This is a genomic window from Cellulosimicrobium funkei (genome assembly GCF_001019615.1).
GTDB classification, from domain to species: Bacteria; Actinomycetota; Actinomycetes; order Actinomycetales; family Cellulomonadaceae; genus Cellulosimicrobium; species Cellulosimicrobium cellulans_E.
The window spans coordinates 1-55,396 of sequence record NZ_JNBQ01000026.1 but is presented as its reverse complement, the minus strand read 5'-3'; the positions used below and the strand labels follow the sequence as shown (position 1 = coordinate 55,396).

Annotated in this window: 61 protein-coding genes, 1 tRNA gene and 1 pseudogene; 11 read left to right on the top strand and 52 right to left on the bottom strand. The window is 71.1% G+C overall.

Annotated elements, in window-relative coordinates; genetic code table 11:
* Positions 1-218 precede the first annotated feature (218 nt).
* Positions 219-989 carry an ROK family protein gene (locus FB00_RS15545; protein ID WP_047233823.1) on the top strand — a complete coding sequence of 257 codons (771 nt, stop codon included), beginning with the start codon at positions 219-221 and terminating at the stop codon, positions 987-989.
* Positions 990-994: 5 nt separating this feature from the next.
* On the opposite strand, the gene FB00_RS15540 is transcribed toward FB00_RS15545, so the two are convergent.
* From FB00_RS15540 to FB00_RS15325, 44 genes are all read right to left on the bottom strand, one after another.
* Entirely contained in the window at positions 995-1,810 is an 816-nt protein-coding gene (locus FB00_RS15540; RefSeq protein WP_231581884.1) for an alpha/beta fold hydrolase, read from the bottom strand.
* A 225-nt stretch (positions 1,811-2,035) separates the two neighbouring features.
* Positions 2,036-2,599 carry a 50S ribosomal protein L17 gene (gene rplQ, locus FB00_RS15535; RefSeq protein WP_047233822.1) on the bottom strand — a complete coding sequence of 188 codons (564 nt, stop codon included), beginning with the start codon at positions 2,597-2,599 and terminating at the stop codon, positions 2,036-2,038.
* Positions 2,600-2,673: 74 nt separating this feature from the next.
* On the bottom strand, positions 2,674-3,693 hold the full coding sequence (locus tag FB00_RS15530) for a DNA-directed RNA polymerase subunit alpha (protein WP_021479760.1): 1,020 nt from the start codon (positions 3,691-3,693) through the stop codon (positions 2,674-2,676).
* A gap of 216 nt (positions 3,694-3,909) precedes the next feature.
* On the bottom strand, positions 3,910-4,314 hold the full coding sequence (gene rpsK, locus FB00_RS15525; protein ID WP_021479759.1) for a 30S ribosomal protein S11: 405 nt from the start codon (positions 4,312-4,314) through the stop codon (positions 3,910-3,912).
* A 113-nt stretch (positions 4,315-4,427) separates the two neighbouring features.
* Positions 4,428-4,802: a 30S ribosomal protein S13 gene (gene rpsM / locus FB00_RS15520; protein ID WP_021479758.1), complete on the bottom strand. Its 375-nt coding sequence runs from the start codon at positions 4,800-4,802 to the stop codon at positions 4,428-4,430.
* A gap of 237 nt (positions 4,803-5,039) precedes the next feature.
* A complete protein-coding gene (gene rpmJ, locus FB00_RS15515; RefSeq protein WP_003956441.1) occupies positions 5,040-5,153 on the bottom strand; it encodes a 50S ribosomal protein L36 in 114 nt (37 codons plus the stop codon).
* A gap of 95 nt (positions 5,154-5,248) precedes the next feature.
* Positions 5,249-5,470 carry a translation initiation factor IF-1 gene (gene infA / locus FB00_RS15510; RefSeq protein ID WP_012867920.1) on the bottom strand — a complete coding sequence of 74 codons (222 nt, stop codon included), beginning with the start codon at positions 5,468-5,470 and terminating at the stop codon, positions 5,249-5,251.
* 277 nt (positions 5,471-5,747) lie between these two features.
* Positions 5,748-6,584: a type I methionyl aminopeptidase gene (gene map / locus FB00_RS15505; protein WP_047233821.1), complete on the bottom strand. Its 837-nt coding sequence runs from the start codon at positions 6,582-6,584 to the stop codon at positions 5,748-5,750.
* 40 nt (positions 6,585-6,624) lie between these two features.
* On the bottom strand, positions 6,625-7,182 hold the full coding sequence (locus FB00_RS15500) for an adenylate kinase (protein WP_047233831.1): 558 nt from the start codon (positions 7,180-7,182) through the stop codon (positions 6,625-6,627).
* A gap of 50 nt (positions 7,183-7,232) precedes the next feature.
* Complete coding sequence (secY, locus tag FB00_RS15495) at positions 7,233-8,531, bottom strand: preprotein translocase subunit SecY (protein WP_047233820.1); 1,299 nt, start codon at positions 8,529-8,531, stop codon at positions 7,233-7,235.
* 309 nt (positions 8,532-8,840) lie between these two features.
* The gene (gene rplO / locus FB00_RS15490) at positions 8,841-9,407 is read right to left on the bottom strand and encodes a 50S ribosomal protein L15 (protein ID WP_082141382.1); all 567 of its coding nucleotides are present in this window, start codon (positions 9,405-9,407) and stop codon (positions 8,841-8,843) included.
* Positions 9,408-9,409: 2 nt separating this feature from the next.
* Positions 9,410-9,592 carry a 50S ribosomal protein L30 gene (gene rpmD / locus FB00_RS15485; RefSeq protein WP_021480439.1) on the bottom strand — a complete coding sequence of 61 codons (183 nt, stop codon included), beginning with the start codon at positions 9,590-9,592 and terminating at the stop codon, positions 9,410-9,412.
* The gene (rpsE, locus tag FB00_RS15480; protein ID WP_021480438.1) at positions 9,592-10,248 is read right to left on the bottom strand and encodes a 30S ribosomal protein S5; all 657 of its coding nucleotides are present in this window, start codon (positions 10,246-10,248) and stop codon (positions 9,592-9,594) included. The genes rpmD and rpsE overlap by 1 nt, the downstream gene beginning before the upstream one ends.
* A 40-nt stretch (positions 10,249-10,288) precedes the next feature.
* A complete protein-coding gene (rplR, locus tag FB00_RS15475; protein ID WP_047233819.1) occupies positions 10,289-10,660 on the bottom strand; it encodes a 50S ribosomal protein L18 in 372 nt (123 codons plus the stop codon).
* Positions 10,661-10,662: 2 nt separating this feature from the next.
* Positions 10,663-11,199, bottom strand: a complete 537-nt coding sequence (rplF, locus tag FB00_RS15470) for a 50S ribosomal protein L6 (protein WP_047233818.1) — start codon at positions 11,197-11,199, stop codon at positions 10,663-10,665.
* 18 nt (positions 11,200-11,217) lie between these two features.
* The gene (gene rpsH, locus FB00_RS15465) at positions 11,218-11,616 is read right to left on the bottom strand and encodes a 30S ribosomal protein S8 (RefSeq protein ID WP_021480435.1); all 399 of its coding nucleotides are present in this window, start codon (positions 11,614-11,616) and stop codon (positions 11,218-11,220) included.
* Between the two features lie 82 nt (positions 11,617-11,698).
* Positions 11,699-11,884, bottom strand: a complete 186-nt coding sequence (locus tag FB00_RS15460; protein WP_021480434.1) for a type Z 30S ribosomal protein S14 — start codon at positions 11,882-11,884, stop codon at positions 11,699-11,701.
* A gap of 1 nt (position 11,885) precedes the next feature.
* Positions 11,886-12,455 (bottom strand): 50S ribosomal protein L5, encoded by a 570-nt coding sequence (rplE, locus tag FB00_RS15455; RefSeq protein ID WP_047233817.1) that lies wholly within the window; start codon positions 12,453-12,455, stop codon positions 11,886-11,888.
* Positions 12,455-12,796 carry a 50S ribosomal protein L24 gene (rplX, locus tag FB00_RS15450; RefSeq protein WP_021480432.1) on the bottom strand — a complete coding sequence of 114 codons (342 nt, stop codon included), beginning with the start codon at positions 12,794-12,796 and terminating at the stop codon, positions 12,455-12,457. Before rplX ends, rplE begins: the two co-directional genes overlap by 1 nt.
* A 2-nt stretch (positions 12,797-12,798) precedes the next feature.
* Entirely contained in the window at positions 12,799-13,167 is a 369-nt protein-coding gene (rplN, locus tag FB00_RS15445) for a 50S ribosomal protein L14 (RefSeq protein WP_021480431.1), read from the bottom strand.
* Between the two features lie 206 nt (positions 13,168-13,373).
* On the bottom strand, positions 13,374-13,664 hold the full coding sequence (rpsQ, locus tag FB00_RS15440) for a 30S ribosomal protein S17 (protein ID WP_047233816.1): 291 nt from the start codon (positions 13,662-13,664) through the stop codon (positions 13,374-13,376).
* 11 nt (positions 13,665-13,675) lie between these two features.
* The gene (rpmC, locus tag FB00_RS15435) at positions 13,676-13,912 is read right to left on the bottom strand and encodes a 50S ribosomal protein L29 (RefSeq protein ID WP_021480429.1); all 237 of its coding nucleotides are present in this window, start codon (positions 13,910-13,912) and stop codon (positions 13,676-13,678) included.
* Positions 13,912-14,331: a 50S ribosomal protein L16 gene (gene rplP / locus FB00_RS15430; protein WP_047233815.1), complete on the bottom strand. Its 420-nt coding sequence runs from the start codon at positions 14,329-14,331 to the stop codon at positions 13,912-13,914. The genes rpmC and rplP overlap by 1 nt, the downstream gene beginning before the upstream one ends.
* Positions 14,332-14,334: 3 nt before the next feature.
* Positions 14,335-15,180: a 30S ribosomal protein S3 gene (gene rpsC / locus FB00_RS15425; RefSeq protein ID WP_047233814.1), complete on the bottom strand. Its 846-nt coding sequence runs from the start codon at positions 15,178-15,180 to the stop codon at positions 14,335-14,337.
* On the bottom strand, positions 15,180-15,551 hold the full coding sequence (gene rplV, locus FB00_RS15420) for a 50S ribosomal protein L22 (RefSeq protein ID WP_021479879.1): 372 nt from the start codon (positions 15,549-15,551) through the stop codon (positions 15,180-15,182). The genes rpsC and rplV overlap by 1 nt, the downstream gene beginning before the upstream one ends.
* 58 nt (positions 15,552-15,609) lie before the next feature.
* Positions 15,610-15,891, bottom strand: a complete 282-nt coding sequence (gene rpsS, locus FB00_RS15415; protein WP_047233813.1) for a 30S ribosomal protein S19 — start codon at positions 15,889-15,891, stop codon at positions 15,610-15,612.
* Positions 15,892-15,906: 15 nt separating this feature from the next.
* Positions 15,907-16,743, bottom strand: coding sequence for a 50S ribosomal protein L2 (rplB, locus tag FB00_RS15410; RefSeq protein WP_047233812.1), 837 nt, complete (start codon positions 16,741-16,743; stop codon positions 15,907-15,909).
* A gap of 31 nt (positions 16,744-16,774) precedes the next feature.
* Entirely contained in the window at positions 16,775-17,065 is a 291-nt protein-coding gene (rplW, locus tag FB00_RS15405; protein WP_021479876.1) for a 50S ribosomal protein L23, read from the bottom strand.
* On the bottom strand, positions 17,062-17,766 hold the full coding sequence (gene rplD, locus FB00_RS15400; RefSeq protein WP_047233829.1) for a 50S ribosomal protein L4: 705 nt from the start codon (positions 17,764-17,766) through the stop codon (positions 17,062-17,064). The genes rplW and rplD overlap by 4 nt, the downstream gene beginning before the upstream one ends.
* Before the next feature lie 5 nt (positions 17,767-17,771).
* Positions 17,772-18,434 (bottom strand): 50S ribosomal protein L3, encoded by a 663-nt coding sequence (gene rplC, locus FB00_RS15395; protein ID WP_047233811.1) that lies wholly within the window; start codon positions 18,432-18,434, stop codon positions 17,772-17,774.
* 14 nt (positions 18,435-18,448) lie between these two features.
* Entirely contained in the window at positions 18,449-18,757 is a 309-nt protein-coding gene (rpsJ, locus tag FB00_RS15390) for a 30S ribosomal protein S10 (protein ID WP_012867945.1), read from the bottom strand.
* A 487-nt stretch (positions 18,758-19,244) separates the two neighbouring features.
* Complete coding sequence (gene tuf, locus FB00_RS15385) at positions 19,245-20,441, bottom strand: elongation factor Tu (RefSeq protein ID WP_047233810.1); 1,197 nt, start codon at positions 20,439-20,441, stop codon at positions 19,245-19,247.
* 128 nt (positions 20,442-20,569) lie between these two features.
* The gene (gene fusA / locus FB00_RS15380; protein WP_047233809.1) at positions 20,570-22,672 is read right to left on the bottom strand and encodes an elongation factor G; all 2,103 of its coding nucleotides are present in this window, start codon (positions 22,670-22,672) and stop codon (positions 20,570-20,572) included.
* Positions 22,673-22,789: 117 nt separating this feature from the next.
* Positions 22,790-23,260 carry a 30S ribosomal protein S7 gene (gene rpsG / locus FB00_RS15375; protein WP_047233808.1) on the bottom strand — a complete coding sequence of 157 codons (471 nt, stop codon included), beginning with the start codon at positions 23,258-23,260 and terminating at the stop codon, positions 22,790-22,792.
* Positions 23,260-23,634, bottom strand: a complete 375-nt coding sequence (gene rpsL / locus FB00_RS15370) for a 30S ribosomal protein S12 (protein WP_021479869.1) — start codon at positions 23,632-23,634, stop codon at positions 23,260-23,262. Before rpsL ends, rpsG begins: the two co-directional genes overlap by 1 nt.
* A gap of 455 nt (positions 23,635-24,089) precedes the next feature.
* A complete protein-coding gene (locus FB00_RS15365; protein ID WP_047233807.1) occupies positions 24,090-27,971 on the bottom strand; it encodes a DNA-directed RNA polymerase subunit beta' in 3,882 nt (1,293 codons plus the stop codon).
* Positions 27,972-28,087: 116 nt separating this feature from the next.
* Positions 28,088-31,600, bottom strand: coding sequence for a DNA-directed RNA polymerase subunit beta (gene rpoB / locus FB00_RS15360; RefSeq protein ID WP_047233806.1), 3,513 nt, complete (start codon positions 31,598-31,600; stop codon positions 28,088-28,090).
* A 525-nt stretch (positions 31,601-32,125) separates the two neighbouring features.
* Positions 32,126-32,515, bottom strand: a complete 390-nt coding sequence (gene rplL / locus FB00_RS15355; protein ID WP_021483444.1) for a 50S ribosomal protein L7/L12 — start codon at positions 32,513-32,515, stop codon at positions 32,126-32,128.
* A gap of 114 nt (positions 32,516-32,629) precedes the next feature.
* Positions 32,630-33,160, bottom strand: a complete 531-nt coding sequence (gene rplJ, locus FB00_RS15350; protein ID WP_021483443.1) for a 50S ribosomal protein L10 — start codon at positions 33,158-33,160, stop codon at positions 32,630-32,632.
* Between the two features lie 319 nt (positions 33,161-33,479).
* Positions 33,480-33,803 carry a hypothetical protein gene (locus FB00_RS15345; RefSeq protein ID WP_047233805.1) on the bottom strand — a complete coding sequence of 108 codons (324 nt, stop codon included), beginning with the start codon at positions 33,801-33,803 and terminating at the stop codon, positions 33,480-33,482.
* Positions 33,804-33,955: 152 nt separating this feature from the next.
* Positions 33,956-36,502 carry a CHAT domain-containing protein gene (locus tag FB00_RS15340; RefSeq protein WP_047233804.1) on the bottom strand — a complete coding sequence of 849 codons (2,547 nt, stop codon included), beginning with the start codon at positions 36,500-36,502 and terminating at the stop codon, positions 33,956-33,958.
* A 7-nt stretch (positions 36,503-36,509) separates the two neighbouring features.
* Entirely contained in the window at positions 36,510-38,330 is a 1,821-nt protein-coding gene (locus tag FB00_RS21250) for a S8/S53 family peptidase (RefSeq protein ID WP_052877720.1), read from the bottom strand.
* Between the two features lie 146 nt (positions 38,331-38,476).
* A complete protein-coding gene (locus FB00_RS15330) occupies positions 38,477-38,974 on the bottom strand; it encodes a carboxypeptidase regulatory-like domain-containing protein (protein ID WP_047233803.1) in 498 nt (165 codons plus the stop codon).
* Positions 38,971-39,606, bottom strand: coding sequence for an RNA polymerase sigma factor (locus FB00_RS15325; RefSeq protein WP_047233802.1), 636 nt, complete (start codon positions 39,604-39,606; stop codon positions 38,971-38,973). Before FB00_RS15325 ends, FB00_RS15330 begins: the two co-directional genes overlap by 4 nt.
* Positions 39,607-40,059: 453 nt before the next feature.
* Here FB00_RS15325 and FB00_RS15320 point away from each other — a divergent pair, with 453 nt between their 5' ends.
* A complete protein-coding gene (locus FB00_RS15320; protein ID WP_047233801.1) occupies positions 40,060-41,346 on the top strand; it encodes a glycosyl hydrolase family 18 protein in 1,287 nt (428 codons plus the stop codon).
* A 99-nt stretch (positions 41,347-41,445) separates the two neighbouring features.
* Here the strand turns inward: FB00_RS15320 and rplA are convergent, their stop codons facing one another.
* The 5 genes from rplA to FB00_RS15295 all read right to left on the bottom strand — a co-directional run bounded on the left by rplA (position 41,446) and on the right by FB00_RS15295 (position 44,281).
* Positions 41,446-42,162 carry a 50S ribosomal protein L1 gene (gene rplA, locus FB00_RS15315; RefSeq protein ID WP_047233800.1) on the bottom strand — a complete coding sequence of 239 codons (717 nt, stop codon included), beginning with the start codon at positions 42,160-42,162 and terminating at the stop codon, positions 41,446-41,448.
* A 164-nt stretch (positions 42,163-42,326) separates the two neighbouring features.
* Positions 42,327-42,758, bottom strand: coding sequence for a 50S ribosomal protein L11 (rplK, locus tag FB00_RS15310; RefSeq protein WP_047233799.1), 432 nt, complete (start codon positions 42,756-42,758; stop codon positions 42,327-42,329).
* 96 nt (positions 42,759-42,854) lie between these two features.
* Positions 42,855-43,703: a transcription termination/antitermination protein NusG gene (gene nusG, locus FB00_RS15305; RefSeq protein WP_047233798.1), complete on the bottom strand. Its 849-nt coding sequence runs from the start codon at positions 43,701-43,703 to the stop codon at positions 42,855-42,857.
* 117 nt (positions 43,704-43,820) lie between these two features.
* Complete coding sequence (gene secE, locus FB00_RS15300) at positions 43,821-44,102, bottom strand: preprotein translocase subunit SecE (protein ID WP_082141381.1); 282 nt, start codon at positions 44,100-44,102, stop codon at positions 43,821-43,823.
* A gap of 106 nt (positions 44,103-44,208) precedes the next feature.
* A tRNA-Trp gene (locus FB00_RS15295) sits at positions 44,209-44,281 on the bottom strand.
* 206 nt (positions 44,282-44,487) lie between these two features.
* Between FB00_RS15295 and FB00_RS15290 the strand changes: the two genes are divergently transcribed.
* The 5 genes from FB00_RS15290 (at position 44,488) to FB00_RS15270 (ending at position 49,471) form a co-directional block, all read left to right on the top strand.
* Positions 44,488-45,504 carry an ABC transporter ATP-binding protein gene (locus tag FB00_RS15290; RefSeq protein ID WP_082141380.1) on the top strand — a complete coding sequence of 339 codons (1,017 nt, stop codon included), beginning with the start codon at positions 44,488-44,490 and terminating at the stop codon, positions 45,502-45,504.
* Positions 45,501-46,373 (top strand): ABC transporter permease, encoded by an 873-nt coding sequence (locus tag FB00_RS15285; protein WP_047233796.1) that lies wholly within the window; start codon positions 45,501-45,503, stop codon positions 46,371-46,373. Before FB00_RS15290 ends, FB00_RS15285 begins: the two co-directional genes overlap by 4 nt.
* Complete coding sequence (locus FB00_RS15280) at positions 46,360-47,685, top strand: sensor histidine kinase (protein ID WP_231581883.1); 1,326 nt, start codon at positions 46,360-46,362, stop codon at positions 47,683-47,685. The genes FB00_RS15285 and FB00_RS15280 overlap by 14 nt, the downstream gene beginning before the upstream one ends.
* Positions 47,682-48,350, top strand: coding sequence for a response regulator (locus FB00_RS15275; RefSeq protein WP_047233795.1), 669 nt, complete (start codon positions 47,682-47,684; stop codon positions 48,348-48,350). Before FB00_RS15280 ends, FB00_RS15275 begins: the two co-directional genes overlap by 4 nt.
* Positions 48,351-48,451: 101 nt before the next feature.
* The gene (locus FB00_RS15270) at positions 48,452-49,471 is read left to right on the top strand and encodes an adenosine deaminase (RefSeq protein WP_047233794.1); all 1,020 of its coding nucleotides are present in this window, start codon (positions 48,452-48,454) and stop codon (positions 49,469-49,471) included.
* Between the two features lie 50 nt (positions 49,472-49,521).
* Here FB00_RS15270 and FB00_RS15265 read toward each other — a convergent pair whose 3' ends face one another.
* Complete coding sequence (locus FB00_RS15265) at positions 49,522-50,292, bottom strand: methyltransferase domain-containing protein (RefSeq protein ID WP_047233793.1); 771 nt, start codon at positions 50,290-50,292, stop codon at positions 49,522-49,524.
* 113 nt (positions 50,293-50,405) lie between these two features.
* Between FB00_RS15265 and FB00_RS15260 the strand changes: the two genes are divergently transcribed.
* The 3 genes from FB00_RS15260 to FB00_RS15250 are packed head-to-tail and all read left to right on the top strand — an operon-like array spanning position 50,406 to position 53,097.
* Positions 50,406-50,741: a hypothetical protein gene (locus FB00_RS15260; protein WP_047233792.1), complete on the top strand. Its 336-nt coding sequence runs from the start codon at positions 50,406-50,408 to the stop codon at positions 50,739-50,741.
* Positions 50,738-52,432 carry a sensor histidine kinase gene (locus FB00_RS15255; RefSeq protein WP_231581882.1) on the top strand — a complete coding sequence of 565 codons (1,695 nt, stop codon included), beginning with the start codon at positions 50,738-50,740 and terminating at the stop codon, positions 52,430-52,432. Before FB00_RS15260 ends, FB00_RS15255 begins: the two co-directional genes overlap by 4 nt.
* Positions 52,429-53,097: a response regulator transcription factor gene (locus FB00_RS15250; protein ID WP_047233791.1), complete on the top strand. Its 669-nt coding sequence runs from the start codon at positions 52,429-52,431 to the stop codon at positions 53,095-53,097. The genes FB00_RS15255 and FB00_RS15250 overlap by 4 nt, the downstream gene beginning before the upstream one ends.
* Positions 53,098-53,199: 102 nt before the next feature.
* Here FB00_RS15250 and FB00_RS15245 read toward each other — a convergent pair whose 3' ends face one another.
* Together FB00_RS15245 and FB00_RS15240 are read right to left on the bottom strand one after the other, a co-directional pair.
* Complete coding sequence (locus FB00_RS15245) at positions 53,200-53,604, bottom strand: hypothetical protein (RefSeq protein WP_047233790.1); 405 nt, start codon at positions 53,602-53,604, stop codon at positions 53,200-53,202.
* 64 nt (positions 53,605-53,668) lie between these two features.
* Positions 53,669-55,030: a hypothetical protein gene (locus FB00_RS15240; protein ID WP_052877719.1), complete on the bottom strand. Its 1,362-nt coding sequence runs from the start codon at positions 55,028-55,030 to the stop codon at positions 53,669-53,671.
* 129 nt (positions 55,031-55,159) lie between these two features.
* Here FB00_RS15240 and FB00_RS22135 point away from each other — a divergent pair.
* Positions 55,160-55,396, top strand: a pseudogene (locus FB00_RS22135) (hypothetical protein); the annotation flags it as partial.

The following is a 55,396-nucleotide window of genomic DNA, read 5'->3' as shown; positions in this document are numbered from 1 at the left end:
GGCGAACTCCGTTCCCTCGTAGGCGAGGTCGAGGCGGACGCGCACGACGCCGTCGGGCGGGTCCTGCCGCACGCTCGACCCGGAGGCCGCGTCCCCGCCCGGCGCGTCGGGTGCGGGGTCGTCGGGGCGTGCGTCGGGGGCAGGGGCGTCGCTCACGGGAGTTCACCGTAGTCGCCCGGCCGTGCGGCGCGCTCGCCGTCGTGCCTACGCTGCCGCCCATGACCGGCGACCGCGCAGACGTCCGCACCCTCGCCGTGGACTGCGGCGGCGGCGGGATCAAGGCGAACGTGCTCGACGCGTCGGGCACCGCGCACGCCGCCGCCGTCCGCGTCCCGACGCCGTACCCGCTGCCGCCGGAGCTGCTCGTCGAGACGATCGCCGAGATCGCGGCCGCGCTGCCCCCGGCCGACCGGGTCACCGTCGGCATGCCCGGCATGATCCGGCGCGGCGTCGTCGTGCACACGCCGCACTACGTCACGCGCAGCGGCCCGCGCTCGCGCGTGGACCCGGCTCTCCTCGAGGCCTGGACGAGCTTCGACGTCCAGGCCGCGGTGGCCGCACGCCTCGGCGTGCCCGCGCTCGTGCTCAACGACGCCGAGGTGCACGGCGCCGGCGTCGTGGCGGCGTCGGGGCTGGAGCTCGTGCTGACGCTCGGGACGGGGCTGGGCTCGGCGCTGTTCCACGGCGGACGGCTCGCGCCGCACCTCGAGTGGTCCCGCGCACCGGTGCGCCGCGGCACCACCTACGACGAGTACGTCGGCGAGCCCGAGCGGCGCCGGCTCGGCAACGGGCTCTGGTCGCGGCGCGTGCTCGCGGTCGTCGAGGGCCTGCGGCCCGTCTTCTGGTGGGACCGGCTGTACCTGGGCGGCGGGAACTCGCGCCAGATCACCCCGAGCGTCCTCGACCGCCTCGGCGACGACGTCGTCGTCGTACCCAACTCGGCGGCGCTCGTCGGCGGGGCACGCGCCTGGGAGCTGCCGCCGGCCTGACCGCCTCAGCGCGCGACGGCGCGGCGCGGCGCGACCCCGGCGGGCGCCGGCCCATCCGCCCCGGGCGCCGGACTACCCGTCGCGACCGCGCGGTGGGCGTCGAGCAGGACCCGGTTGAACGCGACGGGCGCGTCGAGGCTCACGAGGTGCCGAGCGCCCGGGACGACCACGAGCCGCACGGGCGCTCCCCCGCGCCGGGCCGCCTCCACGAAGCCGCGCTCGCCGAACCGGAAGTGGTCCCACCGGCCGTTGACCAGCCACACGGGCGAGTCCGTGGCGGCGAGGGCCGTCACGGGGTCGACCGCCTCGACCTCGCGCAGGATCGCGCTCATCACGTCGAGCGCGAAGCCGCCCGCCGCGAGGTCGGCCGCGCCCTGCGGCGTGAGCGCGCGGTCGACGAGCGCCTGGTTGAGCCCCGCTCCGCCGTCGGGCAGCCGCTCGATGCCGCGCGCGACGAGGAGCCAGCCCCCGCGCAGCCGCGTGGCAGGCGGGGTCGAGCAGGCGGCAGCCACGAGGCCGACGACGCGCTCGGGGTGCCGCGCCCGCGTCTCGATCGCGACGTAGCCGCCCAGCGACAGACCGACGACGAGCGCGCGACCGCCCACGTCGTCGATCCCGGCCGCGACGGCCTCCACGGCACCGTCCAGGGTGAACGCCTCGCCGCGCCGCGCCCCGTGCCCCGGCAGGTCCACGGCGAGGGCGTCGACCCCCGCACGGCGCAGGGCCGCGAGCTGGTCGCGCCACATCGACCGCGACGTACGCGACCCGTGCACGAGGACGACGGGCGGCCACGCGGCCAGGGAGGAGTCGACACTCGTCACGTCTCGACGGTAGGCCCTCCCCGCCCCGAGATCGACCCGTACGTCCCGAGATCGGCCCTCTGAAGGTCGATCTCGGTCGTGCGGGTCGATCTCACGCGGCCGCCCTCGTGGCCGGACGCACGCGGAAGCCGTCGGGACGGCAGAACGCCGCAGGGCCCGGGACCGTACGGTCCCGGGCCCTGCGGCGTGGGGTCGCGGAGGACCCCGAGAGTCGATCGAGGAGGCTCAGGCCTCCTTCTTCTCCTCGGCGGCGTCCTCGACGGGCGCGTCCTGGACGTCCTCGGCGGGAGCGTCCTCGACGGCGGCGGGAGCGTCCTCGACGGGCGCGTCCTCGACCGCGTCGGCCTTCTTGGCCGGCTTGTCAGCCTTCTTCTTGCTCGCCTTCTCCGCGGCCTTCTCCGCCTCGCGGACGACGGCCTGCTTGGGGCTGACGGGCTCGGTCACGAGCTCGATCACGGCGAGGGGCGCGTTGTCGCCCTTGCGCGTGCCGACCTTCGTGATGCGGGTGTAGCCGCCCTCACGCTCCGCCATCTGCGGGGCGATCTCGGTGAACAGCGTGTGCACGACGGACTTGTCGCGCACGACGCGCAGGACGCGACGACGCGCGTGCAGGTCGCCACGCTTCGCGAACGTGATGAGGCGCTCGGCCACCGGGCGCAGGCGCTTCGCCTTGGTCTCGGTGGTCGTGATGCGGCCGTGCTCGAAGAGCTGGGTGGACAGGTTCGCGAGCATCAGACGCTCGTGAGCCGGTCCGCTGCCGAGCCGGGGGCCCTTGGCGGGGGTAGGCATGGGATGTGCTCCTTGGGAAGTGTTCGCGCCGCAGGTGCGGACCCGGACGCGCTGAGGTGTCTAGAGCCGCAGGCTCAGTACTGCTGCTCGGTGTCCGAGAACGTCGCCTCGTCGTCGTCGCCGTCGTAGTACGCGGCGGCCGACGGGTCGAAGTCGAGCGGCGAGTCCTTGAGGGACAGGCCGAGCTCGGCGAGCTTCTCCTTCACCTCGTTGATGGACTTCGCACCGAAGTTGCGGATGTCCAGCAGGTCCGCCTCGCTGCGTGCGACGAGCTCGCCCACCTGGTGGATGCCCTCGCGCTTGAGGCAGTTGTACGAGCGGATCGTGAGGTTGAGCTCCTCGATCGGCAGCGCCAGGTCCGCGGCGAGAGCCGCGTCCGTCGGCGACGGGCCGATCTCGATGCCCTCGGCCTCGACGTTGAGCTCACGGGCCAGGCCGAAGAGCTCCACCAGCGTCTTGCCCGCCGACGCGAGCGCGTCGCGCGGCGAGATCGCCGGCTTCGTCTCGACGTCCACGACCAGCTTGTCGAAGTCCGTGCGCTGCTCGACACGCGTCGCCTCGACCTTGTAGGTCACCTTGAGGACCGGCGAGTAGATCGAGTCGACCGGGATGCGCCCGATCTCGGCGTCGAACGACTTGTTCTGCGAGGCCGAGACGTAACCACGGCCGCGCTCGACGGTGAGCTCGATCTCGAGCTTGCCCTTGTCGTTGAGCGTGGCGATGTGCAGCTCGGGGTTGTGGACCTCCACACCCGCGGGCGGGACGATGTCCGCCGCGGTGACCGCACCAGCACCCTGCTTGCGCAGGTACATCACGACGGGCTCGTCGTTCTCCGAGGAGACGACGAGGTTCTTGATGTTGAGGATGACCTCGGTCACGTCCTCCTTCACACCCGGCACGGTGGTGAACTCGTGGAGCACACCGTCGATGCGGATGGAGGTGACCGCCGCGCCCGGGATGGACGACAGCAGCGTGCGACGCAGCGAGTTGCCGAGCGTGTAGCCGAAGCCGGGCTCCAGCGGCTCGATGGAGAAGCGCGAACGGTTCTCCGAGATGACCTCTTCGGTCAAGGTGGGGCGCTGTGCGATCAGCACTGGTGGTTTCCTTTCGGCGAGCGTCCGCCATATGACGCTGCACGGTTCAAGGCGAGGTGCGCGCCTGCGGCACGCGGCCCCGGCCGGGACTCTGTCCACCCGGCCGGGAGGGTGCGTCGACCCCGTCAGGAGGCGTCTGCCCCGTGACGGGCGCCGTCGACGGGCTCGGCCGGTCGGTGACCGGGCGGCCCGTCGACGGCACGCCGACGACGAGGGTCAGACGCGACGACGCTTGGGCGGGCGGCACCCGTTGTGCGCCTGCGGCGTGACGTCCTGGATCGAGCCGACCTCGAGGCCGGCCGACTGCAGCGAGCGGATCGCGGTCTCGCGACCGGAGCCCGGGCCCTTGACGAAGACGTCGACCTTCTTCATGCCGTGCTCCTGCGCCTTGCGGGCAGCAGCCTCGGCCGCGAGGCCCGCGGCGAAGGGGGTCGACTTGCGCGAGCCCTTGAAGCCGACGTCGCCGCCGGAGGCCCACGCGATCACGGCGCCCGACGGGTCCGTGATCGACACGATCGTGTTGTTGAACGTGCTCTTGATGTGCGCCTGGCCGGCGGGGACGTTCTTCTTGTCCTTGCGACGAGGCTTGCGCCCAGCGGCGGCGCGAGTCTTGGGAGGCATCTTTCGTTTCTCTCCTGGTCTGAGGTGGTCTGACCGCGGGGATCTCCGACCGGGACGACGTGGACCGTGCGGCCGACGTCAGCGCCCGAGCGGGGCCCGCCCTGCGGACTGGCTCAGCGGGCCTTCTTCTTGCCGGCCACGGTGCGCTTGGGTCCCTTGCGCGTACGCGCGTTGGTCTTGGTGCGCTGACCGCGCACGGGCAGGCCGCGGCGGTGACGCAGGCCCTGGTAGGTGCCGATCTCGACCTTGCGGCGGATGTCGGCGGCCACCTCACGACGGAGGTCACCCTCGAGCTTGTAGTTGCCCTCGAGGTAGTCGCGGAGCGCGACGAGCTCGGCGTCGCCGAGGTCCTTCACGCGCGCGTCCGGGCTGATGCCGGTCGCGGCCAGCGTCTGCTGGGCGCGGGTACGGCCGACGCCGTAGATGTAGGTGAGCGCGACCTCGAGCCGCTTGTCGCGGGGGAGGTCGACGCCGATGAGACGTGCCATGTGCCTTTCGGCTCCTCGTGCTTCGTCGGAGGTCTGTCGCACCGCCCTCCCACGGGGAGCTCCGTGGGCCCCGGCCTCCGAGCCGGGGGTTCCCCTGCCTGTGGCGTTCTCCTCCCGGACTCGCGTCCGGGGTGCCGAGCAGGTTCGTGGTGGTGCGCTGGTGGCCGGCCGTCGTCGTGACGGGCGGCCTGGTGACCGCGGTCCCGAGGGACCGTCACCCGTGGCGCAGGCGCGGGCTCAGCCCTGGCGCTGCTTGTGCCGCAGGTTGTCGCAGATCACCATGACGCGACCGTGCCGGCGGATCACCTTGCACTTGTCGCAGATCTTCTTGACGCTGGGCTTGACCTTCATCTTCGTTCCCTCAGTGGTGCCCCGCTCCGGGCGCGACCGACGAGCGGTCCCGGGATCCGGGTGGCGAGGCGGGTGAGTGGGTGGACGCGTGGCGACTACTTGTAGCGGTAGACGATCCGGCCGCGGGACAGGTCGTACGGGCTCAGCTCGACCACGACCCGGTCCTCGGGGAGGATCCGGATGTAGTGCTGGCGCATCTTGCCCGAGATGTGCGCGAGAACCTTGTGACCGTTGGCCAGCTCCACGCGGAACATCGCGTTCGGCAGGGCCTCGACCACGCTGCCCTCGATCTCGATGACACCGTCCTTCTTTGCCATGTCCTCCGCTAACTCTCGTCTGAACTGCTGGTACTCCCGCGCACGACCGACCCGCGGGTCGTCCGTTCGTGGGAGGTGCGTGGAGCCGCGTGCGGGGTCGGTCGCCCGGGTCCCGAGGGACGGGGGCCGGTTGAACGACGTGCACGGACTACACCCGACGGACCATCCTACGGCATCCGACAAGAGTCGCGAAACCGGGGCGTGCGTCGGGAACCGTGCGACGCGTCACTCCCCCGCCGCGCCCGGGGCGGGCCGACGCGTCGGGCGAACCGAGAGCTCAGGCCGCGAGCGGTGCGACACGGACGCCGAGCTCCGCGAGCTCGGCCGCCCCGCCGTCGGGTGCGGTGAGGACCCAGATCCCCTCGTCGAGGATCGCGACGCTGTGCTCCCAGTGCGCAGCACGAGCACCGTCGTCGGTCACGACCGTCCAGTCGTCCTCGCAGACCTCGGTGAACCGGTCGCCGAGCGTCAGCATCGGCTCGATCGCGAGGCACATGCCCGGGCGCAGCCGCGGGCCCTTCTCGCGCGTACGGTAGTTCGGGACGTCGGGCGGCTGGTGCATCGCGGAGCCGATCCCGTGGCCCACGTACTCCTCGACGATCCCGTAGGAGACGCCGTCGGCCTCGCCCGAGACCCGGACCGAGTCCTCGATCGCGGCACCGACGTCGCCGAGCCGCTCGCTCGTCGCGAGCGCGGCGATACCCGCCCACATCGCGCGCCGCGTGGCCTCCACGAGGGCCTCGTCCCGCGGCTCGCCCTCGCCGAGGACGAAGGAGACGGCCGAGTCGCCGTGCCAGCCGTCGACGATCGCCCCGCAGTCGACGGAGACGATGTCGCCCGGGCGCAGCTCACGCGGACCGGGGATGCCGTGCACGACCTCGTCGTTCACCGACACGCACAGCGACGCCGGGTAACCCTCGTAGCCGAGGAACGACGGCGTCGCGCCGGCGTCCGCGATCACCGCCGCGGCGAGCGCGTCCAGGTCGGACGTCGTCATGCCCGGACGGACCGTCTCGCGGACCGTCTCGAGCGCTCGCGCGACCACGAGGCCGGCACTGCGCATGGACCGGACCTGGTCGTGCGTCTTGTACTCGATGCGCTCGCGACCGAACACCCTGCTGCTCCCCAGAACCTGACGGACGAACGACCGGCGCTCAGCCGACGAGCGCGGTCAGCGCCGTGACGATGCGCCCGGTGATCTCGTCGACGTCGCCGATACCGTCGACACGGACGAGGAGGCCGCGCTCGTCGTACGCGGACGTGAGCGGCGCCGTCTGCTCCGCGTAGATGTCGAGGCGGCGCGCGATGGCCTCCTCGGTGTCGTCCTCGCGGCCCTCGATCTCCGCGCGCTTCGCCAGGCGGGCGAGGAGCTCGTCGCGGTCCGCCGTGAGCTCCACGACGCCGTCCAGGGCGACGCCCAGGTCCGTGAGGATCGTGTCGAGCTCGACGACCTGGGCAGCGTTGCGCGGGTAGCCGTCGAGGATGAACCCCTGCGCCGCGTCGTCCTGGGCGAGGCGGTCGCGCACCATCGCGTTCGTCACCGAGTCGGGGACCAGGTCGCCCTTCGCGGTGTACTCCTGCGCGAGCCGGCCGAGCTCCGTGCCGCCCTTGATGTTCGCCCGGAAGATGTCTCCGGTCGAGATCGCGGGGATGGCGAGCTGCTCGGCGAGCCGGGCGGCCTGCGTCCCCTTGCCCGCGCCCTGCGGGCCCATGATGACGAGGCGCGCGGGACGCGCGGCGGACTGGCCGTCGGTGGCGTTGCTCAACGGAGGAACCCTTCGTAGTGGCGCTGCTGCAGCTGGGAGTTGATCTGCTTGACCGTCTCCAGGCCGACGCCGACGACGATGATGATCGAGGAGCCACCGAACGGGATGTTCGTGCTCACGCCGAGCCCGATGAGGACCAGCGTCGGCAGCAGGGCGACGAGCGCGAGGTAGATGGAGCCCGCGGACGTGATGCGGGTGATGACGTAGTCGAGGTACTCGGCGGTCGGCCGGCCGGCACGGATGCCCGGGATGAAGCCGCCGTACTTCTTCATGTTGTCCGCGACCTCGTCCGGGTTGAACGTGATCGACGTGTAGAAGAAGCAGAAGAACAGGATCATCAGCACGTACAGCACGATGTGCAGCGGCGCGGCCGGGTCGGCGAGGTTCGTGCTGACCCAGATGACCCAGTCGGCGCTCTGGTCGCCGAACTGCGCGATGAGGCCCGGGACCGCGAGCAGCGAGGCCGCGAAGATCACCGGGATGACGCCGGCCATGTTGATCTTGATCGGGATGTAGGTGCTCGACCCGCCGTACATGCGGCGCCCGACCATGCGCTTGGCGTACTGGACCGGCACGCGGCGCTGGGACTGCTCGACGAACACGACCAGGCCGATGACGACCACGATGACCGCGATCATGATGATGAAGTTCGTCGCGCCGTTCGCACCACCGGCGATCGACCACAGGGCGGTCGGGAAGCTCGCGGCGATCGACGTGAAGATGAGGAGCGACATGCCGTTGCCGACGCCGCGCTCGGTGATGAGCTCGCCGAGCCACATGATGAGCCCGGTGCCCGCGGTCATGGTGATGACCATGAGCGCCATCGTCACGAAGCTGCCGTCGGGGATGACGTCGACCGAGCAGCCCTGGAAGAGCAGGCCGTTGCGCGCCGTCGTGATGACGGTCGTCGACTGGAGGATGGCGAGCGCGATCGTCAGGTAGCGCGTGTACTGCGTCAGCTTCGCCTGGCCCGACTGGCCCTCCTTGTGGAGCGCCTCGAAGCGAGGGATCACGACGCGCAGCAGCTGGACGATGATGCTCGCGGTGATGTACGGCATGATGCCGAGCGCGAAGATCGACAGCTGGAGCAGTGCGCCGCCGCTGAAGAGGTTGACGAGGCCGAGCAGGTCGTTGCCGTCGGCGGTCTCCGCGATGCACTGCTGCACGTTGGGGTAGTCCACACCCGGCGTGGGGATGAACGACCCCACCCGGAAGATCGCCATGATCGCGATCGTGAACAGCAGCTTGCGCCGCAGGTCGGGCGTCCGGAAAGCCCGGGCGAATGCGCTGAGCACCTATCCTCCTGGCCCGCCGAGGCGGGATGTCGTGTCGCCGGGAGGCCCGGCGAGGTGTGACGCACGGCACCGGCGCCAAGAGGCACCCTAGCCGTAGCGCCGCGTCGAACGGCAAGTCGGTCCCGACGACCGGACGGACCGACCGCGGACCTGCGAGTGACGGCGGTCACCCCGGGGTGCGGGGAGACAACCGTCGGAGAGTCTAACCGTGGCGCGCTGCCGGACGGACCACGGGTCGTGCGGGAGGGCCTTCCCCAGACGCGGACAGGGCCGACGGCGCGAGCGCGCCATCGGCCCTGTCCAGGGGTGTCAGTCCTCCGAGACCGAACCGCCGGCCGCGAGGATCTTCTCGCGAGCGGCGCCCGAGAGGGCGTCGACCGCGACCTCGAGCTTGACGGTGATCTCGCCCGTGCCGAGCACCTTGACGAGCTGGCCCTTGCGGACCGCGCCCTTCGCGACGAGGTCCTCGACGGTGACCTGGCCACCCTCGGGGTACAGCGCCGCGAGCTTGTCCAGGTTCACGACCTGGTACTCGGTGCGGAACGGGTTCTTGAAGCCGCGCAGCTTCGGGAGGCGCATGTGCAGAGGCATCTGCCCGCCCTCGAAGCGCTCGGGAACCTGGTAACGAGCCTTCGTACCCTTGGTACCGCGGCCCGCCGTCTTACCCTTCGACGCCTCACCACGACCCACGCGGGTCTTGGCCTTCTTGGCGCCGGGAGCCGGACGCAGGTGGTGGATCTTGAGCGTGCCGCCGGCACCCTCGGTCTGCTTGCCCGACTGCTTCGCAGCAGTCGCGGACTCCGCCTTCGCGGGGGCCTTCGCAGCAGCCTTCTTCTTCGGAGCCTCGGCGGTCTCCTTGGTGGCCTTCTCAGCCATGGTCACTCGACCTCCTCAACGGTGACGAGGTGCGCCACCGTCGCGACCATGCCGCGGATCTCCGGGCGGTCCTCCTTCACGGCGGTGTCGCCGATCCGCTTGAGGCCCAGAGTGCGCAGCGTGTCGCGCTGGTTCTGCTTGCCGCCGATGGCGGACTTCGTCTGGGTCACCTTGAGCCTGGCCATCAGGCGTTCACCCCCGCAGCACGGGCACGCAGGAGCGCGGCCGGGGCCACGTCCTCGAGCGGGAGACCACGGCGCGCGGCGACAGCCTCAGGCTGCTCCAGGTTGCGCAGGGCCTCGACGGTCGCGTGCACGATGTTGATCGCGTTGGACGAGCCGAGCGACTTGCTCAGCACGTCGTGGATGCCCGCGCACTCCAGCACGGCGCGCACCGGACCACCGGCGATCACACCGGTACCGGGAGCGGCCGGGCGGAGGAACACGACGCCGGCGGCGGCCTCACCCTGGATGGGGTGCGGGATGGTGCCCTGGATGCGCGGGACCTTGAAGAAGTTCTTCTTGGCCTCCTCGACACCCTTGGCGATCGCCGCGGGCACCTCCTTCGCCTTGCCGTAGCCGACACCGACGGTGCCGTCGCCGTCGCCCACCACGACCAGCGCGGTGAAGCTGAAGCGGCGGCCGCCCTTGACGACCTTGGAGACGCGGTTGATGGTGACGACGCGCTCGACGAAGGCGTTCTTCTCGGCTGCGTCGCCACGGCGACCGTCGCGACGGTCACCGCGACGGTCGTCGCGGCGCCCCCCGCGCGCGTTCTGGTCGCTCGACTCGTTGGCGGCACCCGTGGGGGCGCCGGTGTTGCTGCGCTGCCCTGCAGCCATCAGAGAATCCTTTGCTTCCGTGTGGGGATGGTCGGCGTCGTCACAGGGACAGACCGCCCTCGCGGGCGCCGTCGGCGACCGCAGCGACCCGACCGTGGTACTTGTTGCCGCCACGGTCGAAGACGACCGCGTCGACGCCCTTGGCCTTCGCACGCTCGGCGACGAGCTCGCCGACCTTGCGGGCCTTGGCGCTCTTGTCGCCGTCGAGCGCACGCAGGTCCGCCTCGAGCGACGAGGCCGACGCAACCGTCTGACCGATCGTGTCGTCCACGACCTGGGCCGTGATGTGGCGCGTGGAGCGTGTCACCACGAGGCGCGGACGAGCGGCGGTCCCCTTGATCTTCTTGCGCAGGCGCAGGTGGCGGCGCTGACGCGCGACGGCCTTGCCCTTGCCGAGAACCTTCAGAGCCATCGTTACTTACCAGCCTTTCCGACCTTGCGGCGGACGACCTCGCCGGCGTAACGCACACCCTTGCCCTTGTACGGCTCGGGCTTGCGGATCTTGCGGATGTTCGCTGCGACCTCGCCGACCTGCTGCTTGTCGATGCCGGAGACCGAGAACTTCGTCGGGCTCTCGACCGCGAACGTGATGCCCGCGGGCGGCGTCACGACGACCGGGTGGCTGAAGCCGAGGGCGAACTCGAGGTCCGAGCCCTTGGCCGTCACGCGGTAACCGGTGCCGACGATCTCGAGCTTCTTCTCGTAGCCCTGCGTCACGCCCTCGACGATGTTCGCCAGGAGGGTGCGCGTGAGGCCGTGCAGCGCGCGGGACTCGCGCTCGTCGTCCGGGCGCGACACCACGAGCGTGGCGTCCTCCTGGGCGACCTGGATGGGGGCGGGCACGTGGTGCTCGAGCGAGCCCTTGGGGCCCTTCACGGTCACGAGCGCGCCGCTGATGGTGACGTCCACTCCGGCGGGAACCGGAACGGGGATCTTGCCGATTCGAGACATGGCGTATCTCCTTTCCGATTACCAGACGTAGGCGAGGACTTCGCCGCCCACGCCCTTCGTGGCGGCCTGCTTGTCGGTGAGCAGGCCGGAGGACGTGGACAGGATCGCCACGCCCAGGCCGCCGAGAACCTTCGGCAGCTCGGTGGACTTGACGTACTTGCGCAGGCCCGGCTTGGACACGCGGCGCACGCCGGCGAGGCTGCGCTCACGGTTCGGGCCGAACTTCAGCTGGATGGTGAGGTTCTTGCCCACCGTCGCGTCCTCGACGCTCCAGCCGGAGATGTAGCCCTCGGCCTGGAGGATCTCGGCAATGTGCGACTTCAGCTTCGAGTACGGCATGGTCACCGTCTCGTGGTAAGCCGAGTTCGCGTTCCGCAGACGCGTCAGCATGTCTGCGATCGGGTCGGTCATCGTCATCGGGCTCTAGCCCTTCCTCGACGTGGTATCCGGGCGGAGGCGCGCCGTGCGGCGCGCTCCGCCAGGACCTACGACGTAGTTGTTACCAGCTGCTCTTGGTGACGCCGGGAAGCTCACCACGGTGGGCCATCTCGCGCACGCAGATGCGGCACAGGCCGAACTTGCGGTACACCGAGTGCGGACGACCGCACTTCTGGCACCGGGTGTAGGCGCGGACCGCGAACTTGGGCTTGGCGGCCGCCTTGTTGATCAGGGCCTTCTTCGCCATGTCAGTTCTCCTTGAAGGGGAAGCCGAGACGGCGCAGCAGGGAGCGGCCCTCGTCATCGGTCGTCGCCGTGGTCACGATCGTGATGTCCATACCGCGGACACGGTCGATCTTGTCCTGGTCGATCTCGTGGAACATCGACTGCTCCGTGAGACCGAACGTGTAGTTGCCGTGCCCGTCGAACTGCTTGGGCGACAGGCCGCGGAAGTCGCGGATGCGCGGCAGGGCGATCGACAGGAGACGGTCCAGGAACTCCCACATGCGGTCGCCGCGCAGCGTGACGTGCGCACCGATCGGCATGCCCTCGCGCAGCTTGAACTGCGCGATGGACTTGCGGGCCTTGGTCACCTGCGGCTTCTGGCCGGTGATCGCGGACAGGTCGCGGATGGCGCCCTCGATGAGCTTCGAGTCCTTGGCGGCGTCACCGACACCCATGTTCACGACGATCTTCGTGACGCGGGCGACCTGGTTGACGTTCTCGTGCCCGAACTCCTCGCGCAGACCGGAGACGATCTCCTCGCGGTAGCGCTGCTTCAGACGGGGCACCTCGGGGGCGACGATCTCGGTGCTCATCAGATGTCCTTCCCGGAGCGCTTGGCGACGCGCACGCGCACGGTGCGCTTGCGGCCGTCACGCTCGACCTCTTCGGTGCGGTACCCGACGCGGGTGCCCTTCTTGGTCTCCGGGTCGACGACCATCACGTTGCTGATGTGGATCGGGGCCTCGACGGTCTCGATCCCACCGGTCCGCGTGCCGCGCTGCGACTGGCCGACCTTGGTGTGCTTGGTGACGCGCTGGACGCCCTCGACGATGACGCGGTCACGGTCGGTGAGCACCTCGAGGACGCGGCCCTGCTTGCCCTTGTCCTTGCCGGCGATGACGACGACGAGGTCGCCCTTCTTGATCTTGGCCATGGTCAGAGCACCTCCGGAGCCAGCGAGATGATCTTCATGAACCGCTTGTCGCGCAGCTCGCGCCCGACCGGGCCGAAGATGCGCGTCCCGCGCGGCTCGCCGTCGTTCTTGAGGATCACGGCGGCGTTCTCGTCGAACTTGATGTAGGAACCGTCCGGACGACGGCGCTCCTTGGCGGTGCGGACGACGACGGCCTTGACCACGTCGCCCTTCTTCACGTTGCCGCCCGGGATCGCGTCCTTGACGGTTGCGACGATGACGTCGCCGATTCCGGCGTAGCGACGGCCCGAGCCACCGAGAACACGGATGCAGAGAATCTCCTTGGCACCCGTGTTGTCGGCGACACGAAGTCGCGACTCCTGCTGGATCATGTAATGAACTCCTGTCGTCGAGCCGGTTCTCGCGCGAGGCGAGCCTTGCCGAACGGATAGCTGTCAGTGCCGGGTCCCTCGCGGGTGAACCGGCCAGGACCGGGCGGTGGACCCGCCCGACCTGTCCTCACTGGTTGCCGCACCGCGGTGCGGCACGAGAGCGGTCGTGACGAGCGAGCCGGGGCTCGCCCGTCACGACCGGTGGATCACTTGGCCTTCTCGAGGATCTCCGCGAGGCGCCACCGCTTGGTCGCGGACAGCGGGCGGGTCTCCATGATGAGCACCAGGTCGCCCACGCCGGCAGAGTTCTGCTCGTCGTGCGCCTTGACCTTGCTCGTGCGGCGGATGACCTTGCCGTAGAGCGGGTGCTTGACCCGGTCCTCGACCTCGACCACCACGGTCTTGTCCATCTTGTCGCTCACGACGTAGCCGCGGCGCGTCTTGCGGTTCGCGCGCTCCTCGGCCGCCTCGGGCGCGTTCGTTGCGTTCTCGCTCATTCCAGCCTCACTCACTCGGCACTCGGCGCGGTACGGATGCCGAGCTCGCGCTCACGCAGGATCGTGTAGATCCGCGCGATGTCGCGGCGGACGGCCTTGAGGCGCCCGTGGCTCTCCAGCTGGCCGGTGGCCGACTGGAAGCGGAGGTTGAAGAGCTCCTCCTTGACCTTCTTGAGCTCGGCGACGAGCGTCTCGTCGTCCATGGCGTCGAGGTCGACGGGGGCGAGCCCCTTCGTTCCGATTGCCATCAGTTGCCACCACCCTCGCGCACCACGAAACGGCACTTCATCGGGAGCTTGTGGATCGCGCGGCGCATCGCCTCGCGAGCCAGGTCCTCCGGGACACCGGCCAGCTCGAAGACGATCCGGCCCGGCTTGACATTGGCGACCCACCACTCGGGCGAACCCTTACCGGAACCCATGCGGGTCTCGGCAGGCTTCTTGGTCAGGGGACGGTCCGGGTAGATGTTGATCCAGACCTTGCCGCCACGCTTGATGTGGCGGGTCATCGCGATACGAGCAGCCTCGATCTGGCGGTTCGTCACGTACGCCGGCTCGAGAGCCTGGATGCCGTACTCGCCGAACGCGATCTGCGTGCCACCCTTCGCCGCGCCGGAACGCGACGGGTGGTGCTGCTTGCGGTGCTTGAGCCTGCGCGGGATCAGCATGACTCAGGCCTCCGTTCCGGTCTCAGGGGCCTTCGCCTCTGCGGCGGGAGCAGCCTGCTCGGGCGCCGCCGGCGACTCGGACGCGGGGGTCCGCTCGGCCGAACGCTCGGGACGACGGCCGCCACCACGACGGTCGCCGCCGCGCTCACCGCGCGGGCCGCCACGGCCCTGGCGCGGAGCGGCCGTGGCCTGCTGCGCGGCGAACTCCTTCTCGGTGACGTCGCCCTTGTAGATCCAGACCTTCACGCCGATGCGGCCGAAGGTCGTGCGGGCCTCGAAGAAGCCGTAGTCGATGTACGCACGGAGCGTGTGCAGCGGCACACGACCCTCGCGGTAGAACTCCGACCGGCTCATCTCGGCGCCGCCGAGGCGGCCGGCGACCTGCACGCGGATGCCCTTGGCACCGGCGCGCTGGGCCGACTGGATGCCCTTGCGCATCGCACGACGGAACGAGACGCGGCTCGCGAGCTGCTCGGCGATGCCCTGAGCGACGAGCTGCGCGTCCGTCTCGGCGTTCTTCACCTCGAGGATGTTGAGCTGCACCTGCTTGCCCGTGAGCTTCTCGAGCTCGCCGCGGATGCGGTCGGCCTCGGCGCCACGGCGGCCGATGACGATGCCCGGGCGTGCCGTGTGGATGTCCACGCGGACGCGGTCACGGGTGCGCTCGATCTCGACCTTGGAGATGCCTGCGCGCTCGAGACCGGTGCTCATGAGCTTGCGGATCTGGACGTCCTCGCGGACGTAGTCGCGGTACCGCTGTCCGGGCTTGGTGCTGTCGGCGAACCAGCGCGACCGGTGGTCGGTGGTGATGCCGAGGCGGTACCCGTGCGGGTGAACCTTCTGTCCCACTATCGGGCACTTCCCTTCGTGTTCTCACGCGGAGCGACGACCACGGTGATGTGGCTGGTGCGCTTGAGGATGCGGTTCGCACGGCCCTGGGCCCGCGGGCGGAAACGCTTGAGGGTCGGGCCCTCGTCGACGAACGCCTCACGCACGACGAGCTCCTGCTCCTCGAACGCCTCGCTCGCACGGTCTGCCTTCACCCGGGCGTTGGCGATCGCGCTCTCCACGACCTTGCGGACGGGCTCGCTCGCCGCCTGCGGTGCGAACTTCAGCACCGCGACGGCCTCGGAGGCCTGCTTGCCACGGATGAGGTCCACGACGCGCCGGGCCTTCTGGGGCGTGACACGGACGAACCGCGCCTGCGCCTTGGCTTCCATTGCTGTCCTGCCTTCTTGTCTCTTGACCGTCCAGGTCGTCACCAGACTGACCCGGGGGTCAGCGGCGACGACCCTTCTTGTCGTCCTTCACGTGGCCGCGGAAGGTCCGCGTGGGAGCGAACTCGCCGAGCTTGTGGCCGACCATCGACTCGGTGACGAACACCGGCGTGTGCTTGCGACCGTCGTGCACGGCGAACGTGTGACCGAGGAAGTCGGGCGTGATGACCGACCGACGGGACCAGGTCTTGATGACGTTCTTGGTCCCCTTCTCGTTCTGAGCGTCCACCTTCTTCTGCAGGTGGCCGTCGACGAAGGGGCCCTTCTTCAGGCTACGAGGCATGTCTCCAGGCTCCTATCAGCGCTTCTTGCCGGTACGGCGACGACGCACGATCAGCTTGTCGCTCGGCTTGTTCGGACGGCGGGTACGACCCTCCGGCTGGCCCCACGGGCTCACCGGGTGGCGACCACCGGACGTCTTGCCCTCACCACCACCGTGCGGGTGGTCGATCGGGTTCATGGCGACACCACGGACGGTCGGGCGCTTGCCCTTCCAGCGCATGCGGCCGGCCTTGCCCCAGTTGATGTTCGACTGCTCGGCGTTGCCCACCTCGCCGACCGTGGCGCGGCAGCGCAGGTCGACGTTGCGGATCTCGCCGGAGGGCATGCGCAGCTGCGCGTACGGCCCGTCCTTGGCGACGAGCTGCACGGACGCACCGGCCGAGCGGGCGATCTTCGCGCCGCCACCGGGCTTGAGCTCGATGGCGTGGATGACCGTACCGGTCGGGATGTTGCGCAGCGGCAGGTTGTTGCCGGGCTTGATGTCCGCGCCCGCACCGTTCTCGACGACGTCGCCCTGCTTGAGCTTGGCCGGCGCGATGATGTAGCGCTTCTCGCCGTCCGCGTAGTGCAGGAGCGCGATGCGCGCCGTGCGGTTGGGGTCGTACTCGATGTGCGCGACCTTGGCGGGCACGCCGTCCTTGTCGTGGCGACGGAAGTCGATCACGCGGTACGCACGCTTGTGGCCACCACCCTTGTGACGGGTGGTGATCCGGCCGGAGCTGTTGCGGCCGCCGCTCTTCGAGAGCGGGCGGACCAGAGACTTCTCCGGCTGCGAGCGCGTGATCTCGGCGAAGTCGGCGACGCTCGCGCCGCGGCGGCCGGGCGTCGTCGGCTTGTACTTACGGATTCCCATGGGGATCTGTCCTCAATCTGCTCTCGTCGGCTCAGCCGAAGATGTCGATCGTGCCCTCGCGGAGGGTGACGATCGCACGCTTGGTGTCCTTGCGCTTGCCCAGGCCGAAACGCGTGCGACGCGTCTTGCCCTTGCGGTTGATCGTGTTCACCGAGGCGACCTTGACCGAGAAGATCTGCTCGACGGCGATCTTGATCTCGGTCTTGTTGGCCCGCGGGTCGACGACGAACGTGTACTTGCCCTCGTCGAGCAGGCCGTAGCTCTTCTCGGAGACGACCGGCGCGAGGATCACGTCACGGGGGTCCTTGGTCACGGTGGTCACTTCGCGGCCTCCTCGGCAGCAGTCTCGTCCGCCTCGGTGGAGGTGGCGACGGCCTTCGCGGAGCGACCCGTGGCCGGGCCCGCCAGGAACGCGTCGAGCGCGCCCTGCGTGAAGACGACGTCGTCGGAGACGAGCACGTCGTAGGTGTTGAGCTGGTCGGCCACCAGGAGGTGGACCTGCTCGACGTTCCGCAGCGACTTGATCGTCAGCTCGTCGCCACGCTCGGTGACGACCAGGACGTGCTTGCGCTCGGAGAGCTTGGCGAGCGTCGAGACGGCGGTCTTGGTCGACGGCAGGCCGTCGACGCCGAAGCCGGTCACGACGTGGACACGGCCGTTGCGGGCGCGGTCCGAGAGGGCACCGCGGAGCGCGGCGGCCTTCATCTTCTTGGGCGTCCGCTGGTCGTACGAGCGCGGCGTCGGGCCGTGGACGGTGCCACCGCCGGCGAACTGCGGCGCACGGGTCGAACCCTGGCGGGCGCGGCCGGTGCCCTTCTGCTTGTACGGCTTGCGACCACCACCGCGGACCTCGCCGCGGCTCTTGGTGTCGTGGGTGCCCTGGCGTGCAGCGGCACGCTGGGCGACGACGACCTGGTGGATCAGCGGGACGTTGAGCTCGACGTCGAACACCTCGGCGGGGAGCTCGGCGGTGCCGGCCTTCTTGCCCTTGGGGTCCAGCACGTCAACGGTCAGAGCGGACATGGTGTTCACGCTCCCTTCGCGGCGCTGCGCACGAGGACGACGCCGCCCTTGGGGCCGGGAACCGCGCCCTTGACGAGCAGCAGACCCTTCTCGGCGTCGACCGCGTGGACGGTCAGGTTCTGGGTGGTCTGGCGGGCGTTGCCCATGCGACCGGCCATGCGCAGGCCCTTGAACACGCGCGACGGGGTCGAGGCCCCACCGATCGAGCCCGGCTTGCGGTGGTTGCGGTGCGCACCGTGCGAGGCGCCCACGCCGGAGAAGCCGTGGCGCTTCATGACACCGGCGGTGCCCTTGCCCTTGGTCGTGCCCACGACGTCGACCACGGCGCCGGCCTCGAAGGCCTCCGCGGTGATCTCCTGGCCGAGCGAGTACTCGGCGGCGTCGGTGGTGCGGACCTCGGCGACGTGGCGGCGCGGCGTGACGCCGGCCTTCTCGAAGTGGCCCTTGAGCGGCTTCGTGACCTTGCGCGGGTCGATCTGCCCGTAGGCGAGCTGCACGGCGGCGTACCCGTCGGCGTCGGCCGTGCGCACCTGCGTCACGACGTTCGTGCCGACGGCGACGACGGTCACGGGCACGAGGCGACCGGCCTCGTCCCAGAGCTGCGTCATCCCGAGCTTCGTGCCGAGCACCGCGGTGACCGGACGCGCGTTCTGCTGGGGAATAGTCATGATGTCCTCCAGCCTCAGAGCTTGATCTCGATGTTCACGTCGGCAGGCAGGTCGAGACGCATGAGCGAGTCGACGGCCTTCGGCGTGGGATCGATGATGTCGATCAGCCGCTTGTGCGTGCGCATCTCGAAGTGCTCGCGGCTGTCCTTGTACTTGTGAGGCGACCGGATGACGCAGAAGACGTTCTTCTCCGTCGGCAGCGGCACCGGACCCACGACCGTTGCACCAGCGCGCGTCACCGTGTCGACGATCTTGCGCGCCGAGCTGTCGATGACCTCGTGGTCGTAGGACTTGAGCCGGATGCGGATCTTCTGTCCCGCCATGGCGTCGTCTGACTCTCTCTCTCGAACCGCTAGCTGTCCGACCCCCGCGCTCGGGCGTGTCGCGTAGTCGCGACGCACCTGGGCGCACACGCCGAGAGGCGCAGGGCCGTTGGATATGTGATCCACCGTCCGCACCGTGCTGACGCACGGCTCCGCGGAGCGGACCACAACGTTTGTGCGAGCCTGGTCGGAACATGTGTTCCGCGGGGTACTCGATCCATGGCGACAGAGAGCTCAACCCGCAGACCCGGGACGAGGTCCCGGGGTCCTGGTCCTCCTCGAGAGGACCGGTTCAACACACTGTTCGACACGTGAAAGAGCGCACCCGTAACAGGCAACCTGAACAGTCTGCCACACGAAGGCCGCCCGGGCCAAGTCGAGACCGGGACGGGCACTGTGACGGTGACCGCAGGGACGGTGCAGGCCGAAGGCCCGGCCCCGCGGACGGGACCGGGCCTTCGACGAGTGCTGCGGAGGCAGCGTCAGATCACTTGAGGATCTTGGTGACGCGGCCCGAGCCGACGGTGCGGCCACCCTCACGGATGGCGAAGCCGAGGCCCTCCTCCATGGCGATCGGCTGGATGAGCTCGACCGTCATCTCGGTGTTGTCGCCGGGCATGACCATCTCGGTGCCCTCGGGCAGCGTGATGACGCCGGTGACGTCCGTCGTACGGAAGTAGAACTGCGGACGGTAGTTCGAGTAGAACGGGTTGTGACGGCCACCCTCGTCCTTGCCCAGGATGTAGACCTGCGCCTCGAACTGCGTGTGCGGGGTGATCGAGCCCGGCTTCACGACGACCTGGCCGCGCTCGACGTCCTCGCGCTTGATGCCGCGCAGGAGCAGACCGGTGTTGTCGCCGGCCTGAGCCTGGTCCATCTGCTTGTGGAACGTCTCGATGCCCGTGACCGTGGTCTTCTGGGGCGAGCGGATGCCGACGATCTCGACGTCCGAGTTGAGGTCGAGCGTGCCACGCTCCACCTTGCCGGTGACGACGGTGCCACGACCGGTGATCGTGAAGACGTCCTCGACGGGCATGAGGAACGGCTTGTCGAGCTCGCGGACGGGCTCGGGCACGTTCTCGTCGACGGCCTCCATGAGCTCGATGATCTTCGAGGTCCACTCGGGGTCGCCCTCGAGCGCCTTGAGACCCGACACGCGCACGACCGGCGCGTTGTCGCCGTCGAACTCCTGCGAGGAGAGGAGCTCGCGCACCTCCATCTCGACGAGCTCGAGGATCTCCTCGTCGTCGACCATGTCGGACTTGTTCAGCGCGACGAGCAGGTAGGGAACGCCGACCTGGCGGGCGAGCAGGACGTGCTCGCGCGTCTGGGCCATCGGGCCGTCGGTCGCGGCGACCACGAGGATCGCGCCGTCCATCTGGGCGGCACCGGTGATCATGTTCTTGATGTAGTCGGCGTGACCCGGGGCGTCGACGTGCGCGTAGTGGCGCTTCGGCGTCTCGTACTCGATGTGCGCGATGTTGATCGTGATACCGCGCTGCTTCTCCTCGGGAGCCGCGTCGATCTCGTCGAAGTTGCGCTGGACGTTCGCCGGCAGGTCCGGGTACGTGTCCGCGAGCGTCTTCGAGATCGCCGCCGTCAGCGTCGTCTTACCGTGGTCGACGTGACCGATGGTGCCGATGTTGACGTGCGGCTTGGTCCGCTCGAACTTGGCCTTAGCCACTGGGGTCCTCCTGGGACTTGGGTAGATGTGCCGAACGTTGCGAATGTCGACCGAGAGATCCTACATCCGCGGGGCGTTGCGGTTTTCCTACAGGTTGATGGTTGTGCGGGTCTTCGACCTGTGGGGACTCACTCGCCCCGGGTCTTCTTGATGATCTCTTCGGCAACGTTCCGAGGAACCTCGGCGTAGCTGTCGAACTGCATCGAGTACACGGCACGACCCTGGGTCTTGGACCGGAGGTCACCGATGTACCCGAACATCTCTGACAACGGTACTTGGGCCCGGACGACCTTCACACCCGTCGCGTCCTCCATGGACTGGATCATTCCACGACGTGAGTTCAGGTCGCCGATGACGTCGCCCATGTACTCCTCGGGCGTACGCACCTCGACCGCCATCACCGGCTCCAGCAGAACCGGGTCCGCCCGCTTGACGCCCTCCTTGAGGACCATCGAGCCGGCGATCTTGAACGCCATCTCCGAGGAGTCGACCTCGTGGTAGGCGCCGTCGAGCAGCGTCGCCTTGACCCCGACCAGCGGGAAGCCGGCGAGCACGCCGAGCTCCATCGCGGACTGGATACCGGCGTCGACGCTCGGGATGTACTCGCGCGGGATGCGACCACCGGTGACGGCGTTGGAGAACTCGTAGAGCTCGCCCTCGGCCGTGTCGAGCGGCTCGAAGGTCACCTGGACCTTGGCGAACTGCCCGGAACCACCGGTCTGCTTCTTGTGCGTGTACTCGATCTTCTCGGCCTTGCGGCGGATCGTCTCGCGGTACGCGACCTGCGGCTTGCCGACGTTCGCCTCGACCTTGAACTCGCGACGCATGCGGTCGACGAGGATGTCGAGGTGGAGCTCGCCCATGCCGCCGATGACGGTCTGGCCGGTCTCGTCGTCCAGCTTGACGCGGAACGTCGGGTCCTCCTCGGCGAGCTTCTGGATCGCCGTCGAGAGCTTCTCCTGGTCGGCCTTCGTCTTCGGCTCGATCGCCACGTCGATGACGGGCTCGGGGAAGGTCATCGACTCGAGGATCACGGGCGCGTCGAGCGCGCTCAGCGTGTCACCCGTCGTGACGTCCTTGAGGCCGATGAACGCGTAGATGTGACCCGCGCTCGCCTCCTCGACCGGGTTCTCCTTGTTGGAGTGCATCTGGAAGAGCTTCCCGATGCGCTCCTTCTTGCCCTTGGTCGAGTTGAGCACCTGGGCGCCCTGCGCGACCTTGCCCGAGTAGACGCGGACGTAGGTGAGCTTGCCGAAGAACGGGTGCGACGCGACCTTGAACGCGAGCGCGGAGAAGGGCTCGGTGGCGTCGGGGTGACGCTCGACGATCTTCTCCTCGTCCTTGACGTCGTGGCCCTCGATCGCGGGGACGTCGAGCGGCGACGGCAGGTAGTCGATGACCGCGTCGAGCATGGGCTGCACGCCCTTGTTCTTGAACGCGGACCCGCACAGGACCGGGAAGGCCTCGCCGGCGATGACGAGCTTGCGGATCCCGGACTTGATCTCCGCGATCGTCAGCTCCTCGCCACCGAGGTACTTCTCGAGCAGCTCCTCGTCAGCCTCCGCGACGGCCTCGATGAGCTCGCTGCGGTACTGCTCGGCCTTCTCGAGAAGGTCGGCCGGGATCTCCTCGGTGTCGTACGCCTCGCCGAGCTTGGTCTCCCCGTGCCAGACGAGGGCCTTCATCTCGAGCAGGTCGACGACGCCGGTGAAGTCGTTCTCCGAGCCGATCGGGAGCTGGATGACCAGCGGCTTCGCCTTGAGGCGGTTGATGATGGTGTCGACGGTGAAGTAGAAGTCCGCACCGAGCTTGTCCATCTTGTTGACGAAGCAGATGCGCGGCACGTTGTACTTGTCCGCCTGGCGCCACACCGTCTCCGACTGCGGCTCCACGCCCTCCTTGCCGTCGAAGACGGCGACGGCGCCGTCGAGCACGCGCAGGGAGCGCTCGACCTCGACCGTGAAGTCGACGTGGCCGGGCGTGTCGATGATGTTGATCTGGTTGTTCTTCCAGTAGCAGGTCGTCGCGGCCGACGTGATCGTGATGCCGCGCTCCTGCTCCTGCTCCATCCAGTCCATCGTCGACGCGCCGTCGTGCGTCTCACCGATCTTGTAGTTCACACCCGTGTAGAACAGGATGCGCTCGGTGGTCGTGGTCTTCCCGGCATCGATGTGGGCCATGATGCCGATGTTGCGGACCTTGTTCAGGTCGGTCAGCACGTCAAGTGCCACGGTCTGTTTCCCTCGCTAGGTGGGTTGAGTCGGGGGCGCTGCTCGGACCGGGGTGGCCGGCCGGAGACCCGCCGACGGCCTCGGGGACCGTGAGGTCCCCGAGGCCGGTCGGGCGGACTACCAGCGGTAGTGGGCGAAGGCCTTGTTGGACTCCGCCATCTTGTGCATGTCCTCGCGACGCTTGACCGCGGCGCCGAGGCCGTTGCTCGCGTCGAGGATCTCGTTCATGAGGCGCTCCGTCATCGACTTCTCACGACGCGCGCGCGAGTAGTCCGTGAGCCAGCGCAGCGCGAGCGTCGTGGCACGCGCGGGACGCACCTCGACGGGGACCTGGTAGGTCGCGCCACCGACGCGGCGCGAGCGGACCTCGAGCGCGGGGCGGACGTTCTCGAGCGCACGCTTGAGGACGACGACCGGGTCGCCGTCGGTCTTCGCACGGACGCCCTCGAGGGCGCCGTAGACGATCGACTCGGCGGTGGACTTCTTGCCGTCGAGCAGCACCTTGTTGATGAGCTGCGTGACGACGGGCGACCCGTAGACGGGGTCGACGATGAGCGGCCGCTTCGGGGCCGGGCCCTTGCGAGGCATCAGCTCTTCTCCTTCTTGGCGCCGTAGCGGCTGCGGGCCTGCTTGCGGTTCTTCACGCCCTGCGTGTCGAGCGCGCCGCGCACGATCTTGTAGCGCACACCCGGGAGGTCCTTCACACGACCGCCGCGCACGAGCACGATGGAGTGCTCCTGGAGGTTGTGGCCGACGCCGGGGATGTAGGCCGTGACCTCGACCTGGGAGGAGAGCTTCACGCGAGCGACCTTGCGCAGCGCGGAGTTCGGCTTCTTCGGGGTGGTGGTGTACACGCGCGTGCACACACCGCGCCGCTGCGGGGAGCCCTTGAGGGCGGGGGTCTTCGACTTCCCCACCTTCGAGGTCCGCCCCTTGCGGACGAGCTGCTGGATCGTAGGCACTACGTCTCCGTGTCTTCTCGAGCTACCGGGGCTATCCCCGATGGTGGTCGTGCTGGCTGCTGGAGCCGATCGCACGAGGCACCCGCAGCGCGAGACACGCTGCAGCAGCCACCTACCACCGGCTCGATGGTCCGTCCCCCGCCCGCGGGCACGAAGGCGCCGCATGGACCGGGATCCGGAGTGCCCGGGCACTCACATCGGCCCGTCCGGAGCCCGCTGCGCGGAGGTGGGAGCGATCGCTCGCTGACACCGCCCCGCCAGGGACATCACGGAGGGCCCGACGGCGCGGGCACGGTTTACCAGGTTACCTGCCGCCCGGCAGGTAGTCAAAGGAGCAGGTCACCGCCCGCCGTCGGTGGGCGGTGCGCTCCCCCGGGACGCCGAACGGGTGCCCCGCGGCGCCCGCACCCGAGGTGCGGGACGCCGTCGGGCACCCGTCCGGCTGTCGAGGAACGTCAGCGGTAGTCGCCGAAGTCCAGGTCCTCGAGCGGGATCGCCTCGCCGGAGCCCATGCCGAGCGCCGGGAAGTCGATCTCGTCGTAGCCGAAGCTCGGGTAGAGCTCCGTCTTGGCCTGCTCGGTCGGCTCGACCTGGACCTTGGTGTACCGGGGCAGACCGGTACCGGCCGGGATGAGCTTACCGATGATGACGTTCTCCTTGAGGCCGAGGAGCGGGTCGCGACGACCGCTCATCGACGCCTCGGTGAGCACGCGCGTCGTCTCCTGGAAGGAGGCCGCCGACAGCCACGAGTCCGTCGCGAGCGACGCCTTCGTGATGCCCATCAGCTCGGGACGGCCGGAGGCCGGCTGGCCACCCTCCGCCACCGCGCGACGGTTCGCGTCCTCGAAGCGGCCGCGCTCGGCGAGCTCGCCCGGCAGGAGGTGCGAGTCGCCCGAGTCGAGCACGGTCACGCGACGCAGCATCTGCCGCACGATGACCTCGATGTGCTTGTCGTGGATGTCCACGCCCTGCGAGCGGTAGACCTCCTGGACCTCGTCCACCAGGTGCTTCTGCGTGGCGCGCGGGCCGAGGATGCGCAGGACCTTCTTGGGGTCCACCGCACCCTGGACGAGCTGCGTGCCGACGTTCACGTGGTCGCCGTCCTGCACGAGCAGGCGGGCACGCTTGGTCACCGGGTACGCGATCTCCTCCGAGCCGTCGTCCGGCGTGAGGACCAGACGGCGCGAGCGCTCCGAGTCGTCGATCGCGATGCGGCCCGAGAACTCCGCGATGGGCGCCTCACCCTTGGGGGTGCGGGCCTCGAAGAGCTCCGTGACACGCGGCAGACCCTGCGTGATGTCGTCCGCGGAGGCCACACCACCGGTGTGGAAGGTACGCATCGTCAGCTGGGTGCCCGGCTCACCGATCGACTGGGCGGCGATGATGCCGACCGCCTCGCCGATGTCGACGAGCTTGCCCGTGGCGAGCGAGCGCCCGTAGCACTTGGCGCACGTGCCGACGCGCGACTCGCACGTGAGGACCGAGCGCACCTTGGCCTCGCGCACGCCCGCGGCCACCGCGGCGTCGATGAGGACGTCGCCCGCGTCGTCGCCGGCCTTGCCGACGACGTTCCCGTCGGGGTCGACCAGGTCGGCCGCGAGGGTGCGCGAGTAGACGCTCGTCTCCACCTTCGGGTGGCGCACGAGGATGCCCCCGAGCTCCTCCGCGATCGGCAGGGTCAGGCCGCGCTCGGTGCCGCAGTCCTCCTCGCGGACGATGACGTCCTGCGACACGTCCACGAGACGACGCGTGAGGTAGCCCGAGTCGGCGGTCCGCAGCGCGGTGTCCGCCAGACCCTTGCGGGCACCGTGCGTCGCGATGAAGTACTCGAGGACGGACAGGCCCTCGCGGTAGTTGGACTTGATCGGGCGCGGGATGATCTCGCCCTTCGGGTTCGCCACGAGACCGCGCATACCGGCGATCTGACGGACCTGCATCCAGTTACCACGGGCACCCGAGCCGACCATGCGGTACACGGTGTTGCGGTCGTTCGCCTCGAGGTTCTCGCGCATGACGGAGGCGACCTTGTCCGTCGCCTGGGTCCAGATCTCGATGAGCTCCTGACGACGCTCGTCGTCCGTGATGAGACCACGGTCGTACTGCTGCTGGACCTTGAGCGCACGCTCCTCGTGCTGCTCGAGGATCTCCGCCTTCGCCGCCGGGGTGGCGACGTCGGAGATCGCGATCGTGACGCCCGAGCGGGTCGCCCAGCGGAAGCCGGCGGCCTTCAGCGCGTCGAGCGACGCCGCGACCTCGACCTTCGGGTAGCGCTCCGCGAGCTCGTTGACGATCGCCGAGAGGCGCTTCTTGTCGACCACCGAGTTCACGTACGGGTAGTCGACGGGGAGCGTCTCGTTGAACAGCGCGCGACCGAGCGTGGTGTCGAAGAGGATCGGCTGACCCTCCTCCCAGCCCTCGGGAGCCTCGAAGCCGGAGACCGGCGGGACGAGGTCCGTCGTGCGGATCTTCACCTCGGCGTTCAGGTCCAGGGTGCCCTGGTCGAACGCCATGATCGCCTCGGCGACCGAGCCGAACGCACGACCCTCGCCCTCGGCACCCTTGCGGTCGCTCGTCAGGTGGTACAGGCCGATGATCATGTCCTGCGAGGGCATGGTCACCGGACGACCGTCCGACGGCTTGAGGATGTTGTTGCTCGAGAGCATGAGGATGCGGGCCTCGGCCTGCGCCTCCGCGCTCAGGGGCAGGTGGACGGCCATCTGGTCACCGTCGAAGTCCGCGTTGAACGCGGCGCACACGAGCGGGTGCAGGTGGATCGCCTTGCCCTCGACGAGCTGCGGCTCGAACGCCTGGATGCCCAGGCGGTGCAGCGTCGGCGCACGGTTGAGCAGCACGGGGTGCTCGGTGATGACCTCTTCGAGCACGTCCCACACGACCGGGCGAGCACGCTCGACCATGCGCTTGGCGCTCTTGATGTTCTGCGCGTGGTTGAGGTCCACGAGCCGCTTCATGACGAACGGCTTGAACAGCTCGAGCGCCATCTGCTTCGGGAGGCCGCACTGGTGCAGCTTGAGCTGCGGGCCGACGACGATGACCGAACGGCCCGAGTAGTCGACGCGCTTGCCGAGCAGGTTCTGACGGAAACGACCCTGCTTGCCCTTGAGCATGTCCGAGATGGACTTCAGCGGACGGTTGCCCGGGCCCGTGACCGGACGACCACGACGGCCGTTGTCGAACAGCGAGTCCACGGCCTCCTGGAGCATCCGCTTCTCGTTGTTGACGATGATCTCCGGGGCGCCCAGGTCGAGCAGACGCTTGAGGCGGTTGTTCCGGTTGATCACGCGGCGGTACAGGTCGTTCAGGTCGCTCGTCGCGAAGCGGCCACCGTCGAGCTGCACCATCGGGCGCAGGTCCGGCGGGATGACCGGGACGGCGTCGAGCACCATGCCGGTGGGCGAGTTCGTCGTCGTGAGGAACGCGTTGACGACCTTGAGGCGCTTGAGGGCACGCGTCTTGCGCTGCCCCTTGCCCGAGCGGATGGTCTCGCGCAGGGACTCGGCCTCCGCCTCCAGGTCGAAGTCCTGGAGACGCTTCTGGATCGCCGCGGCGCCCATCGAGCCCTCGAAGTAGGTGCCGTAGCGGTCCTGGAGGGCGCGGTAGAGCATCTCGTCGCCCTCGAGGTCGGCGACCTTGAGGTTCTTGAAGCGGTCCCACACCTGGTCGAGGCGGTCGAGCTGGGCGTCCGCGCGCTTGCGGATCTGCGCCATCTCGCGCTCGGCCGAGTCGCGGACCTTGCGGCGCGCGTCGGCCTTGGCACCCTCGGCCTCGAGCTCGGCCAGGTCGGCCTCGAGCTTCTGGGCACGGGAGTTGATGTCGTTGTCGCGAGCGTCCGCGATCTCCTTCTTCTCCAGGTCGATCTCGTTCTGGAGGTTGGGGAGGTCTTCCTGACGACCCTCGTCGTCGACCGACGTGATCATGTACGCCGCGAAGTAGATGACCTTCTCCAGGTCCTTCGGGGCGAGGTCGAGCAGGTAGCCGAGGCGCGAGGGCACACCCTTGAAGAACCAGATGTGCGTGACGGGCGCGGCGAGCTCGATGTGGCCCATGCGCTCACGACGCACCTTCGAGCGCGTCACCTCGACGCCGCAGCGCTCGCAGATGATGCCCTTGAAGCGCACGCGCTTGTACTTGCCGCAGTAGCACTCCCAGTCCCGGGTGGGGCCGAAGATCTTCTCGCAGAAGAGTCCGTCCTTCTCGGGCTTGAGGGTGCGGTAGTTGATGGTCTCGGGCTTCTTCACCTCTCCGTGCGACCACGCACGGATGTCGTCGGCCGTGGCCAGGCCGATGCGCAGCTCGTCGAAGACGTTGACGTCGAGCAAGTTGTCCTACTTCCTTCGTCTGCCGGGACCGGCCGGGGCCGGTGCCGACGCCATAAAGACGGTTGGTGTGGGGGTCGTCGGCGGGAGCGGGGTGACCCGCTCCCGCCTGCCCGAGATCAGATCTCGTCGACGCTGGACGCCGCGTTGGGGCGGCGCGACAGGTCGATGCCGAGCTCTTCTGCTGCGCGGTACACGTCGTCGTCCGACTCCCGCATCTCGATGGACACGCCGTCGCTCGAGAGCACCTCGACGTTCAGGCACAGCGACTGCATCTCCTTGAGGAGGACCTTGAAGGACTCCGGGATGCCCGAGTCGGGGATGTTCTCGCCCTTGACGATCGCCTCGTAGACCTTGACGCGGCCGGGGACGTCGTCCGACTTGATGGTGAGGAGCTCCTGGAGCGTGTAGGCCGCGCCGTACGCCTCGAGGGCCCACACCTCCATCTCGCCGAAGCGCTGTCCACCGAACTGCGCCTTACCACCCAGCGGCTGCTGCGTGATCATCGAGTACGGTCCGGTCGAGCGCGCGTGGATCTTGTCGTCGACCAGGTGGTGCAGCTTGAGGATGTACATGTAGCCCACCGACACGGCCTCGGGGAACGGCTCGCCGGAGCGGCCGTCGAAGAGGCGCGCCTTGCCGTCGGCGCCGACCATGCGGTCGCCGTCGCGGTTCGGGATCGTCGTCGAGAGCAGGCCCGTGAGCGCGTCCTCGTGGACGCCGTCGAACACCGGGGTCGCCACGGGGCGACCGGGCTCGGACGTCGCGGCGATCTCCGGGACGTTCTCCCGCCAGGAGAGGTCCTTGCCCTCGGCCAGCGAGATGTCCCAGCCCTGCTTCGCGACCCACCCGAGGTGCGTCTCGAGGACCTGGCCGACGTTCATACGACCGGGGACGCCCAGCGGGTTGAGGACGACGTCGACCGGCGTCCCGTCCGCGAGGAACGGCATGTCCTCGACGGGCAGGATCTTGGAGATGACGCCCTTGTTGCCGTGACGGCCGGCGAGCTTGTCACCGTCCGTGATCTTGCGGCGCTGCGCGATGTAGACGCGCACGAGCTGGTTCACGCCCGCGGGCAGCTCGTCGCCGTCCTCGCGGTTGAACTCGCGCACGCCGATGACCGTGCCGGACTCGCCGTGGGGCACCTTGAGGGACGTGTCGCGCACCTCGCGCGCCTTCTCGCCGAAGATCGCGCGGAGCAGGCGCTCCTCCGGGGTCAGCTCGGTCTCGCCCTTCGGGGTGACCTTGCCGACCAGGACGTCGCCCGCGCCGACCTCGGCACCGATGCGGATGATGCCGCGCTCGTCGAGGTCCGCGAGGACGTCCTCGGAGACGTTCGGGATGTCCCGCGTGATCTCCTCGGGGCCGAGCTTGGTGTCGCGCGCGTCGACCTCGTGCTCCTCGATGTGGATCGAGGAGAGCACGTCGTCCTGCACGAGACGCTGGCTGAGGATGATCGCGTCCTCGTAGTTGTGGCCCTCCCACGACATGAACGCCACGAGCAGGTTGCGGCCGAGCGCGAGCTCGCCCTCGTCCGTCGCCGGGCCGTCCGCGAGGACGGAGCCGGGCTCGATGCGCTGGCCCTCGTCGACGAGCACGCGCTGGTTGTAGCTCGTGCCCTGGTTGGAGCGCCGGAACTTCGCGATGCGGTAGCTGCCGGTCGTGCCGTCGTCGTTCGCGACGAGCACGAGGTCGGCCGAGACCTCGGTGACGACACCGGGCTTCGTCGCGACGACGACGTCGCCCGCGTCGACCGCCGCGCGCCACTCCATGCCGGTCCCGACGAGCGGGGCCTCGGAACGGACCAGCGGCACGGCCTGACGCTGCATGTTGGCGCCCATGAGGGCGCGGTTGGCGTCGTCGTGCTCGAGGAACGGGATGAGCGCGGTCGCGACCGACACCATCTGGCGCGGCGAGACGTCCATGTAGTCCACCTGTGCGCCGGGCACGATCTCGACCTCGCCGCCCTTGGTGCGCACGAGCACGCGCTCGTCCGCGAAGGAGCCGTCGACGTTGAGCACCTGGTTCGCCTGCGCGATGACGTGGCGGTCCTCGTCGTCGGCCGTGAGGTAGACGACCTCGTCGGTGACCTTGCCTGCCTCGACCTTGCGGTACGGCGTCTCGATGAAGCCGAACGGGTTGATGCGCCCGTACGACGCGAGCGAGCCGATCAGACCGATGTTCGGGCCTTCAGGGGTCTCGATCGGGCACATGCGGCCGTAGTGCGACGGGTGGACGTCACGGACCTCCATGCCGGCGCGGTCGCGCGACAGACCACCCGGGCCGAGGGCCGAGAGACGACGCTTGTGCGTCAGGCCCGCGAGCGGGTTGTTCTGGTCCATGAACTGCGAGAGCTGCGACGTGCCGAAGAACTCGCGGATGGACGCTACGACCGGGCGGATGTTGATGAGCGTCTGCGGCGTGATCGCCTCGACGTCCTGCGTCGTCATGCGCTCGCGCACGACGCGCTCCATCCGGGACAGGCCCGTGCGGACCTGGTTCTGGATGAGCTCGCCGACGGCGCGGATGCGACGGTTGCCGAAGTGGTCGATGTCGTCCGTCTCGACGCGCACCTCGACGGCCTCGCCGTTCCGGGTGCCCGGGATGGACGCGTGGTCGGCGTGCAGGGCCGCGAGGTACTTGATCGTCGCGACGACGTCCGAGACGGAGAGCGTGGAGTCCGTGAGCGGCGCGTCGATGCCGAGCTTCTTGTTCGCCTTGTAGCGCCCGACCTTCGCCATGTCGTAGCGCTTGGGGTTGAAGTAGAAGTTCTCGAGGAGCGCGCGGCCGGCCTCGACGGTCGGCGGCTCGCCCGGGCGGATCTTCCGGTACAGGTCGACGAGGGCCTCGTCCTGGGTGTGGACGTGGTCCTTCTCGAGCGTGTCGAGCACCGACGGGAAGTCGGCGAACTGCTCGCGGATCTCCGACTCGGTCAGGCCGAGCGCCTTGAGCAGCACCGTGACGGACTGCTTGCGCTTGCGGTCGACGCGCACGCCGACGGCGTCGCGCTTGTCGATCTCGAACTCGAGCCAGGCGCCGCGCGAGGGGATGATCTTCGCGGAGAAGATGTCCTTGTCGCTCGTCTTGTCGGCCGCGCGCTCGAAGTAGACGCCGGGCGAACGGACGAGCTGGGAGACGACGACGCGCTCGGTGCCGTTGATGATGAAGGTGCCGCGCTCGGTCATGAGCGGGAAGTCGCCCATGAAGACCGTCTGGCTCTTGATCTCACCGGTGTTGTAGTTGACGAACTCCGCGGTGACGAAGAGGGGCGCGGCGTACGTGAAGTCCTTCTCCTTGCACTCGTCGGCCGTGTACTTCGGCGGCTCGAAACGGTGGTTGGAGAACGACAGCGACATCGAGGACCCGAAGTCCTCGATCGGGGAGATCTCCTCGAAGATCTCCTCGAGACCCGACGTCGAGGGCACGTCCTGGCGGCCGGCCGCGGCCGCGGCGGCGACACGCGCCTGCCACGCCTCGTTGCCGAGGAGCCAGTCGAAGCTCTCGGTCTGGAGGCCCAGCAGGTCGGGGACCTCGAGGGGCTCGTAGATCTTGGCGAAGGAGAGGCGACGCGATGCGGTGCGGTTCGCGATGGCGTCGGCGGTCGGAGCAGAAGGGGTGCGCGAGGCAGCCAAGAGGGGTCCTTCCCTGCAGATCGAAAGAACGCTGCACCGCCGGGCTGGACACGATCACCGCCGCCACGACACCTCGCGGACGCGCACGTACGTCGACGAGGGGGTCGGGGGTATCTGAGATCGGGGGCACAGGACAGCGCAAAGCGTGAGCATACCCCAAGAAGGCGTCGCCACACAACCCCGGGGCGCACTCCCCCGTCCGGCCCCAGACGCCTGCGCGTCTCACCGGTACTCGCGCGGGCCTCGTCGCCCGCCGTCGACCCGTCTCGCGGGTCGCGAACCTGCTGCCGTCGACCTCGCTGTCCTGCGTCGTCGACCCGCACATGGTGGCACACTCGTGGCCGTTCCGTGAAGCCGGTGCGCCCGCCCGGGTGCCCGACGACGTGCACGTCCCCGTCTGCGCCGCGCTCCCCGGCCCACCCACGCCGTCGTGCGGCAGGAACGACGACGAGGCCCGCACCCCGGGTCGGGGTGCGGGCCTCGTGCGGCGTGCTGACCGGTCCCGTCAGGACGGGACCGGCGAGATCACTTGAGGGTGACCGTGGCGCCGGCGCCCTCGAGGGCAGCCTTGGCCTTCTCGGCCGTCTCCTTGTTCGCGCCCTCCAGGACCGGCTTCGGGGCACCGTCCACGAGGTCCTTGGCCTCCTTCAGGCCGAGGGACGTGAGCGCGCGCACCTCCTTGATGACCTGGATCTTCTTGTCGCCGGCAGCCTCGAGGATGACGTCGAACTCGTCCTTCTCCTCCTCGGCCGGGGCGTCGCCCGAGCCACCCGCGGGGGCGGCGACCGCGACGGCGGCGGGGGCGGCGGCGGTGACCTCGAAGGTCTCCTCGAAGGCCTTCACGAACTCGTTGAGCTCGATGAGGGTGAGCTCCTTGAACTGCTCGATGAGCTCGTCGGTGCTGAGCTTCGCCATGATGGCGTTCCTTTCGGTCGGTGCTCGGCAGCGGCCCGGTGCGGGCCTGCCAGAAGCGGGGTGTGTGCTTGCGCTGCGTGGATCACGAGACCGGGGAGTGCCCCGGGCGCGGGATCAGGCGGCAGCGCCCTCCGATTCCTGCTTCTGACGCAGGGCATCGATGACGCGGGCGGCCTGGGCGGTGTTCGCGGTGAAGACGTAGGCAGCCTGGAAGAGCTTGGCCTTCATCGCGCCGGCCGCCTTGGCCAGCAGGACCTCGCGGGACTCGAGGTCCGCGAGCTTCGTGACCTCCGCGGCGGTCAGGGGGCGCCCGTCGAGGACACCACCCTTGATGACCAGCGCGGGGTTCGCCTTGGCGAAGTCACGCAGACCCTTGGCAGCCTCGACCGGGTCCCCGGTGACGAAGGCGATTGCCGACGGGCCCTGCAGGTCGGCGTCGAGTCCCTCGACACCGGCCTCCTTGGCCGCGATAGCGGTCAGCGTGTTCTTCACCACGGCGTAGGTTGCGTTGCCGCTGAGCGACCGACGCAGCTGCTTGAGCTGCGCGACGGTGAGCCCGCGGTACTCGGTCAGCACGGCAGCGTTCGAGTCGCGGAACTTGTCCGAGATCTCGGCGACTGCGGCTGCCTTGTCCGGCCTCGCCATGGCAATCCTTCCGGTGGTGGTACCACCGGCGTCCGTCCCGGAACGAGAACGAGCCCCGCGCAGGCGCGGGGCTCGCAGTCGCACGCACGGCGGGACCGGGCGGACGTCGTCGATTCGCTACCTGCGCTGGCCTCCACCTCGTGGTGGGACTTCGGTCCGTCACGTCCTGCAGACGGAGTCTGCGGGCAGCGTCGGACGACCGGCGGTCTTGGGTACACGCCCATCGTACGGGACGACGGCGGGTGCTCCAAACCGCGGCACGCGACAGACGCGCGACGAGGCCCCCGGCGCGCGGCGCGCCGGGGGCCTCGGGAACACGTCAGACCGCGACGGGCGCGAAGCCGCGACCCGCAGGCTTCTGCACGTGCGGCTGCGTGTACGGCGTGGGCAGGATACCCGCCGCCAGCGTCCAGTCGTGCGGCTGACCGTACGGCGTCGGCAGGACACCGGTCGCCGACTTCTGCAGCGGCGTGCTGTACGGCGTCGGCAGCACACCGGTCGCCGACTTCTGCAGCGGCGTGCTGTACGGCGTCGGGAGCACACCGGTCGCCGACTTCTGCAGCGGCGTGCTGTACGGCGTCGGGAGCTCGCCGAGCGCCGACGCCCCGGTCGCGAGACCGCCGGTCAGCAGCGCCGAGGCCATCAGGACGGTCGTGAGACGAGCAAGCGAACGCTTCATCATTCCCCCAGGAAGAACGGATAGATGCCGCAGATGCGACTGTCCCGACGCTATCGACGAAACGTGCGCCAGGTCCACGGTCGTCTCGGAGTCCGGGAGGTTGTTACACGGTGACTTCAGACGACGAGCGGGCCGAAGCAGACGAGCGGGACAGGCTCGGGCTCGTCGGCGATCGCACGAGCGAGCGCCGTCCCGGGCATGGCGCCGTCGCGCAGCTCGGCGTGGAGCGACGGCATGACGCGCGCGGCGACGTCGTCGCGCAGCGGGGCCACGCTCGCGATCACGGCGCGCGCGCCGAGCCGCAGCAGGACGCTCGTCAGGCCGAGCGACTCGCCGCCGATGCGTGGCGTCGAGAGCCCCACCTCGCACGCCGACAGGACGACCACCACGCCGTGCAGGTCGATGCCGTCGAGCTCGTGCGCGAACAGCGGGCCGTCGGCGAGGCGCAGCGAGGAGAAGAGCGGGTTGTCGGTCTCGTGCGTCCCGTGCGCAGCGAGGTGCACGACCCCCGCCGACCGGAGCCCCTCGACCACGGCCCCGCACGTGGCGCCCTCTCCCGCGAGTGCCTCGGCACCCTCCCACACTGACGCGACGAGCTTGGCCTCGGCGCCCGAGAACCGTAGCCCCGGGCCGGCGACGACGAGCGCGTCGTCTGCTCGGCGGACGGGCTCCCCACAGCGCAGGTCGACCCAGGAGTTCGCCCACGTCCGCCGGCCCCGCCGTGAGGGCAACGAGGCCCACGGGAGCGCGAGCAGGAGGTCGCGTGCGGCGAGGTGCAGGTCGCCCTCGGCCTCCAGGGGGACGACCAGGGCGTCGTCGAGCGCGGCGAGCGTACGCGTGAGCGACCCGACCGCCGCCTCCCGCATCGGGACGGGGATGAGCACGTTCGAGAGCACCGCGAAGTCGGCCCGGGCGCGGCGCACATGCTCCGAGACCGCCGTGCGCGACGCGAGCCGCACGAGCCGCGTCCGCTCTGCGGAGACGCGGACCGCGAGCACGTCGTCGCCGTCGAGCACCAGGTCGGCGACGACCGCCGCCGACCCGGAGGCGCCGAGCGCTGCGCGCAGCCGGCGCTCCGTCGCGGCGACCGGGGTCGTGGCACCTCCCCCGTGCTGCCACGCGCGCCGTCGCGCGTCGTCCTGCAACCGACGCGCCGCTCGCAGGTGGTCCTGTCGTCGAGCGAGGTGTGCCGGGTCCGAGGGAGCTCCGAGAGCACGTGCCACCTCGACCTCGCGACGTGCTGCGGCGAGGAGGTCCGCGAGGACCGGGTCCGACGGCGGTCGCACGCGGCCCGTGCCCGCGAACGCCGCACGGCCGCGCTCGACCGCGTCGAAGATGGTTCCCGGTCGCCGCGTCCGCAGCGCCGCCTCGACGTCGACGTTGCCGAGCCGGACCCCGTGCACCGCAGACGCCGTCACGGCATCGACGGAGCCGAGCCGCGCGCGGTGCTCGGCGAGGGCCGACTGCCCGCGACGAACCGCCCGCACACCGCCGCGACGGTCCCCGGCCACGAACGCGAGCTGGGCGAGGACGGCCTCGTGCTGCAGCCGCACGGGAAGCGGGGCGCGGTCGAGTCGCGCGGGGACCTCCGCGAGAACGTCCTGGGCGGCCGGGACGTCGCCCGAGGACACGAGCCACTCGGCGGCGAGGAGCCGAGCAGGGATCGTCACGCCAAGGCCCGCGACGCTGCCGAGCGCGCCGCCCTCGCGCGCGAGGTCGAGCGCCCAGGTCGCGTGCCGCCGTGCCGTCGTCGGTGTCACGTCGTCCGCGCGGTGCTCCGTGAGCGCCGCCTGCAGCTCCGCGACGCGGGCGCGCAGCATCCACGGGGCGTTTCCGAGCTGGTCGAACCGGCGCGAGGCCGAGCGCGCGAGCCGACGGGCGTCGGCGTACCGGCGCAGGCCGAGCACGACCCGCGACCGCACGAGATCCACCTCCGCGAGGTCGCGCACCATGCGGTAGCGCACGAGATGCTCTCGTGCCTCACGGAGTGCGTCGTCCGCCTCCGTGAGGAGCCCGGCGTCGAGCAGGACCTGCGCCCGATCGATCAACCCGACCGCGGCGTGCCGTTCCGGCGCCTCCACCGCCGCCTCGTCCATCGCCCTCAGCGCGGCGGGGAGGTCTCCGTGCAGGTACTCGGCGTACCCGAGGTTGTGGCGTGCCTTCGAGGCGACCAGGACGTCGTCACGCGCCAGCGCCAGGTCCACGGCACGCGAGAGGTCGTCCGTGGCTCCCGGGATGTCACCGAGCTCGAGCCGGAGCGATCCGCGGTTGAGCAGGAGGACGGGGACCTCGGGCGCGCTCAGGTCGACCACCCCCGTCAGTCCGCGGTCCATGGCACGCACCGCCTCGACCGCTCGGCCTGCACGGTGGAGCAGCAGGCCACGCTGTCCGTGCACGAGCACGAGCAGACCCGGCGCCTGCGCGCCGGAGACCGACTCGGCGGTCGACAGATACCCGAGGGCCTCCTCGATGCTCCCCGAGTGCTCGGCGACGCACTGCGCGAGGCCGACGAGCGAGCGCACCTGGACGTAGACGTCCGGAGCGTCGCCCGCGGCCTCGCGCAGGAGCGCTCGGTAGTGGCGTGCCGCGACCGCGAACCGCCCCTGGGCGTTGAGCGCGGCCGCGACGGCGAGGCGGTCTCTCAGAACGCTCTCACCGGCCACGTCACCCTCACCCCGTCGGTTGCTCCTCGGTCGGGACCAGTCCCGTCGACAGGGTAATGGCACCCCACAACCAGGCGCACCGCGCAGGGTCTCCGGCGCCCGGTGCGGAGAGATGCGGGTCCGGGTCCGGTCGTCCCGACGCGGCGTCGAGCAGATGCGACGCGAGCTCCCCGGCCAGGACCGGCGCGGCGAACGACGTACCGCTCCATGTCGCGAACCCTCCCTGGAAGCCCTCCGGGTCGATCGTCGCCCGGCGGCCGGGCCCCCAGAGCTCGTCGACCGAGCGCGACGGTGCCACGGCGCCGTCGATCGTCGTCGGAGCGGTGGACACGAGCGAGGCACCGGGTCGCGTGCAGGTGACCCACGGACCGTCGTTGCTGAAGAGCGCCACCGTCCCGTCAGGGTTGGTCGCGCCGACGGTCAGGACGGGCGGCTCGTCCCGGAGCAGCTTCTCGCCGGGCAGCGGCACCGGCGGCACCTGCTTGCGGTCGAGGCGGGGAGCGAAGGCGGCAGGGTAGCTCGGGCGGGTCTGCCCGTCGTTGCCGGAGGACACGACGACCAGGACACCGTAGCGCCGCAATGCCTTCAGCAGGGCCCCGAACGGGGCGTCGAACGCCGCGTCCTCCGGGCGCTCGTGGTAGTAGCCCAGCGAGAGGACGACCACGTCGACGGGCGCGTAGTCCGATCGGCCGACGAGCCCCAGCACGTGCCAGAGAAGCAGCCGGCGGAGCGACCGCAGGAGCTCACGCTCGGGGACGACCCCCGACCCCCCGTAGAGCCGCGGCGCGAGGATCACCGCGTCGGGGCACTTCTGGTGCACGAGCCCCGCGATGAACGTCCCGTGGCCCGCGACCGGGTCCAGCGGCCCGGTCAGGGGCGCGACCGAGACGCCTCCGATCTCCGGGTCCTCGTAGGCGTACTCGGTCTCCGGCAGCACGGAGAGCGGCTCGCCGAGCAGCATCGGCTCGCGGTCCACGATCTGCCCACGGCGCTCCAGGTCCTTGTCGAACCAGGGGTGTGCTCCGACACCGGTGTCGAGGACGGCGACCACGGGGCGACGGGTCCCGTCGGAGCCGACGAAGCGGTCGTCCGACGGGCCGAGTGCGCGCCGCGGGACGGGACCGACCCAGTTGACCGGTGTACGCCCCCCGGACCCCGCCGCCGCGTACTCGGCCGTACCCGCGAAGGGCAGGCCCTGGGTGTAGGGCAGACCCTGCGTGTACGGCAGGCCCTGCGTGTACGGCAGACCCTGCGTGTACGGCAGACCCTGGGTGTACGGCAGCCCCTGCGTGTAGGGGAAGGGCTGCACGTACGGCTGGCCACCGATGAAGGGCGACGGCGCGATCATGTGGTCCAACGCGAGGCGAGGGCTGCACCTGTCGTCAGGGCAGAGCCTGCCCTGGAGCTCCTCGATCAGCGACCACGCGTCGGGTAGCTCGCCCTGGCGATCGTCCCGGTACGTCAAGCGGACCGAGTATCCGAAGACGCGAAGAAGGTCCGCCGTCGTCTCCCCGTCCAGTCCAGCGCGGCGCACCAGCTCCGCGTCGTGGAGGCTCTCCTCCTGGACGTCGACCCGGAGGCCACGTTGCTCCGCGGCAGCCTCGAGCCACCGGAGCGAGCGGTTTCCCTCACGGTCGAACGGGGACTCCGGGACGAGGATCCGGTCACCGACGTACCAGGTCGGGTGGGGAGACGGCTTCCCCGCGCGACGAGGCGCCGAGACGGGGTCGATGGTCCGGGTGCGCCACTGCAGCCGGCTCGGACGGTCGCCGTAGTACCGACCGCCCTCCGGCGTCGGTTCGGTGGGCTGGTCTGGGGTCTCGCTCACGTGCTCCTCCTCGAGGGATGACGTTCAGTCGGTGCCGCGGGCGTCGTCGTCGACGGACAGCGGCTCGCGCGCGGGGGCGCGGAAGGAATGGGGGGTCGGGACGTCGTCGTGCCGCGGGCGAGAGGTCGCCCGCGGCACGACGACGGCTAGAGCTCGATGACCGGCGTGCTCACGGCGCCGCCGGCACCGTCGGCACGGCGCACGACGAGGCTCGCCGGGCCGCGGTCCACGGCGTCGAAGACGAAGCGGCCGTCGTCGTCGCTCGTGGTCTCGCTCACGGTGCCGGGGCGGTGCAGCTCGACGCGCAGCGCCGTCGCCGGGGCGGCCCAGCCGTCGATGCGGATGCGGCCGTCGTCGGTCGGCGAGAGCGAGATCATGACCGTGACGGACTCGGACGTGAACGTGATGGTGCGCGCCTCGACGGGAGGTGCGTCGCCCCGCACGGACATCTCCGGGACCTGGACGTACTCCAGCTCCATGACCTCGGCCTCGAGACCCGCGAGGGTGATCGCGAACAGCGACCGCTCCACGAGGCCGTCGGGCACGGGGTCGATCTCCTCGGCGATGCGCGCCAGCTCCGCGAGCAGCGCGAGGTCGACGGCGTCGAGCGGCTCGTCGGGGCTGTGCGTCGGCTCGGTGCTCATGATGCTTCCCACGATTCCCCCTGGTCGTCGATGATGTCGCGCAGCTTGGCGAGGCAGCGGCCGCGCGTGGAGCCGATGCTCCCGACGGGCATGCCGATCGCGGCCGAGATGGCCTTGTAGTCGGGTCGGTCGGCGAGCGACACGAGCCGCAGGAGCCGCCGGCAGCGGTCCGGCAGCTGGTCCAGCGCGGCCCACAGCGTGCGGTCGCGCTCGTTGCGGAGCACCTCGACGTCAGGCGTCGGGTCTCCCGAGGGCAGCTCCGGCACGCCCTCGTCCGTGTCGTCGGGGAGCTCGGTGCGGCGCTTCGCCTCGTCCCGGTGCTTGCGCACGGCCTCCCACGCGGCGCGCTTGGCCGTGATGAGCAGCCACTTCAGGACCGCGTGCGGCTCCTTGATCGTCATCGCGTTGCGCACGAGGGCGACCCACACGGTCTGGACGATGTCGTCGGCCTGCTCGCGCTCGACGCCCTGGGCGCGCACCGTGTGCCACAGCAGCGGCGTCGCCTCGCGGACGAACTCGCCGAGCGCGTGGGGGCGACCGTCCCGGTACTCGAGGAGCGCGAACGCACCCCGGTCCCCCAGGCTCAAGCCGGGTTCGTCGGTGTCGGCCACCTCGTCGGTCGTTCTCGTCATGGGGGGCACCGTCCTCGGCGCGCTCGTCCGGTCAGGCATCAGCGGGGGGTCCCCGGAAGCGCCTGATTCTAGGGCCGGGCCGGTGGGGTCGACAACCATCGTCACTGGTCACACCCCTCCTGGCTCGTGCGGCTGCGTCCCATCTCGCTCCTTCGACACGCGAGTCGGAGCGTCGGGCCGACACTCCTCCACCCGGACAAGAGGGCCGGGCCGCCCGTCTGATACATCCGTCGCCCACGGGTCTGCGCGACGCCGCCCACGCGCTCAGGATCGCCGTCCGGCGGGGTCGCCGTCTAGGTGTTCCCCCGTATGCGAGGCCCGGGAACTGCCGGGGAATCCCTCATGCGGCGGCGCGGCGCGGGCTCCTAGCGTGCAGACGACCCCTGCACCCACCGCGGGTGCGGACCGGCGGGGCGCGACGTCGCGGCCCGCCCGAGCACGAGGAGCACTTCCGTGAGAACAGTCCTCTCCGGCCGCACGCGCGGCCGCACCGGGCGCGCGCTGCGCGCCCTCGCCACCGTCGTCGCGGCAGCGACCGTCGCCGCGGGCGGCGCCCTCGCCGCCGCGCCCGCGACCGCGGCGCCCGCGCCGGCCGTCGCTGCACCCGCCGCCGCGGCCGCGGGCAGCACGCAGTGGCTCACCGGCTACTGGCACAACTTCGACAACGGCTCGGTGACGATGCGCCTGTCGGAGATCCCGCAGGCGTACAACCTCGTCGCGGTCGCCTTCGCCGACAACCTGACCGGCACGCCGGGCGGGATCACGTTCAACCTCTCAAGCGCCGAGCTGGGCGGCTACACGGAGGCGCAGTTCAAGGCCGACATCGCGACGATCCGCTCGCAGGGCCGCAAGGTCGTGCTCTCCGTCGGAGGCGAGAAGGGCAACGTCATCGTCTCCAACGCGACGGAGGCCAAGAACTTCGCGGAAACCGCGTACGGGCTCATGCAGAAGTACGGCTTCGACGGCGTCGACATCGACCTCGAGCACGGCATCAACGCGACCTACATGTCGAGCGCGCTGCACCAGCTCTCCGCGAAGGCCGGCCCGAGCCTCATCCTCACCATGGCGCCGCAGACGATCGACTACCAGGCGACGAGCATGGGGTACTACCAGCTCACCCTCGCGATCAAGGACATCCTCACGATCGTCAACACCCAGTACTACAACTCGGGCTCGATGATGGGCTGCAACCAGCAGGTCTACTCGCAGGGCACCGTCGACTTCCTCACCGCGCTGACCTGCATCCAGCTCGAGATGGGCCTGCGCCCCGACCAGGTCGGCATCGGCGTGCCCGCCGTCCAGAAGGCCGCCGGGGGCGGCTACCAGCCGCTCGCCAACGTCGTGAAGGCCGTCGACTGCCTCGAGGTCGGCACCGGCTGCGGCGCCTTCAAGCCCGCGAAGCCGTACGGCAAGATCGGCGGCGTCATGACCTGGTCGATCAACTGGGACAAGACGAACAGCTACCAGGTCGCGTCCGTCATCGGCTCGCGCCTCGCGAGCGGCCCGACCACGCCGACGGACCCCACGGACCCGACGGACCCCACCGACCCCACGGACCCGACCGACCCCACGGACCCGGGCACCTGCACCGCCCCGGCGTGGTCCGCGTCGGCCGTGTACACGGGCGGCAACCGCGTCTCGCTCCAGGGCCGCACCTACGAGGCGAAGTGGTGGACGACGAACGAGAACCCGACGCAGAGCGGGCAGTGGGGCGTCTGGAAGGACCTCGGCGCCTGCTGACCCGGTCCTCCCGCTGAGACGACGACGGCGCGGCACCCTCGCAGGGTGCCGCGCCGTCGTGCGTGGTGCGGGTGTGGACCACCCGCGGGAGGACTGCCGTCAGGCGGCGTCGTCCTCGAGCAGCTTCGTCGTCTTGGACTGGTCCAGCGGGATGCCGGGGCCCATCGTCGTCGTCAGCGTGGCCTTGGTGATGTAGCGGCCCTTCGAGGACGACGGCTTGAGACGCAGGACCTCTTCGAGGGCCGCCGCGTAGTTCTCCACGAGCGCCTTCTCGTCGAACGAGACCTTGCCGATGATGAAGTGCAGGTTCGCGTGCTTGTCGACGCGGAACTCGATCTTGCCGCCCTTGATGTCGGACACGGCCTTCGCCACGTCCATCGTCACGGTGCCGGTCTTCGGGTTCGGCATGAGACCACGGGGACCGAGCACCTTGCCCAGGCGGCCGACCTTGCCCATGAGGTCCGGCGTCGCCACGGCGGCGTCGAAGTCGGTGTAGCCACCGGCGACCTTCTCGATGAGGTCGTCGCCGCCGACCTCGTCGGCACCGGCCGCACGGGCCTCCTCCGCCTTCGCGGCGTTCGCGAAGACGATGACGCGGGCCGTCTTGCCCGTGCCGTGGGGCAGGTTGACCGTGCCACGGACCATCTGGTCCGCCTTGCGCGGGTCGACACCCAGGCGGAACACGACCTCGACGGTCGCGTCGTACTTCACGGTCGACGTCTCCTTGGCGAGACGGACCGCCTCGAGCGGCGCGTAGAGACGCTCGCGGTCGATCTTCTCCTCGGCGTTGCGGTACGCCTTGCTGCGCGTTGCCATCTGCTTCTCCTTCTGCAGTCGTGGTCTGCGGGTCCGCGCGGACCCTGCCACCGTCGTCCGCGAGGTGCGGATCGACGTCGTGCCCGAGGCCGGCACGCGGTGCGTGCCGGCCTCGGTACGTCGTCCGGGGCGCCTCGGGCGCCCGGGACAGACGTGGTCTGTCGTCAGCCCTCGACGGTGATGCCCATCGAGCGGGCCGTGCCGGCGATGATCTTCGACGCGGCGTCGAGGTCGTTCGCGTTGAGGTCCTCGAGCTTGGTCTGGGCGATCTCGCGCACCTGGTCGGCGGTGATCTTCGCGACCTTGACGGTGTGCGGCGTCGCCGAGCCCTTCTGCACGCCCGCGGCCTTCTTGATGAGCTCCGCGGCCGGCGGGGTCTTCGTCACGAACGTGAACGAACGGTCCTCGTAGACCGTGATCTCCACGGGGATGACGTTGCCGCGCTGCGACTCGGTCGCCGCGTTGTAGGCCTTGCAGAACTCCATGATGTTGACGCCGTGCTGACCGAGCGCGGGGCCGATCGGCGGGGCGGGCGTCGCCGCACCGGCCTGGATCTGGAGCTTGATGAGGCCGGAGACCTTCTTCTTGGGAGGCATGACTCTTCCCTGTCTTTCTTCTCGTGGACCGACGCCGTGGGCGATGACCCGGTTGCAGTACTGCGCTCACGCGGGGCGGCTCGTGCCGCCCGTACGTCAGATCTTGGCGACCTGGTTGAACGACAGCTCGACCGGGGTCTCCCGGCCGAAGATGGAGACGAGGACCTTGAGCTTCTGGTTCTCGACGTTGATCTCGGAGATCGTGGCGGGCAGCGTGTCGAACGGGCCGTCCGTGACGGTGACCGACTCGCCGACCGTGAAGTCGACCTCGACGGGAGCCTTCGCGGCGGCCTGGGCGGGCTTGCCGGGCTCCGGGGCGGGGGCCAGCATCGGCGCGAGCATCGAGAAGACCTCGTCGAGCGTCAGCGGCACGGGCTGGTGGGTGTGGCCGACGAACCCGGTGACACCGGGCGTGTGGCGGACGGCGCCCCACGACTCGTCGGTGAGGTCCATGCGGACGAGGACGTAGCCGGGGATGCGCACGCGTCGGACGATCTTCTTCTGCGCGTTCTTGATCTCGGCCACCTCCTCCATGGGGACCTCGATCTGGAAGATGTAGTCCTCCATGTTCAGGCTCTGGATGCGGTTCTCCAGGTTGGCCTTCACACGGTTCTCGTAGCCCGCGTAGGAGTGGATGACGTACCAGTCGCCGAGCTGCGTGCGCAGCGTGCGCTTGAACTCCGCGACCGGGTCCTCGATGACGTCGCCGTCCTCGTCGACCGGGCGCTCCTCGTCCGACTCCTCGTCGTCCGCGGCGGCCTCGTCGTCCGACGCGACCTCGTCGACCGTCTCGTCAGCCTCGTCGACCGTCTCGTCAGCCTCGTCGACCGTCTCGTCAGCCTCGTCGACCGCCGGGGCGTCCGTGGTCTCCTCGACGTCGTCCTGGGCACCCTCGGGCTGCGTCGGGTCGACGTTCTCCGTCTGGTCCAGCGACTCCTGGGACACGAACGAACCTGCTTTCTGACGAACTGCTCGATGACTTCTTCTGGAAGCGCCGACGGCGCCCCGAGGGGCGCCGGCTGCCGTGGTGAGGCCCGGCGTGACCGGGCGGAGGTGCGCTCGCTAGCCGAAGACCCACATGACGGCCTTGCCGATCCCGAGGTCGAGCACGGTCACGAAGGCCATGACCACGACCACGAAGACCAGGACCACCGTCGTGTAGGTGATGAGTTCCGAGCGCGTCGGCGTGACGACCTTGCGGAGCTCGGCGACCACCTGGCGCACGAACAGGGCGATGCGCGCGAAGATGTTGGGCTTCTTGTCCGCGGACGGACCGCCCTTCTTCTTCACCTCGTCGGCGCGTGCGCCGCCTGCACCCACGGCCTCTGACGGCGATTCGCTCACTCGTTCTTCCCCATCGCTCACGTACGGGACCTGCTCGAACCCTCGGTGCGACCCGGTGCCGGGCCGCGCGCGGTTCCCGGGAAGGTCCCACGAGAGCCACGCCGTGCAGGGTAGACAGGACTCGAACCTGCAACCTGCGGTTTTGGAGACCGCTGCGCTACCAATTGCGCCACTACCCTTCGTGCTCGACGACGCCGTACGAGCCCCCGGCCCCGGGACAAAACACGTCTCACGGGCGCGGACCAGCGTGGCGGGCGTCAACCACCGAGGGATCACTGTACGCGACGCGAGGCCCCTGGTCGAACCACCGTCCACCGATCGGTGGACACGAGGTCCGGACGAACGGCCGTCGCGGGCGACCGGACCCCGCCGACACGCTGGTCCCATGACGACGACACCCCTCCCCACCGGCTCCCGCACCGCCGGCCCCGGGTCGAGCGGCCCGGCCGTAGACGTGCGCGGCCTGCGCAAGCGCTACGGCGCCAAGCAGGCGGTCGACGGCGTCGACCTGCGGGTCGAGCGCGGCGAGATCTTCGCCGTCCTCGGACCCAACGGCGCCGGCAAGACGACGACCGTCGAGATCCTCGAAGGCTTCCGGCGGCGCGACGCGGGCGAGGTCCGCGTGCTCGGGGAGGACCCCCAGGCCGCGGGCCGCGCCTGGCGCTCGCGCATCGGCGTCGTGCTCCAGGACTCGCGGGACCAGGCCGAGCTCACGGTCGCCGAGATCGTCCGGCACTTCGCGACGTTCTACCCCGCGCCGCGCGACCCGGACGAGGTGATCGACGCCGTCGGGCTGCGGGAGAAGGCCCGGACCCGCACGCGCCAGCTCTCCGGCGGCCAGCGTCGGCGCCTGGACGTCGCGCTCGGCATCGTGGGGCGCCCGGAGCTGCTGTTCCTCGACGAGCCGACGACCGGGTTCGACCCGCAGGCGCGCCGCGCGTTCTGGGCGCTGGTCCGCTCGCTGCGCGAGGACGGCACGACGATCCTGCTCACCACGCACTACCTGGACGAGGCCGCGCACCTGGCCGACCGTGCCGCCGTCGTGCGCGCGGGCCGGGTCGTCGCGCTCGACGCGCCCGACCGCCTCGGTGGCCCGGACGCGCGCCGGCCGGAGGTCCGTTGGCTCGACGACGGCGCCTGGCGGTCGGAGCGCACCGACTCCCCCACCGCGCTCGTCGCGTCCCTCGCCGCGCGGTACGCGGGACCCGACGGCGAGGTCCCTGGCCTCGCGGTCACCCGCCCGAGCCTGGAGGACGTCTACCTCGAGCTCATCGGCGAGCCGGCCACGGCGCCCGGCGCCGCGCCTGCCCCCACGACCGCACCCGGTTCCCTCGACGCGCCCGCCGAGGATCCCACGCCCGACCGCACGACCGCCGTCGTCCCCGAGGAGGCCCGACCGTGACCACCGCCCCGACCGCTGCCCGGACGACGCGACCGCCCCGCGCCGCGGCCCTTCCCGGCGCCGGCCGGCTGGGGATCGAGCGCACCCGCGCCGAGCTGCGCGCGTTCTTGCGCGAGCGCGACGCCGTGATCTTCATCTTCACGTACCCGCTCATCATGCTCGCGATCTTCGCGACGGTGTTCGACGGGCAGGACCAGGGCACGGCCGCCTACTCCGTGCCGTTCGCGCAGTACTTCCTGCCCGGCATGATCGCGACCGGCGTCATGCTCACGAGCTTCCAGTCCCTCGCGATCTCGATCGCGGTCGAGCGCGACGACGGCTCGCTCAAGCGCCTGCGCTCCACCCCGCTGCCGCCGTCCGCGTACTTCTACGGCAAGATCGGGCTCGTCCTGCTGACGTCGGTCGTGCAGACCGGTCTGCTCCTGGCGCTCGCCGCGACGGTCTACGACGTCCCCATGCCGTGGGAGATGTCCGACGGCGGTGCGCGCCTCGCGACGTTCGCGTGGGTGTTCGTGCTCGGGTGCGCCACCGGCGCGGTGTGCGGCGTGGCGTTCTCGTCGCTGCCGCGGTCCGGCAAGTCCGCGACGGCGGTCGTGACCCCTGTCGTCCTCGTCCTGCAGTTCATCTCGGGCGTGTTCTTCGCGTTCTTCGCGCTGCCGTCCTGGATGCAGACCGTCGCGTCGCTGTTCCCCCTCAAGTGGATGGCGCAGGGCATGCGCTCGGTGTTCCTCCCCGAGCAGGCGGCGGCGCTCGAGCCGTCCGGGTCGTGGCAGCACGGCGCGACCGCTGCTGTACTGGTCGCATGGCTGGTCGTGGGGCTCGTGGTCGGTGCACGCTCGTTCCGGTGGCGGCGCCGTGACGACGGCTGAGACGCCGTCGCCGGGCGGGGCGGTCGCGGGGGTGGTCGACGGGACGTCCGCCGACGCCGCGACCGCCCAGCTCGACGGCGCGTGGGCCCGCGACGTGCGCTGGTGGGACCTGGCGTTCTACGTCATCGTCGTGCTCAGCGCGCTCGCGCTGCTCGCGGCGGGCGTCAGCGGGAGGGCGCTGCTCGTGTCCCTGGCGGCGGTCGCGACGATCCTCGTGACCTACCTCGCCTGGGGCCGCCGGGCGGCGCGCACCCGCGACCAGGTGCCGGCCCACGTCTACCTCGTCGTCGCGATCGCGTGCACGCTCGTCGTCGTCGGCCAGGACGCGCTCGGCACGCTCCTCCTGTTCGCCGTGTTCACGCAGATCTGGATGCTGTCGGAGCACCTGTGGGCCCAGGTGGTGCTGTGCGTCGCGCTCGCGGCCGGCACGGCGCTCGCGCTCGCGTTCGACCCGCAGACGGGGCGGGTCGAGCCCGAGGAGCTCGCGAGCGCCGCGCCCCAGATGGGCGTCGCCCTGGCGTTCGCGCTGAGCCTCGGTCTGTGGACCGCGCACACGCTGCGGCAGTCGGAGCGCCACGCGCGGCTCGTCGACGAGCTGCGCGCCACGCAGGCCGAGCTCGGCCGGGCCTCGCACGAGGCGGGGGTGCTCGCCGAGCGCGAGCGCGTCGCCCAGGAGATCCACGACACGCTCGCCCAGGGGTTCACGAGCGTGGTGATGCTCGCCCAGGCCGCGCGCGCCGACCTCGACCGGGACGCCCCCGACGCGGCGCGCGAACGCCTGGCCCTCGTGGAGTCGACGGCGCGGGACAACCTCGCGGAGGCTCGCGCCCTCGTCGCCGCCTCCGCCCCCGCCCCGCTCCAGGGCGGCACGCTCGGCGAGGCGCTGCGCCGGCTCGCGGACCGGTTCGCGGAGGAGACCGGGACGCGCGTCGAGCTCACGGCGCCGGAGGCACTCCGACTGTCGAGCGCGGACGACGTCGTCCTTCTGCGGTCCGCCCAGGAGGCGCTCACGAACGTCCGGCGCCACGCGGACGCCTCGGCCGTACGGGTCGGCCTTCGGCAGGACCACGCGGGCACGGTGCTCGAGGTGACCGACGACGGGCGCGGCCTGCCCGCCGACGCGTCCGGTTTCACCGAGGGCTACGGCCTGCGGGGCATGCGTGAGCGCGTGGCCGCGGAGGGCGGGAGCCTCGAGGTGGGTCCGGCCCTCGGCGGCGGCACGCGCGTCGCGGTCCGCCTGCCCGCCGGTGCGTCGCCGGACGGACCGTCCACGGGCACGCGGGCGGCGACGCGGACCGGAGACGCCCGATGAGCCCGGCCGGGAACGGCGTCGTCCGGGTGCTCGTCGTGGACGACCACCCGGTCGTGCGCTCGGGGATCATCGGCATGCTGGCCGCCGAGCCCGACCTGGAGGTCGTCGGCGAGGCGGGCGACGGCGAGCGGGCGGTCGCGCTCGCGGGCGAGCTCGCGCCCGACGTCGTGCTCATGGACCTGCGCATGCCCGTGCTCGACGGGGTCGGCGCGACGGCGGCGATCGTCGGCACGCCCGGCCGGGGCACGGGGCGCGGGACGGTGTCCGCCCCGCGCGTGGTCGTGCTCACGACCTACGAGACCGACGCGGACATCCTGCGCGCGGTCGAGGCCGGGGCGACCGGCTACCTGCTCAAGGACACGCCGCGGGACGAGCTCGTGGCCGGGGTGCGTGCGGCGGCGCGCGGGCAGACCGTGCTCGCGCCGAGCGTCGCGACCCGGCTCGTCACGTCGGTCCGCGGCGCGGACCGGCTCACGGACCGGGAGATCGAGGTGCTGCGGCTCGTCGCGCGCGGGTTGTCGAACGCGGCCGTCGGGAGCGAGCTGTTCATCACGGAGGCGACCGTGAAGACCCACCTGCTCCGCGCGTTCGCCAAGCTCGGCGTGGACGACCGGACCGCCGCGGTCACGGTCGCCATGCAGCGCGGGTTCCTCACCGGGACCTGACCGGCGTCCGGTGTGACGGGGCCCGTACGGGGGGCGGGCTGCCGTCGGGACCCTGCCCCGTGCGCGACGCGCGGGTCGGGTCCGCGTGACAGACTCCCCGTGTGCGAGACCTGGCGACGCTTCCCAAGGCCCACCTGCACCTGCACTTCACCGGGTCGATGCGCCCGGAGACGCTGCGCGACCTCGCCGCGCAGTACGGCGTGCGGCTCCCCCACGCGCTCGTCGACGGCGACCCGCTCCGGCTGCCGCCGACCGAGCGGGGCTGGTTCCGGTTCCAGCGCCTCTACGACGCCGCGCGCGCGTGCGTGCGCTCCGAGGCCGACATGCGCCGCATCGTGCTCGAGGCCGCGCAGGACGACGCCGCGGAGGGGTCGGGCCGCCTCGAGATCCAGGTGGACCCGACGTCGTACGCGCCGTTCGTCGGCGGCATCACCCCGGCCGTGGAGATCGTGCTCGACGCGGCGCGGTCCGCGAGCGCCGCGACGGGGACGGAGGTCGCGGTGGTCGTCGCGGCGTCGCGCATGCGGCACCCGCTGGACGCGCGCACGCTCGCGCGCCTCGCGGCGCAGTACGCGGGCGAGGGGGCCGGGGAGGTCGTGGGGTTCGGCCTGAGCAACGACGAGCGCCGCGGGGACACGGCGGAGTTCGCGCGCGCGTTCGCGATCGCGCGACGGGCCGGGCTCGCGTCCGTGCCGCACGGGGGCGAGCTGCTGGGGCCGGCGCACGTGCACGAGGTGGTGCGCGAGCTCGTCCCCGACCGGCTCGGCCACGGCGTGCGGTCCGCGGAGGACCGGCGGGTGCTGGACGACGTCGTGGACCGCGGGATCGCGCTCGAGGTCTGCCCGGCCTCCAACGTCTCCCTCGGGGTCTACGAGGACGCCGGGCAGGTCCCGCTCGGGGCGCTCGTCGACGCCGGCGCCCGTGTCGCGCTCGGCGCCGACGACCCGCTCCTCTTCGGGTCCCGCCTCGTGGCGCAGTACGAGACGGCACGCCACGAGCACGGGTTCTCGGACGACGAGCTGGCCGCGCTCGCGCGGTCGTCGATCCGGGCGAGTCGCGCCTCGGGCGGCACGAAGCAGCGTCTGCTGACCGGCGTCGACGACTGGCTCGCGGGGGGCTGACCGCGGCGGCTCCTGCCCCGGTCGGGGTCGAGCACGCGGCGCGGGTCGGGTCAGGCGCGCGTCGCGACGACGAAGACACGGCGGAAGGGCAGGACCGTGCCGTACCCGCGCTCGGGGTACGCCCCCCGGAGCGCCGCGGCGTACTCGGCGACGAACGCGGCGCGCTCGGCGTCGGGCAGCGCCTGGAGGACGGGGCGCGCGCCGGTCGCGGAGATCCAGCGCAGGATGGGGTCGGGCCCGTGGAGCACGTGGAGGTAGGTCGTCTCCCACGCGTCGACGGCCCAGCCGAGCCCGGCGAGCCGGTCAAGGTACGCCTCCGGGTCGTGCGCTCCCGGTCGGTCGACGCCCGACGCGTGCTCGGCGTACGGCGGGCGGGCGGCGATCTCGCGGAGCAGTCGATGGCTCGGGGCGTCGTGGTTGCCCGGCACGGAGAAGGCGAGGGCCCCGGCGGGCGCGACGTGGCCCGCGAGCCGGGCGAGAAGGTCGAGGTGGTCAGGGACCCACTGGAGGGTCGCGTTGCTCACGACGACGTCGGCCGGGGCGGGCGGTGCCCAGGTGCGCACGTCGGCGAGCTCGTACCGGACCCAGGGGGCGGAGGCGTCCCGCCGCGCGCGCTCGACCATCGCGGGCGACGCGTCGACGCCGGTGATCGTCGCCCCGGGCCAGCGCGCGTGCAGCAGCGCGGAGAGGTGGCCCGGGCCGGAGCCGAGGTCCACGACCGTCCGGGCGTCGACGGGCACGCGGGCGAGCAGGTCGGCGAAGGGGCGGGAGCGCTCGTCGGCGTGGCTCAGGTACAGGGCGGGATCCCAGTCGCGGGGCATCGGTGCTCCAGTCGTCGAGCGGACTCTTTCGGCATCAACATTCTTGACATCAAGATACATCGCGCAGCCCCGCTTCTCATGTGCGTCTCATCCTGCTCTCGGATACTGGGCCCATGACTCGTCGGACCGTCGCGTGGCTCGTGGGGGCGCTCGTGCTCGTGCTCGGGGGCGCGGCTGCCGCCGGCGCGCTGGCCTCGCGCCCGCAGGACCGCGAGGTCGGGGGTGCCGTGGTCGTGACGCCCGCACCCACGACCCCCGCCCCGACGACCACCGGCGACCCGTCGCCCATCACCTCGCCCGACGACGACGATGACGACGACGACCGTGTGACGCCCGCCCCGCCGTCGAGCGACGACGATGACGACGACCACGACGACGGGTCCGACGACGACGGCGGGTCCGACGACGACGGGGACGACCGCAGCGGCTCCGACCAGGGCGACGGATGAGCCCCCGGGCGCGTCGTGCCGGGCTGACCGTCCGTACCCGCATGCTCGCGGCGTTCCTCGGGCTCTCCGCCCTGGCGCTGCTGCTCGCGGGCGGCGCGGCCTGGTTCCTGCAGCGCGGGCAGATCGACGCGCGCATCGACGAGAGCCTGACCCGGAGCGCGAACGAGCTCGCGCAGCTCGCGGAGTCGGGGCTGAACCCCGTCACGGGCGAGCCGTTCACGTCCGCCGAGGACGTCGTCGTCGCCTCGATCCAGCTCACCGTCCCGGCGCACAACGAGGGCATCCTCGGGCTCCGGGAGGGCCGCACGCCGCTCGTCTCGCAGCAGGACGTGCGGCTGCGGCTCGAGGACGACCCCCAGCTCGTCGCCGCGCTCGCGCCGCTCGTCGCGGGGGACGACGTCGTGCTGCGCTCCCCGCGCACCGCGACGGCCGAGTACCGCGCCCTCGTCGCTCCGGTGCAGTCCCTCGGCGGTGCGGGCACCGCCGCGGACCAGGCGCCCGCGGCGCTCGTGCTCGCCTACGACCGCTCGGCCGAGCACGCCGAGTTCGCGCAGGTCTTCCGGACCTACGCCGTCGTCGCGCTCGGCGCGCTCGTGCTCATCGGCGTCGTGGGCTGGGTCGTCGCCGGGCGCCTGCTCCAGCCGATCCGGACGCTCTCGCGCACCGCCCAGCGCATCGGCGACACGGACCTGTCCGCCCGCATCCCCGTGACCGGCAACGACGACCTCTCCGACCTGTCACGCACCGTGAACGGCATGCTCGACCGGCTCGAGGGGTCGTTCGAGTCGCAGCGACGCCTCATCGACGACGTCGGGCACGAGCTGCGCACGCCGCTCACCGTGGTGCGCGGCCACCTCGAGCTCATGGACCCGCGCGACGCCGCCGACGCGGCCGAGACGCGCGACCTCGCGCTCGACGAGCTCGACCGCATGAACCGCCTCGTGGACGACCTCGTGACGCTCGCGACCGCCGGCCGCCCCGACTTCGTCCGCCCCGGCGACACCGACCTCGGTCGCCTCCTCGACGACGTGCACGACAAGGTCCGCACGCTGGGCGAGCGCCGCTGGCTCGTCGACGCGCGCGCCGACGTCGCGGTCCTCGCGGACGGGCAGCGCCTCACCCAGGCGCTCCTCCAGCTCGCGGCGAACGCGGTGAAGTTCTCGGCGCCCGGGTCCGTCGTCGCGCTCGGCTCGGCGGTGTCCGACGACGGCGCGCGCGTGCGCGTGTGGGTCCGCGACGAGGGCGTCGGGATCGCGACCGAGCAGCAGGAGCGGATCTTCGAGCGCTTCGCCCAGGCGACGACGCCGGGAAAGACCCACCCCGAGGGCGCCGGGCTGGGGCTCGCGATCGTCGCGGCGATCGCCGAGGGGCACGGCGGCCGGGTGCTGGTCGCATCGACGCCCGGTGTCGGGTCGACGTTCACGCTCGACCTCCCGCTCGCCCCGGTCGCGGGCCCGTCCTCCGGGGCGCGTGCGGACGCCGTCGGGCCGCACGCTCCCGCGCTCGACGGGCGGCACGGGCAGGCACCGGGTGCGCTCACCGCGCCGACCGTGCCGAGCGCGCCGTCGGCCGCCACCCCCTCGCTGCCCCCGCCGACCTCCGGGCCCGCGCCGGCCGTGCCGCCCGCCGTCGGGCCGGACGACCAGCACCCGCCCGCGCACCCCGCCCCCGACGGAAGGACCACCCGGTGAGCCAGATCCTCGTCGCGGAGGACGAGACCCGCATCGCGTCGTTCGTGGCGAAGGGCCTGCGCTCGGCGGGCTACGCCAGCACGACGGTCGCGACGGGGCGAGAGGCGTTCGACCTCGCCAGCACCGGCGACTTCGCGCTGCTCGTGCTCGACCTGGGCCTGCCCGACCAGGACGGCTTCACCGTGCTGCGCCGCCTGCGGGAGACGGGCAACGCGATCCCCGTCATCATCCTCACCGCGCGCACGTCGGTCACGGACACCGTCGCCGGGCTCGAGGGCGGCGCCGACGACTACATGGCCAAGCCGTTCCGGTTCGAGGAGCTCCTCGCGCGGATCCGGCTGCGTCTGCGCACCGAGCCCGCGGGCGAGGTCACGGTGCTCACGCACGGCGCCCTCAGCCTCGACCTGCGCACGCGCCGCGCCCGCACCGCCGACCGCGAGGTCGACCTCTCCGCGCGCGAGTTCGCGCTCGCCGAGGCGTTCCTGCGCAACCCGGGCCAGGTGCTCAGCCGCGAGCAGCTCCTGTCGCGCGTGTGGGGATACGACTTCGACCCCGGCTCGAACGTCGTCGACGTCTACGTGCGCTACCTGCGCAACAAGCTCGGTGCCGAGCACTTCGTCACCGTGCGCGGCATGGGCTACCGGCTGGCCGACGCCACCCGCTGACGCGCCGAACCCGGGCCCGCAGGTCCCGAGGTGGTCCCTCGTGACCCGCAGACCCGGGTGCGGCCCGGTCGCGCGGTCCGGTCGATCAGCCGGGCGCCGAGATCAGTCGGCCGACTGCGGCGACGGCGGCGTGACCGGGCTGGGCGGGGTGTTCGGGGTCTGCGGCGTGTTCGCCGTGTTCGCCGTGGGCGGGGTGTTGGGCGTGTTCGGGGTCTGGCTCGTCACGGCCGAGCCGGACGTGTTCGCCGAGCCCGCGGTGCTCGGGGAGGCGGAGGTGTTCGCCGTGACCGTCGTGATCGACGTCCCGTTCTGCACGTCGGCCGGGCTGGGCGTCGCGGACGTGGTGGGCGCGTCGGTCGGCGTGCTCGACGACGTGCTCACCTGGACCGAGGGCGAGACGGTCGCCGGCTCCGGGGCGTCGAACGCCCCCTGGGCGGTCGCCACCGTGGCCCCGAGACCGACCGCGCCGAGCGCCCCGGTGACGATCCATGCGCTGCGTGCCTTCATGATCCTTCTCCTTCGTCCGATGGTGCGCACGACCCCTCGGCCGTGCATGGTGCGAGCCTCGCGGTCACCCGTGAGATGCCGAGGAGGCGCCGATGAGAGTGCTCTCAGGAACGGGGACGAGCTCGTCGGCGACCGTCCCGAGGGCCGCGTCCAGCAGCTCCTCCGCGACCCGCAGCCACGCGTCCGCGAGGTCGCGCGACGCCGCGCCCGTCGTGAGGGACAGCACGACGCCGGCCGCGCGCGCCCGCAGCGCCGCGGGGTCGACGCGCTCGTCGAACACGGCCAGGCAGCGGTCGACCAGCGCCCCCACGCCGCCGTACGTCGCGGGGGCGAGCGTCGGGAGCACGGCGAGGTGCGCGACGAGGCACGCGAGGTCGTCCACGCGGCGGCCCGGGCCGAGCGTGTCGACGTCGAGCAGGACGCCGACGCGGGCGCGTCCCCGCGAGGCGGGGTCGCCGGGTGCCGCCGGGACGTCGAGCAGGACGTTCGCCTCGTAGAAGTCGCCGTGGGTCGCGACGACCGGCCCGGGGTCGCGCGTCGTGACGGCCGTCCGGACCGCGCGCGCGACGCGGTCCACCCGGTCCGCGTCGAGCCCGTGCACCGCGAGCGCCGACGCCGCGTAGTGCTCGATGCGCTCGGCCCACGCCGGGCGGCGGCGCAGGGTCGTCGCGCGCGCCGGGAGGGCGTCGAGCGCGCGGAGGAGCTCGCGCGGGTCGATCGCGCCGGGCTGGTCGTCCGGGTCGAGCGCCGCGAGGTGCTGCGCGAGCGACGGGCCGCGCGCCTCTTCGAGGACGACCACGCCGTCGTCGTCCCACGCGAGGCAGCGCGGGGCGCTCACGGTGGTGGACCGGAAGAGGTCGTGCCGACGGACGAGCGCGCGCGCCCGGTCCGGCCGGACCACCTTGACGTAGACCGTGCGCGCGGACGTCCGCGCGCGCAGCACCGCGCGCCGCAGGGGGCGGTAGGCGACCATCATCACCGACTCGACGGCCTCGCCGGGCACGAGCGCCCCCGAGGCCGCGAGCCGGCGCGTGAGCTCGCCCGCGTCGCACGCCGCCGCGAGGCCGGGCAGCATCGGGTCGGCCGGGTGCCGCCACACGTGCACGACGCGCGGTCCGTCCGCGAGACGGACGACGCCGGGTCCGGCCGCGTCCGGCGACAGGGGCGCCGTCGTGGCGAGCAGGTACTCGGCGGCGTCGACCGTGGCGGCCGCCGCGTCCGGGCGTGCCGCGAGCGCCCGGCGCGCGACGACGTCGTACCCGACCGTGACCTCCGCGCCGGGGCGCGCGTGCACCTGGTGCACGCGCCACGTGTCGAGGCTCGCACCGTCGGCGCCGAGCGCCACGGCCAGCAGCTCTCCCGCCTCGGGGGCGGTGAGCAGGTCGAGCCAGGCGCGCTGGTCGGGCGCGGGAGGGGCGAGCGTCATGAGCCCAGCGCACCGCACGCGCGTGGGTCGGCGGTGAGACGTGCATGAGAGACCTCTCATGCACGGCGCCGGACGGCGCGGCGCCCGGCGGGTCTTGACCGACCCGGGTCGCCGTGGGAATGTACTGATGTGTTGATACAAACTTCGCCCGAGGAGCCGCAGGGCGTCGACCTCTTCCTCCCGGCGGGCTACGACCTGTTGTGGAGCGGTGCCGTGCTGGCCGTGCTCGTGGGGCTCGGCGTCGCCGTCGTGCTGGTCGTCCGGGCGGCGACGCGCGCGCCCGAGCCCTCGCTCCACGGGCTCGCCCAGGAGGACCCCGTGCGCCGCGCCGCCCGGCGGCACGCGACCACGGTGAGCGCCGCCGCG

Bases quoted from the DNA above. Each gene is read 5' to 3' on its own strand.
- rplN (WP_021480431.1), bottom strand. From the start codon at position 13,167: ATGATCCAGCAGGAGTCGCGACTTCGTGTCGCCGACAACACGGGTGCC.
- rplE (WP_047233817.1), bottom strand. From the start codon at position 12,455: ATGAGCACCGAGATCGTCGCCCCCGAGGTGCCCCGTCTGAAGCAGCGC.
- rplJ (WP_021483443.1), bottom strand. From the start codon at position 33,160: ATGGCGAGGCCGGACAAGGCAGCCGCAGTCGCCGAGATCTCGGACAAG.
- rpsM (WP_021479758.1), bottom strand. From the start codon at position 4,802: ATGGCACGTCTCATCGGCGTCGACCTCCCCCGCGACAAGCGGCTCGAG.
- FB00_RS15460 (WP_021480434.1), bottom strand. From the start codon at position 11,884: ATGGCGAAGAAGGCCCTGATCAACAAGGCGGCCGCCAAGCCCAAGTTC.
- rplR (WP_047233819.1), bottom strand. From the start codon at position 10,660: ATGGCTCTGAAGGTTCTCGGCAAGGGCAAGGCCGTCGCGCGTCAGCGC.
- FB00_RS15245 (WP_047233790.1), bottom strand. From the start codon at position 53,604: ATGAAGGCACGCAGCGCATGGATCGTCACCGGGGCGCTCGGCGCGGTC.
- FB00_RS15290 (WP_082141380.1), top strand. From the start codon at position 44,488: ATGACGACGACACCCCTCCCCACCGGCTCCCGCACCGCCGGCCCCGGG.
- FB00_RS15545 (WP_047233823.1), top strand. From the start codon at position 219: ATGACCGGCGACCGCGCAGACGTCCGCACCCTCGCCGTGGACTGCGGC.
- infA (WP_012867920.1), bottom strand. From the start codon at position 5,470: ATGGCAAAGAAGGACGGTGTCATCGAGATCGAGGGCAGCGTGGTCGAG.
- rplP (WP_047233815.1), bottom strand. From the start codon at position 14,331: ATGCTGATCCCGCGCAGGCTCAAGCACCGCAAGCAGCACCACCCGTCG.
- rpsK (WP_021479759.1), bottom strand. From the start codon at position 4,314: ATGCCTCCCAAGACTCGCGCCGCCGCTGGGCGCAAGCCTCGTCGCAAG.
- rplV (WP_021479879.1), bottom strand. From the start codon at position 15,551: ATGGAAGCCAAGGCGCAGGCGCGGTTCGTCCGTGTCACGCCCCAGAAG.
- FB00_RS15240 (WP_052877719.1), bottom strand. From the start codon at position 55,030: ATGACGCTCGCCCCTCCCGCGCCCGACCAGCGCGCCTGGCTCGACCTG.
- rplQ (WP_047233822.1), bottom strand. From the start codon at position 2,599: ATGCCTACCCCCGCCAAGGGCCCCCGGCTCGGCAGCGGACCGGCTCAC.
- rpsJ (WP_012867945.1), bottom strand. From the start codon at position 18,757: ATGGCGGGACAGAAGATCCGCATCCGGCTCAAGTCCTACGACCACGAG.
- rpsG (WP_047233808.1), bottom strand. From the start codon at position 23,260: ATGCCTCGCAAGGGCCCGGCCCCGAAGCGGCCGCTCATCGTCGACCCC.
- rpmC (WP_021480429.1), bottom strand. From the start codon at position 13,912: ATGGCAATCGGAACGAAGGGGCTCGCCCCCGTCGACCTCGACGCCATG.
- rplF (WP_047233818.1), bottom strand. From the start codon at position 11,199: ATGTCTCGAATCGGCAAGATCCCCGTTCCGGTTCCCGCCGGAGTGGAC.
- rplX (WP_021480432.1), bottom strand. From the start codon at position 12,796: ATGGCCAAGATCAAGAAGGGCGACCTCGTCGTCGTCATCGCCGGCAAG.
- rpmD (WP_021480439.1), bottom strand. From the start codon at position 9,592: ATGGCCAGGCTCAAGGTGACCCAGACGAAGTCCGCCATCGGCGGCAAG.
- rplL (WP_021483444.1), bottom strand. From the start codon at position 32,515: ATGGCGAAGCTCAGCACCGACGAGCTCATCGAGCAGTTCAAGGAGCTC.
- FB00_RS15325 (WP_047233802.1), bottom strand. From the start codon at position 39,606: ATGACGAGAACGACCGACGAGGTGGCCGACACCGACGAACCCGGCTTG.
- rpsH (WP_021480435.1), bottom strand. From the start codon at position 11,616: ATGACGATGACCGACCCGATCGCAGACATGCTGACGCGTCTGCGGAAC.
- rplD (WP_047233829.1), bottom strand. From the start codon at position 17,766: ATGTCCGCTCTGACCGTTGACGTGCTGGACCCCAAGGGCAAGAAGGCC.
- FB00_RS15265 (WP_047233793.1), bottom strand. From the start codon at position 50,292: ATGCCCCGCGACTGGGATCCCGCCCTGTACCTGAGCCACGCCGACGAG.
- rplC (WP_047233811.1), bottom strand. From the start codon at position 18,434: ATGACTATTCCCCAGCAGAACGCGCGTCCGGTCACCGCGGTGCTCGGC.
- rpsQ (WP_047233816.1), bottom strand. From the start codon at position 13,664: ATGAGCGAGAACGCAACGAACGCGCCCGAGGCGGCCGAGGAGCGCGCG.
- rpsE (WP_021480438.1), bottom strand. From the start codon at position 10,248: ATGGCTGCAGGGCAGCGCAGCAACACCGGCGCCCCCACGGGTGCCGCC.
- FB00_RS15275 (WP_047233795.1), top strand. From the start codon at position 47,682: ATGAGCCCGGCCGGGAACGGCGTCGTCCGGGTGCTCGTCGTGGACGAC.
- rplB (WP_047233812.1), bottom strand. From the start codon at position 16,743: ATGGGAATCCGTAAGTACAAGCCGACGACGCCCGGCCGCCGCGGCGCG.
- FB00_RS15345 (WP_047233805.1), bottom strand. From the start codon at position 33,803: ATGGCCTCGGCGCTGCTGACCGGCGGTCTCGCGACCGGGGCGTCGGCG.
- FB00_RS15500 (WP_047233831.1), bottom strand. From the start codon at position 7,182: ATGGGCCCGCAGGGCGCGGGCAAGGGGACGCAGGCCGCCCGGCTCGCC.
- rpmJ (WP_003956441.1), bottom strand. From the start codon at position 5,153: ATGAAGGTCAAGCCCAGCGTCAAGAAGATCTGCGACAAGTGCAAGGTG.
- rplO (WP_082141382.1), bottom strand. From the start codon at position 9,407: ATGGCTGAGAAGGCCACCAAGGAGACCGCCGAGGCTCCGAAGAAGAAG.
- rpsS (WP_047233813.1), bottom strand. From the start codon at position 15,891: ATGCCTCGTAGCCTGAAGAAGGGCCCCTTCGTCGACGGCCACCTGCAG.
- rplK (WP_047233799.1), bottom strand. From the start codon at position 42,758: ATGCCTCCCAAGAAGAAGGTCTCCGGCCTCATCAAGCTCCAGATCCAG.
- rplA (WP_047233800.1), bottom strand. From the start codon at position 42,162: ATGGCAACGCGCAGCAAGGCGTACCGCAACGCCGAGGAGAAGATCGAC.
- FB00_RS15330 (WP_047233803.1), bottom strand. From the start codon at position 38,974: ATGAGCACCGAGCCGACGCACAGCCCCGACGAGCCGCTCGACGCCGTC.
- FB00_RS15260 (WP_047233792.1), top strand. From the start codon at position 50,406: ATGACTCGTCGGACCGTCGCGTGGCTCGTGGGGGCGCTCGTGCTCGTG.
- FB00_RS15255 (WP_231581882.1), top strand. From the start codon at position 50,738: ATGAGCCCCCGGGCGCGTCGTGCCGGGCTGACCGTCCGTACCCGCATG.